The organism is Thermodesulfobacteriota bacterium, assembly GCA_034189135.1.
Lineage (GTDB): Bacteria > Desulfobacterota > Desulfobacteria > Desulfobacterales > JAUWMJ01 > JAUWMJ01.
In genome coordinates this window covers 1-57,671 of sequence record JAXHVO010000129.1, presented here as the reverse complement: position 1 = coordinate 57,671, position 57,671 = coordinate 1, and the positions used below count along the sequence as shown (strand labels likewise).

Annotated in this window: 59 protein-coding genes and 3 pseudogenes (1 of these 62 running past the window's edge); 1 reads left to right on the top strand and 61 read right to left on the bottom strand. The window is 40.1% G+C overall.

The window, feature by feature from the left end; all coding sequences use genetic code 11:
• From SWH54_18955 to SWH54_18880, 16 genes are all read right to left on the bottom strand, one after another.
• Positions 1–624 carry the 5' portion of a hypothetical protein gene (locus SWH54_18955; GenBank protein MDY6793351.1) on the bottom strand. 618 nt of this gene lie to the left of the window's left edge, so 624 of the gene's 1,242 nt are visible here — the first part of the coding sequence; it begins with the start codon at positions 622–624; its stop codon lies off the left edge, out of view.
• A gap of 13 nt (positions 625–637) precedes the next feature.
• Positions 638–2,530 (bottom strand): nucleoside-diphosphate sugar epimerase/dehydratase, encoded by a 1,893-nt coding sequence (locus SWH54_18950; protein MDY6793350.1) that lies wholly within the window; start codon positions 2,528–2,530, stop codon positions 638–640.
• Between the two features lie 204 nt (positions 2,531–2,734).
• Entirely contained in the window at positions 2,735–3,295 is a 561-nt protein-coding gene (locus tag SWH54_18945) for a sugar transferase (protein ID MDY6793349.1), read from the bottom strand.
• A gap of 45 nt (positions 3,296–3,340) precedes the next feature.
• Positions 3,341–4,123, bottom strand: a complete 783-nt coding sequence (locus SWH54_18940; GenBank protein ID MDY6793348.1) for a nucleotidyl transferase AbiEii/AbiGii toxin family protein — start codon at positions 4,121–4,123, stop codon at positions 3,341–3,343.
• On the bottom strand, positions 4,111–4,710 hold the full coding sequence (locus SWH54_18935) for a hypothetical protein (protein ID MDY6793347.1): 600 nt from the start codon (positions 4,708–4,710) through the stop codon (positions 4,111–4,113). The genes SWH54_18940 and SWH54_18935 overlap by 13 nt, the downstream gene beginning before the upstream one ends.
• A gap of 97 nt (positions 4,711–4,807) precedes the next feature.
• Positions 4,808–5,773: an SDR family oxidoreductase gene (locus tag SWH54_18930; GenBank protein ID MDY6793346.1), complete on the bottom strand. Its 966-nt coding sequence runs from the start codon at positions 5,771–5,773 to the stop codon at positions 4,808–4,810.
• A gap of 65 nt (positions 5,774–5,838) precedes the next feature.
• The gene (gene wecB, locus SWH54_18925) at positions 5,839–6,969 is read right to left on the bottom strand and encodes a UDP-N-acetylglucosamine 2-epimerase (non-hydrolyzing) (protein ID MDY6793345.1); all 1,131 of its coding nucleotides are present in this window, start codon (positions 6,967–6,969) and stop codon (positions 5,839–5,841) included.
• Positions 6,970–7,237: 268 nt separating this feature from the next.
• On the bottom strand, positions 7,238–8,302 hold the full coding sequence (locus SWH54_18920; GenBank protein ID MDY6793344.1) for a polysaccharide biosynthesis protein: 1,065 nt from the start codon (positions 8,300–8,302) through the stop codon (positions 7,238–7,240).
• A 68-nt stretch (positions 8,303–8,370) separates the two neighbouring features.
• On the bottom strand, positions 8,371–9,225 hold the full coding sequence (locus SWH54_18915; protein ID MDY6793343.1) for an SDR family oxidoreductase: 855 nt from the start codon (positions 9,223–9,225) through the stop codon (positions 8,371–8,373).
• Between the two features lie 48 nt (positions 9,226–9,273).
• Positions 9,274–9,660 carry a GxxExxY protein gene (locus SWH54_18910; protein MDY6793342.1) on the bottom strand — a complete coding sequence of 129 codons (387 nt, stop codon included), beginning with the start codon at positions 9,658–9,660 and terminating at the stop codon, positions 9,274–9,276.
• Between the two features lie 38 nt (positions 9,661–9,698).
• A complete protein-coding gene (locus tag SWH54_18905) occupies positions 9,699–10,928 on the bottom strand; it encodes a glycosyltransferase family 4 protein (GenBank protein ID MDY6793341.1) in 1,230 nt (409 codons plus the stop codon).
• Positions 10,929–11,066: 138 nt separating this feature from the next.
• Positions 11,067–11,855, bottom strand: a complete 789-nt coding sequence (locus SWH54_18900; protein MDY6793340.1) for a glycosyltransferase family 2 protein — start codon at positions 11,853–11,855, stop codon at positions 11,067–11,069.
• Positions 11,852–12,226, bottom strand: coding sequence for a hypothetical protein (locus tag SWH54_18895; GenBank protein MDY6793339.1), 375 nt, complete (start codon positions 12,224–12,226; stop codon positions 11,852–11,854). The genes SWH54_18900 and SWH54_18895 overlap by 4 nt, the downstream gene beginning before the upstream one ends.
• A gap of 365 nt (positions 12,227–12,591) precedes the next feature.
• The gene (locus SWH54_18890; protein ID MDY6793338.1) at positions 12,592–13,155 is read right to left on the bottom strand and encodes a hypothetical protein; all 564 of its coding nucleotides are present in this window, start codon (positions 13,153–13,155) and stop codon (positions 12,592–12,594) included.
• Positions 13,156–13,203: 48 nt separating this feature from the next.
• A complete protein-coding gene (locus tag SWH54_18885) occupies positions 13,204–15,636 on the bottom strand; it encodes a hypothetical protein (protein ID MDY6793337.1) in 2,433 nt (810 codons plus the stop codon).
• 158 nt (positions 15,637–15,794) lie between these two features.
• The gene (locus SWH54_18880) at positions 15,795–16,766 is read right to left on the bottom strand and encodes a hypothetical protein (protein MDY6793336.1); all 972 of its coding nucleotides are present in this window, start codon (positions 16,764–16,766) and stop codon (positions 15,795–15,797) included.
• Positions 16,767–16,941: 175 nt separating this feature from the next.
• Here SWH54_18880 and SWH54_18875 point away from each other — a divergent pair, with 175 nt between their 5' ends.
• Entirely contained in the window at positions 16,942–18,210 is a 1,269-nt protein-coding gene (locus SWH54_18875; protein ID MDY6793335.1) for an ATP-binding protein, read from the top strand.
• Between the two features lie 19 nt (positions 18,211–18,229).
• Here the strand turns inward: SWH54_18875 and SWH54_18870 are convergent, their stop codons facing one another.
• From SWH54_18870 to SWH54_18650, 45 genes and pseudogenes are all read right to left on the bottom strand, one after another.
• On the bottom strand, positions 18,230–19,384 hold the full coding sequence (locus SWH54_18870; protein MDY6793334.1) for a glycosyltransferase family 4 protein: 1,155 nt from the start codon (positions 19,382–19,384) through the stop codon (positions 18,230–18,232).
• 8 nt (positions 19,385–19,392) lie between these two features.
• The gene (locus tag SWH54_18865; protein ID MDY6793333.1) at positions 19,393–20,316 is read right to left on the bottom strand and encodes an NAD(P)-dependent oxidoreductase; all 924 of its coding nucleotides are present in this window, start codon (positions 20,314–20,316) and stop codon (positions 19,393–19,395) included.
• 10 nt (positions 20,317–20,326) lie between these two features.
• Positions 20,327–21,133 carry a glycosyltransferase family 2 protein gene (locus tag SWH54_18860; GenBank protein MDY6793332.1) on the bottom strand — a complete coding sequence of 269 codons (807 nt, stop codon included), beginning with the start codon at positions 21,131–21,133 and terminating at the stop codon, positions 20,327–20,329.
• A gap of 58 nt (positions 21,134–21,191) precedes the next feature.
• A complete protein-coding gene (locus SWH54_18855; GenBank protein MDY6793331.1) occupies positions 21,192–22,289 on the bottom strand; it encodes a glycosyltransferase family 1 protein in 1,098 nt (365 codons plus the stop codon).
• Complete coding sequence (locus tag SWH54_18850) at positions 22,282–23,256, bottom strand: GDP-mannose 4,6-dehydratase (GenBank protein MDY6793330.1); 975 nt, start codon at positions 23,254–23,256, stop codon at positions 22,282–22,284. The genes SWH54_18855 and SWH54_18850 overlap by 8 nt, the downstream gene beginning before the upstream one ends.
• Positions 23,256–25,115: an ABC transporter ATP-binding protein gene (locus tag SWH54_18845; GenBank protein ID MDY6793329.1), complete on the bottom strand. Its 1,860-nt coding sequence runs from the start codon at positions 25,113–25,115 to the stop codon at positions 23,256–23,258. Before SWH54_18845 ends, SWH54_18850 begins: the two co-directional genes overlap by 1 nt.
• Positions 25,116–25,143: 28 nt before the next feature.
• Positions 25,144–25,995 carry a methylase gene (locus tag SWH54_18840; protein ID MDY6793328.1) on the bottom strand — a complete coding sequence of 284 codons (852 nt, stop codon included), beginning with the start codon at positions 25,993–25,995 and terminating at the stop codon, positions 25,144–25,146.
• Positions 25,996–26,059: 64 nt separating this feature from the next.
• On the bottom strand, positions 26,060–27,004 hold the full coding sequence (locus SWH54_18835; GenBank protein MDY6793327.1) for a sulfotransferase: 945 nt from the start codon (positions 27,002–27,004) through the stop codon (positions 26,060–26,062).
• 140 nt (positions 27,005–27,144) lie between these two features.
• A complete protein-coding gene (locus tag SWH54_18830; protein MDY6793326.1) occupies positions 27,145–28,095 on the bottom strand; it encodes a glycosyltransferase family 2 protein in 951 nt (316 codons plus the stop codon).
• Positions 28,092–28,826 carry a cephalosporin hydroxylase family protein gene (locus SWH54_18825; protein ID MDY6793325.1) on the bottom strand — a complete coding sequence of 245 codons (735 nt, stop codon included), beginning with the start codon at positions 28,824–28,826 and terminating at the stop codon, positions 28,092–28,094. The genes SWH54_18830 and SWH54_18825 overlap by 4 nt, the downstream gene beginning before the upstream one ends.
• Positions 28,826–29,968, bottom strand: coding sequence for a class I SAM-dependent methyltransferase (locus SWH54_18820; GenBank protein ID MDY6793324.1), 1,143 nt, complete (start codon positions 29,966–29,968; stop codon positions 28,826–28,828). The genes SWH54_18825 and SWH54_18820 overlap by 1 nt, the downstream gene beginning before the upstream one ends.
• Complete coding sequence (locus SWH54_18815) at positions 29,923–30,771, bottom strand: NAD(P)-dependent oxidoreductase (protein ID MDY6793323.1); 849 nt, start codon at positions 30,769–30,771, stop codon at positions 29,923–29,925. Before SWH54_18815 ends, SWH54_18820 begins: the two co-directional genes overlap by 46 nt.
• 16 nt (positions 30,772–30,787) lie before the next feature.
• Positions 30,788–31,753, bottom strand: coding sequence for a class I SAM-dependent methyltransferase (locus tag SWH54_18810; protein MDY6793322.1), 966 nt, complete (start codon positions 31,751–31,753; stop codon positions 30,788–30,790).
• An 81-nt stretch (positions 31,754–31,834) separates the two neighbouring features.
• Positions 31,835–32,014 (bottom strand): annotated as a pseudogene (locus SWH54_18805) (SAM-dependent methyltransferase).
• A complete protein-coding gene (gene rfbC, locus SWH54_18800) occupies positions 32,014–32,565 on the bottom strand; it encodes a dTDP-4-dehydrorhamnose 3,5-epimerase (protein ID MDY6793321.1) in 552 nt (183 codons plus the stop codon). The pseudogene SWH54_18805 and the gene rfbC overlap by 1 nt, the downstream one beginning before the upstream one ends.
• On the bottom strand, positions 32,540–33,652 hold the full coding sequence (gene rfbG / locus SWH54_18795; GenBank protein MDY6793320.1) for a CDP-glucose 4,6-dehydratase: 1,113 nt from the start codon (positions 33,650–33,652) through the stop codon (positions 32,540–32,542). The genes rfbC and rfbG overlap by 26 nt, the downstream gene beginning before the upstream one ends.
• 21 nt (positions 33,653–33,673) lie before the next feature.
• Positions 33,674–34,453 carry a glucose-1-phosphate cytidylyltransferase gene (gene rfbF / locus SWH54_18790; protein MDY6793319.1) on the bottom strand — a complete coding sequence of 260 codons (780 nt, stop codon included), beginning with the start codon at positions 34,451–34,453 and terminating at the stop codon, positions 33,674–33,676.
• Between the two features lie 112 nt (positions 34,454–34,565).
• Positions 34,566–35,972 carry a hypothetical protein gene (locus SWH54_18785; GenBank protein MDY6793318.1) on the bottom strand — a complete coding sequence of 469 codons (1,407 nt, stop codon included), beginning with the start codon at positions 35,970–35,972 and terminating at the stop codon, positions 34,566–34,568.
• Positions 35,973–36,202: 230 nt separating this feature from the next.
• Positions 36,203–36,751: a GNAT family protein gene (locus SWH54_18780; protein ID MDY6793317.1), complete on the bottom strand. Its 549-nt coding sequence runs from the start codon at positions 36,749–36,751 to the stop codon at positions 36,203–36,205.
• 9 nt (positions 36,752–36,760) lie between these two features.
• A complete protein-coding gene (locus SWH54_18775) occupies positions 36,761–37,819 on the bottom strand; it encodes a hypothetical protein (protein MDY6793316.1) in 1,059 nt (352 codons plus the stop codon).
• On the bottom strand, positions 37,812–39,098 hold the full coding sequence (locus tag SWH54_18770) for a DegT/DnrJ/EryC1/StrS family aminotransferase (GenBank protein ID MDY6793315.1): 1,287 nt from the start codon (positions 39,096–39,098) through the stop codon (positions 37,812–37,814). Before SWH54_18770 ends, SWH54_18775 begins: the two co-directional genes overlap by 8 nt.
• A gap of 8 nt (positions 39,099–39,106) precedes the next feature.
• Complete coding sequence (locus SWH54_18765) at positions 39,107–40,087, bottom strand: Gfo/Idh/MocA family oxidoreductase (GenBank protein ID MDY6793314.1); 981 nt, start codon at positions 40,085–40,087, stop codon at positions 39,107–39,109.
• 24 nt (positions 40,088–40,111) lie between these two features.
• Complete coding sequence (locus tag SWH54_18760) at positions 40,112–40,864, bottom strand: spore coat biosynthesis protein F (GenBank protein ID MDY6793313.1); 753 nt, start codon at positions 40,862–40,864, stop codon at positions 40,112–40,114.
• A gap of 48 nt (positions 40,865–40,912) precedes the next feature.
• On the bottom strand, positions 40,913–41,452 hold the full coding sequence (locus SWH54_18755; GenBank protein MDY6793312.1) for a GNAT family protein: 540 nt from the start codon (positions 41,450–41,452) through the stop codon (positions 40,913–40,915).
• Positions 41,453–41,492: 40 nt separating this feature from the next.
• Positions 41,493–42,581 (bottom strand): hypothetical protein, encoded by a 1,089-nt coding sequence (locus SWH54_18750; GenBank protein MDY6793311.1) that lies wholly within the window; start codon positions 42,579–42,581, stop codon positions 41,493–41,495.
• Positions 42,582–42,593: 12 nt separating this feature from the next.
• Positions 42,594–43,283: an acylneuraminate cytidylyltransferase family protein gene (locus tag SWH54_18745; GenBank protein MDY6793310.1), complete on the bottom strand. Its 690-nt coding sequence runs from the start codon at positions 43,281–43,283 to the stop codon at positions 42,594–42,596.
• A 348-nt stretch (positions 43,284–43,631) separates the two neighbouring features.
• Positions 43,632–44,951, bottom strand: coding sequence for an aminotransferase class III-fold pyridoxal phosphate-dependent enzyme (locus tag SWH54_18740; protein ID MDY6793309.1), 1,320 nt, complete (start codon positions 44,949–44,951; stop codon positions 43,632–43,634).
• A gap of 70 nt (positions 44,952–45,021) precedes the next feature.
• Positions 45,022–45,723: a WbqC family protein gene (locus SWH54_18735; GenBank protein ID MDY6793308.1), complete on the bottom strand. Its 702-nt coding sequence runs from the start codon at positions 45,721–45,723 to the stop codon at positions 45,022–45,024.
• On the bottom strand, positions 45,724–46,647 hold the full coding sequence (locus tag SWH54_18730) for a hypothetical protein (protein ID MDY6793307.1): 924 nt from the start codon (positions 46,645–46,647) through the stop codon (positions 45,724–45,726). It abuts the gene before it with no gap.
• A gap of 2 nt (positions 46,648–46,649) precedes the next feature.
• The gene (locus SWH54_18725; GenBank protein MDY6793306.1) at positions 46,650–47,315 is read right to left on the bottom strand and encodes an acetyltransferase; all 666 of its coding nucleotides are present in this window, start codon (positions 47,313–47,315) and stop codon (positions 46,650–46,652) included.
• Positions 47,316–47,492: 177 nt separating this feature from the next.
• Complete coding sequence (locus tag SWH54_18720) at positions 47,493–48,506, bottom strand: N-acetylneuraminate synthase family protein (GenBank protein ID MDY6793305.1); 1,014 nt, start codon at positions 48,504–48,506, stop codon at positions 47,493–47,495.
• Positions 48,507–48,557: 51 nt separating this feature from the next.
• The gene (locus tag SWH54_18715; GenBank protein MDY6793304.1) at positions 48,558–49,460 is read right to left on the bottom strand and encodes an aldo/keto reductase; all 903 of its coding nucleotides are present in this window, start codon (positions 49,458–49,460) and stop codon (positions 48,558–48,560) included.
• A 35-nt stretch (positions 49,461–49,495) separates the two neighbouring features.
• Positions 49,496–50,710 (bottom strand): UDP-4-amino-4,6-dideoxy-N-acetyl-beta-L-altrosamine transaminase, encoded by a 1,215-nt coding sequence (gene pseC, locus SWH54_18710; protein ID MDY6793303.1) that lies wholly within the window; start codon positions 50,708–50,710, stop codon positions 49,496–49,498.
• Positions 50,711–50,784: 74 nt separating this feature from the next.
• Positions 50,785–51,408 carry a nucleotidyl transferase AbiEii/AbiGii toxin family protein gene (locus SWH54_18705; GenBank protein MDY6793302.1) on the bottom strand — a complete coding sequence of 208 codons (624 nt, stop codon included), beginning with the start codon at positions 51,406–51,408 and terminating at the stop codon, positions 50,785–50,787.
• 37 nt (positions 51,409–51,445) lie between these two features.
• Positions 51,446–51,730 (bottom strand): hypothetical protein, encoded by a 285-nt coding sequence (locus SWH54_18700; GenBank protein MDY6793301.1) that lies wholly within the window; start codon positions 51,728–51,730, stop codon positions 51,446–51,448.
• A 118-nt stretch (positions 51,731–51,848) separates the two neighbouring features.
• Positions 51,849–52,133: a nucleotidyltransferase domain-containing protein gene (locus tag SWH54_18695; protein MDY6793300.1), complete on the bottom strand. Its 285-nt coding sequence runs from the start codon at positions 52,131–52,133 to the stop codon at positions 51,849–51,851.
• A gap of 59 nt (positions 52,134–52,192) precedes the next feature.
• Positions 52,193–52,399, bottom strand: a pseudogene (locus tag SWH54_18690) (oxidoreductase).
• 514 nt (positions 52,400–52,913) lie between these two features.
• Positions 52,914–53,144 (bottom strand): hypothetical protein, encoded by a 231-nt coding sequence (locus SWH54_18685; GenBank protein MDY6793299.1) that lies wholly within the window; start codon positions 53,142–53,144, stop codon positions 52,914–52,916.
• A gap of 95 nt (positions 53,145–53,239) precedes the next feature.
• Complete coding sequence (locus tag SWH54_18680) at positions 53,240–54,388, bottom strand: putative DNA binding domain-containing protein (GenBank protein ID MDY6793298.1); 1,149 nt, start codon at positions 54,386–54,388, stop codon at positions 53,240–53,242.
• Between the two features lie 244 nt (positions 54,389–54,632).
• The gene (locus SWH54_18675; GenBank protein ID MDY6793297.1) at positions 54,633–55,169 is read right to left on the bottom strand and encodes a hypothetical protein; all 537 of its coding nucleotides are present in this window, start codon (positions 55,167–55,169) and stop codon (positions 54,633–54,635) included.
• A 215-nt stretch (positions 55,170–55,384) separates the two neighbouring features.
• Positions 55,385–55,993, bottom strand: coding sequence for a nucleotidyl transferase AbiEii/AbiGii toxin family protein (locus SWH54_18670; protein ID MDY6793296.1), 609 nt, complete (start codon positions 55,991–55,993; stop codon positions 55,385–55,387).
• A 37-nt stretch (positions 55,994–56,030) separates the two neighbouring features.
• Positions 56,031–56,315: a hypothetical protein gene (locus SWH54_18665; protein MDY6793295.1), complete on the bottom strand. Its 285-nt coding sequence runs from the start codon at positions 56,313–56,315 to the stop codon at positions 56,031–56,033.
• A 118-nt stretch (positions 56,316–56,433) separates the two neighbouring features.
• Positions 56,434–56,718 carry a nucleotidyltransferase domain-containing protein gene (locus SWH54_18660; GenBank protein MDY6793294.1) on the bottom strand — a complete coding sequence of 95 codons (285 nt, stop codon included), beginning with the start codon at positions 56,716–56,718 and terminating at the stop codon, positions 56,434–56,436.
• A 59-nt stretch (positions 56,719–56,777) separates the two neighbouring features.
• Positions 56,778–56,984: pseudogene (locus SWH54_18655) on the bottom strand (hypothetical protein).
• A 147-nt stretch (positions 56,985–57,131) separates the two neighbouring features.
• Complete coding sequence (locus SWH54_18650) at positions 57,132–57,551, bottom strand: hypothetical protein (protein ID MDY6793293.1); 420 nt, start codon at positions 57,549–57,551, stop codon at positions 57,132–57,134.
• Positions 57,552–57,671: the final 120 nt, after the last annotated feature.

Genomic DNA, 57,671 nt, shown 5'->3' with positions numbered 1-57,671 from the left:
AGCAATGGTTGTCCCATAGGCCAATCGGCAAGGTCCAACCAGACCGCCCTGCCCTCCCAGAAAAATGGGTTTCTGATTCAGCATAACGCCGTTGGGCACATCACCGATGAGTGAAGGGGTGGCCTTGTCCTGATTCGGTGTATAGTTAAAGTGGATATAGGCACTGCCCACTTCACTGTGGTTTTTACGGTCTGTTCCCCCGGCCATAAAACAGTCGCAGAAATTAATCAGGCTCCCCAGGGTGACGAAGGGAAAAAGGATGGTCTGTTTTAAACCCACTGTATGGGCCACGCTGGCCTCTTCTTCCAGTATGGTTCCTTCCCTGACATGTGAACCGGATCCCATACTCACTTTATGTAGAAAAACCGATTGCTTAAAGTATCCGCTTTTAAGCTTTACTTCAGGTCCAATCTGGCAATTATCAATGGTCACCGGCCCTTCGTAACCGATATCTGATCCTTGCAAAATGAGGGTGGTGCCGCCGAATATTTTACTTCCGGTATAAATGGTAACCCCATTGCCGGAAATCTTTTCCGTATCAACTTCATTACCAATTTCAACACTTTCAGGGTTGGGAATACGGACACCTTTTTCAACTAACAATCTGATTTTATTTCTATTCAAATTTTCCATATGTTCAATGCGCAGGAGAATATTCGGGTACGATTTCCTTGAGTTTGGTTTTAATTCTACCTTCATCCTGTTTTGGCGCCAAGGCGGTCAAATCTTCTATTTGGCCGTTTAATGTCTGAAGGTTACATTCCATCCCTTTTAACACCATTATTTTCTCATGACCGGTGGGAACCACATTCTCACCCTCGGTAATAAGCTCTTCATAAAGCTTTTCTCCGGGCCTTAAACCGATATATTCGATTTTGATATCGACATCCGGTTCAAATCCGGAAAGTCGAATAAGATCCCGCGCCATGTCGGAAATCTTGATGGTGGTCCCCATGTCCAAAAGATATATCTCTCCACCACTGCCCATGGCACCTGCCTGAAGAATAAGCTGGCACGCTTCCGGAATGGTCATGAAATACCGTGTCACCTCCGGATGGGTCACCGTGACCGGTCCTCCATTCTCGATCTGTTTTTTAAAAAGCGGGACCACACTTCCCACACTTCCCACCACATTACCGAAACGAACAATGATAAAGCGAGTTTTAGAATGCCCACAGCTGTTCTGAGCGGATACCAGCATCTCTGCCACTCGTTTTGAGGCACCCATCACATTGGTGGGACGCACCGCCTTATCGGTGGAAACGAAAACAAAACGCTCAATGTTAAATTTTGTTACAATTTCAAGCAGGTTTGCCGTTCCCTGGATATTATTCTCCAAAGCTTTCCAGGGCTGCAGCTCCAGCATGGGGACGTGTTTATATGCCGCCGCATGGAAAACAGTTTGAGGTTCGTATTGATGAAAAACCTTTTCGATTTGCAATTTATGTTGAATGTCTGCCAGAATAGGTACCACCTTGATGTCAGCAAAATTTTTTTTGAGTTCAAGCTCGATTTCGTATAAAGGGCTTTCCGCTCTTTCAAATAATAAAATAGAACCGGGCTTAAACCGGCAGATCTGCCTGCATAGTTCAGAACCGATAGACCCGCCCGCTCCGGTTACCAGCACATTTTGTCCCGCGAGATACGCACCGATTTGTTTTTCATCAAGTTTGACCATTTCGCGGCCCAAAAGATCCCGGTAAGCCACTTCTCGAATGGCATTAACCGTCACCCGACCATTAATCAGCTCCCCGTAACCGGGTACTGTTTTAAACGGGATGGCACTTGATTTACAGAGCTCAACGATCCTGCGCATTTGCCGTCCACGTGCTGAAGGAATAGCAATCAGAGCTTCGTTGGCCTTTACCTTTTTGGTTAAAACGATGATATCATCTATACGGCCGAGTACGGGTATGCCATGAATGGTTCTGCCGATTTTATTTTTACTGTCATCGAGAAAACCGACCACGTTGTATTGTAATTCTTTGTTGTTGTGTATCTCGCGAAAAATCTTTTCACCGCAATTCCCTGCCCCAATGATAATCAGATTTTTGCTGTCTTTTTTTCTGTGCGCGAAAACTCTGAATGCGGTGAGAAAATCAGAAGGTGACGGCTGATCTTTGCTGAATTGCTCATAAAACATCCTCACGCCCAGGCGAAACCCGGCAATAAAAAAAACAGTTAAACACCAGTCAATGAGAAATACCGAACGCGAGTATCCGATAAATCCGGATTTAAACAAAACAAAAAAAACAACAAGCAAGGTACTAACAGTGGATGCCTTGATGACATTGAATAGATCGGAAATGCTGGTGTAGCGCCACATCCCCCGATACAGATTAAACATGTAAAAACAGATTAATTTTACCAGCAAAGCCCAGGGCAGTATTCGTATCAGTGATTTCATGAAATTCACAGGAATACTGAATTCAAAACGGATCAGGTGAGCTCCGATCAATGATGCCGCCAGAAGCAGCATATCCACCAGTAATATGATCAAAAAATTTTTATAAAATTGCTTAAATTTCATTTCACCATCAAATAGATAATATGTATATAATTAATTGCGATTTAGACGGTTTTGTAAAAAAAAAGTTAATTAAGTGTCTGATGGCTAAGTAAAAAAGTTCATATGCAAGGCGTAGTGCTTTTTCAGGAACGAGACTATACAAATAGTATGTTGAGGTCCTGAAAAAACGCTACAACGCAGTAGATGAGATTTTTTACTTAGCCATCAATGTTGCACCCCCCTACTCCACAACACACTGAAAAAAGTCAGAAAAATTGTTTTCAAATCAAACATAAAAGAGTGATGTCTAAGATAAAACTCATCCAGGTCAACCTTTTGTGGAATAGGGAGGTCATCCCTGCCATTAATCTGTGCCCAACCGGTAATGCCGGGAATAAGGTGATGGATTCCTTTTTTGGTTCTCAGCTCAATCAGGTCATCCTGATTAAAAAGTGCCGGTCGTGGCCCCACAAAGCTCATATCTCCCTTGAGAACACTATAAAGTTGCGGCAGTTCATCCAGGCTTGTTTTACGCAGAAATGTTCCTACAGGCGTGCAGTACTGTTCCGGATTTTTCATAAGGTGTGTCGCCATGGCAGGCGTATCCGCCTTCATTGTCCTGAACTTTGGCATCCGGAAAATCTTATTGTTTTTTCCAACCCTGTTCGACCAGTAGAGTATAGAACCTTTGGAAGTAATCTTTATTAAGAAGGCTATTGCTAACATGGGTAGGGTTGAGATAATTATAACGACTATAGCTAGAAAAATATCAAATATTCGTTTCATTCTGCAGAACTATAAAACTAGTTAACTAATTGATATTAAATAATATTAGATAGATATACTCCGTTGTCGCCAATATTCCCTAAAGCTTAATATTCTTTCTTTTTGTTCATTGGAAAATAAAAATGGCTCAACATCCTTGGCTAAATATTTTAGATCCAGATTGTCTACTCTATCTTTAAATATCTTTAAGAAATTTGTTCTATCGGCAGCAAAATATTTATCAATATAAGAGAAATCAGGTCCAGTTATGCCCAATAAAAAGGACACGTCATATAAGTCACGACCTTTTTCACGTTTTCTTTGTAATACCGCGAACATTTTCTGGGATAAAAGTACTGAAACAGGCGCTGTCAGAATTTGTCTGTAAACTGCAAATTTATTTAGCAGAAATTTCTGAGGGTTATACAATTTTTCTTTAGCTTCCATATCTATCCTTATTAATATTTTTTTTCCCATATCGCTGGTTATTCCTGCTTTATGCAGGATTTCAGGAAATCGTATATAGCAATGATATGCACTTCGCTCGACTATTCTATGCTCAATAAGAAATCCTTTTATCTCCATATCCCGGCATGATTTTTTCATTAAAGAATCGAACTGTTCAAATGAAAGGCCAAAATTATCAAAATCAAGATCTTCAGAAAAACGGTGGCTCTGCTGCAAAATCCTGATGGCTGTGCCTCCGATAAAACTAAGGTAAATGGCTTCCTTATTTTTATACAAAGAATCTAATAGTTCATATTGCAGGTATTCAACCAGGGCTCCGTGCGGATTTCTTTTAAGTATTTCTTTCGGAAAATACTCTGATATTTGCTCTAATGTAAGCATTTAGCCGCCCACCTTTCCATTTTTTTTATTCCAAATGCCTGCAAATACCTTATAAATTTTTCTTTATCCAGAGTCTTTTCTAGCATATCATAATTAAATCTTACGTTTTCAAAATCAGTCAAGCTATTAATTTTTGCCAGGTTTAAATACAGATAATCGAGAACTGCTTTTTCCGGTTCTGCAATAAGATACCACCAGCTTTCTGTTTTAACTTCGCGGTATCCCCAAAAAAGCTCACTCTTTATATGCCGATAGATAAAGTTACCAAATTTATTAGTAAATTTCCTGTTAGTTTTGCCGGTTAAACTGACATAAGCATAAACTATTTCGGGAATAAAACCATAAAACGAAAGTGCGCTTTCCAGGCTTAAATAGCTGGGCTGGTAAATCAAGGAAGCAACTTCGTTACCATTGATTCTTTCATAATCTTTGCTGAAAGCATATATTCCATTTTTTAATTTTATTATATAACCCTTTTGTGACCAGCGGGTTAACTGATAATCGTATACCTTTGCTCCTGCAAGCAAGATATCATTTTTTGAAAAAAAGGGTGCGTTTATTGATGAAACAAGATCTTGATATATCATAATCTTATTAATAAAGATAATTTAATGAAATGTCAACCAAATATTTTTTGATTAGTTTTTCGCGCTGGATTAATTAAGAGAAGTTTAAGTCTAAAAGCTATCCTGCTTTTTGATACCATTTTAAAGTTTCTCTGAGTCCATGTTCCATTGAATAAGGAGGCTCCCACTCCAATTCCCTGTAAATTTTAGAGATATCAACCGTTAACGATCCAACAAGCCTTTCAACCTCATCATGCTTGCCAGAAATCCTTCCAGCCATTCTTATAATCCAGACCGGAACCGGCAGCAATAATGTTCGCCGTCCTGAAGCAGCTCCAATCCTACGGATCAGTTCAGGCGTGGATACATCTTCCCCATCGCTTACAAGATAGGTCTTGCCAGCCGCATCAGTATTAGTCATGCAAGTTATAATTGTATCAATAAGATTACCAATATATATCAGGCTCCGGCGATTTTTTATACATCCAAACGGAAGCGGAATTCCGAATTTTACCAGACTTACAAGTCGCAGAAAATTAGCTTTTACTCCTGGCCCATATACTAAAGGCGGCCTTAGTATGACCGTTTCCAGACCGGACATATCAGCTATCTTTCGTAATTGCTGCTCTGCCTCCCATTTGCTCACCCCATAGGGATCTTCAGGCGCTTCTTCATCATCTTCGGTGTATGCAGTTTCCCTCCCCTCACCATTTACTTTGATTGAACTCATAAATATAAACCGTCTCACACCGGCAGATGATGCTGATTGAGCAAAATGTTTGGTCGCTACCACGTTCATTTTTCTGAACGCCTCAAGGCGGTTTACGGCAGTGTCATCCATCACGTGCACCCGTGCGGCCAGATGAACAACCGTATCAATGTCTCTTAGGGCATCATCCCACCTGGTATCCGCATCGATTGATCCGATTGAAACAGCCTCGATACCTTCCGGCAACCGGTTGATATCTTTTTCAGACCTGACCGTTCCACGGACATGCCAACCCTCAGCTGACATTCTGGTGCACAGTGCACGTCCGATAAAACCGCCGGCGCCTGTAACCAGTATTTTTTTTATTCCTGACATATTGTTAAGCTATAAGCGGAAGCTTATATTTTTTATCCTGTAAATCTGTGTTTATCTGTGTCCTATTATACCAGGTGCCAGACTGTTCGATTCACATAATCGGTGTAACTCATGATGATGCGCAACACCTTCTTGGAAACATTGTCCGAGTCATAGTCGTTAACCAGCCTAAATTGCCGCTGGTTTTTCAGATAATGCGACCTCACGATGTCAATGGACTCGATAATCCTGTCGGATTTTAGGCCGCACATAATCAAAGTCCCCTCATCCATTCCTTCCGGGCGTTCATGGGCCTGTCTAATGGTGACCGCCGGGAAATCTAAAATGGAAGACTCTTCGGTAATTGTACCGCTGTCTGAAACCACACAAAAAGCGTTCATCTGTAGCTTGACGTAGTCAAAAAATCCCAGTGGTTTTAGAAATTGAATACGCCCGTCCGCTTTAAAACCCACATGTTCCTCAAGTTTTTTTCGGGTTCGGGGATGGGTGGAAACAATGACAGGCCTGTCATATTTCCCGGCAATTGAATTTAACGATTCCAGCAGATCTCCAAAGTTATTTTCCAGATCAACATTTTCCTCCCTGTGGGCACTCACCACGATGTACTGGCCGGATTCCACTTTAAGTCGCTTAAGAGCCTCTGACTTTTCAATTTGGGGTGTGTAATGGTTCAGCACCTCTTTCATGGGCGAGCCGGTTTTTATGATGGTTTCAGGTTTCAAGCCTTCCATCATAAGATATCGGCGGGCATGTTCAGTGTAGGTCAGGTTAATGTCACTGGTGTGGTCCACAATTTTACGGTTGATTTCCTCCGGTACCCTTTGATCGAAACAGCGGTTTCCGGCTTCCATGTGAAATATCGGTATCTTTCGACGTTTGGCTGAAATAACGGCCAGGCAGCTGTTGGTATCACCCAGCAGCAGCATGGCATCCGGTTTTTCCAACGCCATCACCTTATCTGAATTTGCAATCACATTTCCGATGGTTTCCGCGGCTGTTTTTCCTGCCGCATCAAGGAAATGATCCGGTTTGCGTATTTTAAGATCCTTGAAGAATATTTCGTTGAGCTCAAAATCAAAATTCTGCCCGGTGTGAGCCAGAACATGATCCGTGTGCAGGTCCAGCTCGTTGATCACCCGGCAAAGCTTGATTAATTCAGGCCTTGTCCCCACAATGGTCATAACCTTTATTGTCATTATTTATTACCTTTTTTGGATGAGAGTGTCCTCTACTTTATTACCAACAACACACTGTATTTATAGAAAGATCCGTGGTTAAAAATTGTCGGTCTCTTAAAGAGTATCACCGATGGTGCCCGCAGGAAATGCCCTTGTGGTGCTAAGTAGAAAGTTCCATATACAAGGCGCAGTTGTTTTTCAGGGACGATGCAATACCTGTAGTATGCTGAGTGTCTGAAAAACCGCTGCAACGCAGTAGATGCGACTTTTTACGACGCCATCAAAATTAGCGGAGCAGTTCCCCATTATTTGATTCAACATCCTCAACCATCAACTTATTTTTTTTCAGCAAATCAATGGTGTCTTCAAAGCCAAGAAGCGTATCCGCTGAACTGAATTCTGAGTCAAGTGCATTGGGTTCTTTTGCACTGTCATCCAGCAGTTCCGGCAGCATAGGTAAAATAGAAAAATAATCCCCGCGTTTCACACAATGATTGGCCTCTTCTTCTGAAACCATTATTTCATGCATTTTTTCTCCGGGGCGGATGCCGGTCACTTTTATCTCTATGTTTCTATCGCCGATCAACGCTTTTGCCATGTTTATCACCGTGGCCGAGGGGGCCCTGGGAACATAGGTTTCACCCCGTTTTGCCTCACGCAACGCAGTGAAGACTGTATCAACCGCCTGGTCCAGGCTTAAAAGAAAGCGTGTCATATCCGGAACAGTCAGCGTCACCGGGCCGCCATTTCTGATCTGATCATGAAACAGCGGGATAACCGAACCCCGTGAAGCGAGAACATTGCCGTAACGCACACAAATAAAACGGGTTTTTGGGTTGATGATATTTGCCGAGGTAACGATTCGTTCCTGGATCGATTTGGTCATCCCCATGACGTTTATCGGCTTGCACGCTTTGTCAGTGCTGATTGCCATAACCGTATCAACCGGATAGCTGTTTTCTCTAATTGCGCGTACAATATTCGCCGCACCCATGCAGTTGGTTAAAACTGCCTGGGTGGGAAAATACTCACAGGCAGGAACCTGTTTCAGCGCAGCGGCATTGACTACAATATCGGCAGGTTTTACGGCTGAGCAGACATCAGCATAACTGCGCACATCACCGATTCTAAACTCAAGCGTGCTCATGAAATTTCGGTAAATCACTTCATCGGTGGCTACAATTTTATTCAGGTAAGACATGCGCATGTCATGCTGCTTGGCTTCATCCCTGGAAAATACAATGACCTTTTTGGGCGTTCCCAGTTCACCGGTTAATACCCGGCGAACAAACGTCTTTCCCATGGAACCCGTGCCGCCGGTGACTAAAATTATTTTTCCTTCAAAAATCATGAATGATCTCCTCTAACTCGTATTCGTCTCTGTTGAATTTCAGATTTCAAGTTTCATGCCATAAACGGCTATGCTAAATCCTCACACAGTTCACTTACCATTTCTTCCCAGCTTGGAGGATGATAATCAAATTCCCGGCGAAATTTGGTGGAATCAAGACTTCGATCACAAATAAAAGATTCATCCGGAATGATTTCAACGGGCAGCTTTAACCCTTTTTTAATCAGGCATAACAGATCAAACTTGCTGATCGGTTCGCTGGAAACATGGTACACACCGTTTGCTTCGGGGTAATTTAAAATCATATTTTCTATCACCCGGCTTAATTCCAATGTGGTAAAGCCTGAAAAAATAACCTTTTTATAACCCTGTACGGTGTTTCTTTGAGCCAGGAACCATTCCAGCAGGTTTTTCTTGCGAGAAAGCTCTGATCCGATCATTGATGTTCGCAACGTCAGGCAATGTTTTTCGGTTACTTCACCCAGAAACTTGGTTCGGCCGTACAAATCATCCGGATCGTATGTATCTGATTCGTTATAGTTTCCTTTATTTCCGGAAAAAACACAATCGGTACTCAAATGAATCATCCTAGCGCTGATATCTTTACACAAGAGTGCCAGTCGATGGGGAAACAGGGCATTTATTTCAATGCTGGGGATGCTCTGACTGGCTTCCGGTAATTGTTTAACGATACCGATGGCATTGACCACCACCTCAGGATGAAAATCGGTGATTACCCCTGCAAGCTTGATGGGAGACCGAACATCGATGCCGGTATAGGTATCTTCAGTATTAAACAGTTTGAACTTTTGATATGCAGCCAGATCCTGACGTAGCGTCACCCGAACATCATGATTCGTCTTTAAGTGTTTGAAAAGCTGGTGACCCAGCATGCCGTCACCGCCGAGAATTAAAATACGCATACAGTCCTCTTATTTTTTCACACAAAGTCACAAAGACACAAAGGTTTTTTAATTATTTAGATCACCGTTAATAATCCTTGTAATGCCATCTTTGATCAGGTGAGACCCAAAATTGATTAAAAGTCCTAACTTTAAGCCGGAAAGTCTTAAATATGTTAGTAATTGTTTCTTGTGTACCGGGGCTGTTGTTTCAACCGATTTTAGTTCAATGATGACTTTATTTTCAACAATTATATCTGTTCTAAATCCTTCTTCAAATTTTATTGACTCATAAATGACTGGCAATGATTGTTGACGAACCACTTTTAGATCTCTCTTTTCCAATTCATACGCCAAAACAGTCTCATAAACCGATTCCAGCAATCCGGGTCCAAGAGTTGTGTGTACCTTATAGGCAGCATCAACAATCTCCTTAGCTATTTCGTTTTCAGTCATTATTCCATCTTTATCCATTAACTTCTTTTCTTTGTGCCTTAGTGGCTTGGTGTGACCAGTTCTTTCATCCACCCATCCAGCCGATCAATCAGCATCTCCCGTTCAAAATGCTCTTTAAAGTAACTTCTTCCCTTCTTCCCCATTTCCTCCCGCTGTCTTTCGGACAGATTATACAACTTCAAAATCGTTTCCGCCAATGCTTTCGGGTTTTCGGCCGAACAGGACATCCCTGCACCGGCCTCATCAACCACCCTTGCCCCTTCCCCATCCAGAGCCGCTATTATGGGTTTACCGCAGGCAAGATAGGATTGTACTTTAGAAGGTATGGTGAGTGAAAATATCGGTTTCTTTTTAAGGGTAACCAACAAAGCATCTGACAGGGCAAAAAACCGGGGCATTGTTTCTGCCGGATATCGGCCTAATAAATGTACAGTTTTGCTTAAACCTCGTTCAATGACCTGTCTTTGGACCCAGGCAAACATTCGGCCGTCACCGATAATGACCCAGTTAATTTCAGTCCGATCTTTAAGCAGTTCTGCTGCGTTTAAAATAGTAGCAAAATCCTGTGCAGCACCGATATTTCCCGCAAAAGTGACACAGAACCCTTCAGGCATCAAGCCACGTTCAGGGGCATTTGATTCCGGTTTTAACGGTTTATAAAGTGCCTCTGCGCTGTTGGGGAAATATAAAATACGTTTTGGATTCCCGCCCTGGTGTGTTACCGGTTCGCTAAATGTACGTGATTGTATAAGAATCCGATCACATCCCCGATAAATAAATCTGACCAGGATGTCCACCATTTTCAGAATTTTTTTTGAACGGATGGCACCGGTGGCCGAAAGGCTTTGCGGCCAAAGATCCTGCATCCAGAACATGACCGGGGCAGATTTTAGCTTTTTCAATAAAAGCGCGGGCAGGCATACGGTAATTGGAGAGGGTTCATAAATAAAAATCAGGTCAATGGCACCCAGTCTGCGAAGAGGACCTAAGAGGCAGGCAAAAAAAACAAACGAAAAATAATTCATCACCAGTCGGATTCGGCTTCCATTTCCCCGGGGAATAATAGGGATTCTAAAGAGCGGAATATCTTTATACGTTTCAAATAATGGCCCAAAGAACTGATAACCGGTAAAAAACCGACCGCCCGGATAATTGGGTATGCCTGTCAAAACCTTAACGTCATGGCCCCTATCCTTCAAACCCAACACCAGATCATTAATGCGAAAATTTTCCGGCCAGAAATATTGGGTCACAATCAACACTTTCACTTCATACCGACCTTTCGAGCTGAAACTTTTAAGAATGGCAATTTTTTTCTACCCTGTTAAATTTTTTTCATGTTTAAACAGGATACAAAGTAAAAAGTGAAGATTTCAAGCAAAATTTCTGTTTCGCAAAGTTCTTGTCTATCCAACTGATTTATTTCTCCATATGCAGAATTTATTTAAAACAGTTTTTAAATATGCGTTGGATGTAAAAAATCGTATAATGCTAAAAATATGCCATATTAGATATCGAATATTGTGATGACTGTCGTAACGCGCTTTATGAATCGCTGAGACAAATGGGTAATGGATTATTTTATAACCATAAAACGTAAGGCGGGCACACAAATCAACATCTTCATAATAAAGAAAATACTTTTCATCAAACCCGCCGATTTGCTGGAAAGCTTTGCAGGGAAACAGCATGAACATTCCTCCAACCCAATCCGGTGAAAAAATTTCTGATCCGATGGAATAGTCATACTTTTTCTTTAGATGTAACAGCTTCTTAAAAAGGATAAAAAGGGTGGGAAATTTGCGCGCGTTTTCGGCAATTTTTCCATTTTCGTCCTTAATCAGAGGGGCAGTCAATCCAACCGTCTTATCTTCAAAACAACCGATAAGCGCAGGAAACGGATTGGTATTTAAACGAATATCCGGATTCAGCACACAAAAAAAATTCCCTTTTGCATGTTCAAACGCCTGGTTATGATTTGTGCCAAATCCCTTTTTTTCTTTGTTTTGAATAAAACACACTGGAAAGCTGAAATCACTTTCGGTAAATGGTAAGTTTTCCTTGGTGTTTATGGTTAAAATAACTTCGATTTGTTTTGCGCAGTGTTTTTCCAGGTCAGACAGCAATTCTGCTATGAGCAATCCCTGGTTGTGGCTCACAATCGATATTGAAATGATCGGTACTGTATTTTTCAATTCTGATAACCCTTATCTTTTTCCAGGCTGAGCAGCCGGCTTAGCAACACCCCCCACAGAAAAAAAGTCAAAATTCCAGGGTAAGGCTGGCGCAACGTCACTTTAAAATTATTATCCACCAGTACCAGGAAAAAAACAATCATGCATAATCCCAAAAGTCGCTCTGAGTGAATGATATGATCTCTGAATTTGAATGCCAGGTACAACGAATAACCAATGAGAAACAATAAAGGTAACAGAGCCAAAAAACCGAAGTTATATACAAAGTCAAGATAATAATTATGCGCACTGGTGGTGACAGACCTCTCGGGCGGTCTTTCGTGACCGAATAGAAGCGTATGCGAATTTTCGATAATCTTACTGCTATACAATTTCCAATCACCGTATCGATCGATGAAATTTTTAGGTACACTCGCATGGACGCCCCTTGCAAGGGACAATTTTTTATTCAAATTGAATTTTGTACGGTACGCCCATGTCTCCGTACAATAGGAAACATAAAAAATAGAGACAAAACCCACAACCAAGTACAACAGCCATAATGACTTTTCGCCTGTTTTTAAAAACTTCCGAATTGTAATGATGAAAAGCCCTGCAAATAATAAAAAAATAGATAGTAATGAAAAAGAAGCAACGGTATAAATACCGATAAGCGGAGATAAGAAATAAAATAAACGTCGATAATGTCTATTCTCCCACAAGCATACAAATGTTAACAAATATCCATTTACCATCATCAAAACAACGTACTGATGACTCTGGTAAATACTAAAGAATGGAACTGAGTGGTGTAGTATTTTCCACCAATGTACCACGTGTACAGTAACTGGATCGGAACAATCAAAATTAAAACTAAAAATATGGCCTTGATATATGTATCCTTTCCGCTACCACTAGCCTCAAAGGTCTGTCCTAAAACAATGGCAAAAAGAGGCAGCATATACTGAACCATTAGAAGTAATTTTTGTCGCTCATGAAATATATGGCCCTGGCTGTTTATTAAGGCCGAAAACACTATCAAAACAAAAGTTAAGGCTATTAGATAAAGCGACTGTTTGGCTGATTTAAAATGGCCTAAAAGCAGAATCCCAAGATAGCAGCCGATGATAGATATCGGCAGAGGCAAAATCATTAAATCACCGCCGGAATCCAAAAGCGCCTTTCGGGTGCGATAAATATGCCCTGAGAGATTAAAGAATATCGGGAAAAAAAGCAAAAATGCTATGCCAAACTTTAAAAATCCGGAAGATGTAACGGCAATATATTTTTTTGCCAGGTTGTGGCAGAAAGAGGTACTCATTTATAATTCCTGGAGTTTAAGCGTTCAATTTTTGAATCGCTGATCAATTTATCTGCTTGGCGTCGCTTTTTTCAAGCACTGCAATCTGGTAAGCAACACGCCCCACAGAAAAAATACCATAATCCCGGAATAAGGCTGCCTCAACGTAACTTTAAAATTGTTATCGACCAGTAGCATAAAAAAAACAACCACACATAAGCCTAAAAGCCTTTCTGACCGTATAATCGTCTGGCGGTGTTTCCAAGCAAGCTGAACTGAATATCCAATCAGAAACAATATCGGCAGTAAAGCAACGGCTCCGAAATTATACAAAAAGTCAAGGTAATAATTATGCGCACTCGTCGTGACAGCTCGATCAAAAGGTTTTGCATGACCCCATAAAAATTTGCTACCGTTAGCTATGATAGCTTTTCCGTATAAATTCCAATCCTCGAAACGCCTTTGCAGACCGCTCGGCATGATTTTATTCGAATGGATCGGTTTGCTTTTAGATAATATCCTGCTTCTGGTTTCCTTTAGAAAGTTGTATTTTTTAAACCCGTGTGGTCCCCAACTGCTTGAAAAATATGTTACTGCGATAATTAAAGAACATGCCCAGACCACTACGATTGTCTTATTGCGATAATTTAAAAACATGTAGGCCGCAAAAAGCGAAAGCCCGGCAATAGCCAGAAACAGTGCCAGCATTGAAAAGCCGGCAACCGAATATACGCATATCAGAGGTGCCATAAAGATTAAGATCTTTCGGTAATGATGAATTTCCCACAGGGCCCATAAGGATATAAGAAAGCCACAAATCATTGCGAGTGTAACATATTGATGATGCTGGTAAATACTAAAAACAAGCATATTGTGAGTCAACAGTTTCATTCCGCCCAGCCTGGTTAGAAGCAGTTGTAGAGGGACAATACAGATCACTGTTACTAAAAATGCTTTTTCTATCGTTTTTCTTTCCTGCATTCCATTTTCAAACAACTGCCCCAAAACCAACCCAAAAACAGGCAGCATATACTGAAAAAGCAAAAGCAGTTTGTAGCGTTCATCAACAATTTGGCGATCGGCGGTAATAATCGACGTCAAAACCATAAGAATAAATAGTAAAAAAATAACAGTCAGGGACAGATACGCCTTTTTATAACGCCCGATGAACAGCAATCCGAAATAGCAGCCAATAATTGAAATGGGTAATGGTAGTTGAAAAATTATGCCGCCGGAATCCAGCACCAGTTGATGGCTGTGAAAAATCCGTCCGGATAACTGAAAAAATAACGGGAAAAACAAGAAAAAAGCGATGCAAAATCGAATGACTGTATCTGACACACCAAACAGTTTGGTTTGATCCTTTTTTTTCAAATAACGTTTCGCACTGAAATAGAACATATAAGATAAAACGGCATTCAACAGGTACAGGACGGATAATGCCTCAACTCCACGGACAAAGTACAAACATGGAACAGATGCAATAAGCAAAATGTGGATGAGCATATCGGGTCCGAATATATCCATCTCTTCATAATACTTAAGCAACACAAGCTTTATGGTCTGGGCTTTTACCATAATCACCCCGCCAACAAGAGAAAATCCGGCCGTCATCCAAAAAAAATAATTTTTCCCGGTTGCTTCAAGTAAAGAAAGGCGGGTAAAGCCGGCGATCACCAAGGCAAATCCCAAAAACAGCAACATGTAAAGTACGGCTTTGACATATAACGGTGAATATTTATCATTGGTTCGAACTTCATGCAGTGCAATACTCGGTCCAACCACATTGGCAAAAATGGAACCCATAAAGCTCCCCACCGCAATGGCAGCAAACAGATCCCCGGCAACTGTTTTGCCGGCAATCAAAAAAATGATGAGGCGAAACACATAGAACGAAAACCCGATAATTGCCGTAGAACCAAAATGCGGCAACAAAATGGGTAATAATTTCTTGAACTCTGTAATCGGCGGAATTTTCTTTGATATGACAAAGCGCAGGCTGGGTAAAATAGGCAGAACTGCCCATAGAGCCAGCCCTGCTAACGTGTAGGTTTCATTTTTTAAGCTCAGCCCCAATGCGGCTATGAGCAATACGCTTTGTAAAATTAAAAACATCAATGCAAAGCGATCATCTTTTTTTACTTCGGTTTCACATAGATGTACTTCGTTTATCCATTCAACACAGCGCCTGATGATAAGAACAGATGCAATAGCGCTATTAATTCCGGCCAGATAAACACACAAAATAAATGCGATGATTGCCAAGGGAATTAAAATGACGATTCTGGAAAACAAAATAATCGGCACTGAAATTTGACCTTCACCGTAAAGGATCATATTACGAAAATTGGCTGAAAATGCATAAAAAGTGGCCAGGGTGGCGCCATGAACCACCGAAATTTCTGCTGCCATTTCCGGTTTTCCCAATACAGCCAGCCCGATTACCATGGCAGTCATTGCCTGTGTGATTGACATGTATGAAATCGGAAATAAATAATTCATCGATTTATTGCTGTTTTTCATTATCCTTATTTCTACCCATATACTTACAGCAGGTAATTTTTATTTGGTCCATTAAAGCTTTTCACAGGAAAACAAAACCAAGAATAAACTCTGTGATCTCAGTGGCTCTGTGGTGAAAATTGTTTTGTCAAATTCTTTTAGGAGTGGTTTGTTCCTGATTTTACAAGGATAGAAGATGGTTCACGATTAGGCAAACGATTTAAAACAGTATTTTCCATCTTTCTCAGCCACCATTCAATACTGAAGAATTTATAGTGGTCGAGAATATATGTGATAAAAAGCATTACTATTAATAATAACGACGCCTGGCAAATCCAGTTGATCGTTTTTAAAGGGAATAAATTTAAATGTATTTGATATTTGATGCAAAAAAGGGCAATTGTTTGCTGGCAATAGTAAAGTGTTAACGGATACGTCCCGTATCTTAATAATAACGAGAAAAACGAACGATTGAGCGCTTTTTTATATTCCAGCACAAAACCCAAAGACCATAAAAGCAGACAGAGACATATGGCAAAAAATATTCCTTCTAACGCGATAATATGGGGCAGCAATCCCACATATATCCAGTATGAAACATATAAAATCATGCAAAAAACGAGCAAAGTTGTTAAATATGCCGAATTCAATCGACTTTTCGCATATATCGTAAAAAAATATCCTGCCAGAAAAAACATACCGTAGGGCCAAATCGCAAAAACTCCCTTATCCGGACGTAAATTGGGAAATACTGCCCACAAACCGATTAAAATAGCTAAAGCAAAATATTTTCGAGTGTTATTTCCCAAAATATTGAATGCACCAATGATCGCATATCCGATTCCGATCAGTTGAAAAATATCCCAATCGATGTTAAAACGCTGATGTGCGATAACATCAACCATCCAGGCAAACAGGAATAATGTGATTCCGTGAACAATCATTTTTATCGGCCATCGATAATGGCGCTCATGATACCACAACGCACCTCCGGATACTGCCAGAAAAAAGGGGGCTGCCAGATAACCCAAAAAATAGGACACATGATTGGCCCTACCATCCAAGGAATATACAAGCCCTTGATGATAAACAGTCATGAAAATGATTGCAATTCCTCGAATAATATCCATTGTCAATACACGCCCGGTAGGAATATATGTCGACAATCGGATATTTTGATAGCTTTTTACAAAGTTCAAAATTAAGGAGTATCTCCCGATTGGCTGTAGTTAAAATTAAGGACAAAGAAAGATCAATTCGATTTTATGATTTGACACACTCATTTTATCGCGATAATATGACGACATGGAATCAAATATTTATATACCAAGAATGGTTGAAGGCTATGCGTTTGATGAAAATTTAACCTCAAGACATATGGTTTTTCTTGCCGGGCCAAGACAGGTGGGTAAAACCATGCTTGCAAAGCACTGGTTGAAAAATAATCGTTGTAATTCACTCTATTACAATTGGGATGACATTGCTACCAGACAGGCATATCTGTCAGATAGCCGATTTTTTGAATCACCTGCCAGATCTCTGGGAATAAATGACCCATGGATCGTTTTTGATGAAATACATAAGCGAAATCGCTGGCGTGATATTCTTAAGGGAGTCTATGACATTTTTGGAGAAGAGTTCAGATTCTTAATCACAGGTAGCGCTCGCCTTGACCTTTTCCGACAATCCGGAGACTCGCTTGTCGGAAGGTACAACCTTTTCCACATGATGCCTTTAAGCATAGGTGAAGTGACTCAGGATATTTGTGAAACCTGCTTCTTAAAAGAAGAAAATATTGATAAAGTATTAATGCTCTTTAAAAGTCATGTTTCCGCCCCACTTTCCCGCGAAACCGAAAAAGCCTTCGAATCTCTTTTAAAATATGGTCCTTTCCCTGAACCTTTTCTTAAACAAAACGATCGATTTTGTCGAAAATGGCACCAGGATTATATCAGTTTAATCGTAAGGGAAGACCTCAAAGACACCAGCCGAGTTGTTGAACTTGACAAGGTGGAAAATCTCATTTTTTTGATGCCATCAAGGGTTGCATCACCGCTTTCCATGGCCAATCTTGCCAGAGAGCTCGAAGTTGCACACACAACAGTAAAAAGCTGGCTTGAACAGTTGAACAGGTTGTACATTCTGTTTCCGGTTCCACCGTGGACGAAAAAGGTTGCAAGGGCTTTAAGAAAAGAAAAAAAATGGTATTTTCAAAACTGGTACTATGTCTTGCCGGATGCAGCGAAATTGGAAAATCTGGTTGCCTCTTATCTCCATCGAACCTGTTTCGCTCTGACAGACATGGGTTACGGCAACTACCGGCTTCATTATATTCGAACAATCGATAAAAAGGAGATAGATTTCCTGGTAACCCGCGACAACATACCGGTTCTTGCTGTTGAGGTAAAATCAAAAGAAACTTCACTTTCCAGCACCCTTAAAAATCGCATGAAGTGGCTGCGCCCTTATACCACACTTGGGATTCAGCTGGTTGATAAAAGAGGGGTATTAAAAAAGTATGATCATAATACCTGGGTGATCAGTGTGGAAAAATTATTACATCTTTTGGTTTAGCTTTCTCCACAATGTTTGTCTATTTCCCATTGGACAGGACCTTTTTACTAAGTATTTGATTATACAGGTCTATATATTTGTTGATAATTTTTTCCCAGGTATAATGATCCATTACATGTTTTTTAAGATTTGAGCCCATGGTTTTTAATTTGTCAGGATTTTTTAATATTTTGACAAGGCCATGTTGTAGTCCTTCAACAGTGGCAGTTACAACCTTCCCTCCTCCTATTTGTTCCACCTCATCAAAGCCGCATTGATCCGTCAGCAATACGGGCGCGCCCATAATACCGGCTTCCAGCACCACAATGGACATGGCCTCCTGTCTGGAAGGAATAGCAAGTAAACTCGCCGCACCATATGCACTTGATTTCTCCTCTCCTCCCAAGTATCCCGTAAAATGAACCCGATTTTTAATTTTCGTTTTTTTAGATTTTTCTTTGAGTTCACTGAGCATTCCACCGTCAGGCCCGGCAAAAACCAGGTGACAATCGTTAAATACTTTGCTTGTTTTTTCGAATGCATGTAAAAGCAGGTCCGGGCCCTTTATAGGATTTAACCGTCCGATAAATAAAATAAACGGACTGTCATTTAGTCCAAATTTTCGACGGAAATGATCGACATCACTCGTTTTGAAATCTTCGGGGTCAATACCATTTGGAATGAGTGACACTTTTTCCGGTTCAACGCCGTATTTCTCAAAATGACTGATTTCATTGACGCCTATGGCAATATGACCATTGGCATCGGATATAATATGATTGCCGATAAACCTGTTATACAGGTATTTAAATTTTTGTGATCTACCGAACAACGGTAACGCACCGGCTGGGCAAACGACATATGGTTTGTTTTGTTTTCTGACTGAACGATATACCAGTGCGTTGAGTATGGTCCAATGGTTCATTAAATGGATAATATCTGCATTGGCCACCGCATCTTTAATGGTTTGCTGTGATAATTTAGGAATGTAGTATCGCTCTACCAGGCATTCCAAAGCTATCAATTTTATACTCTTTAACTGTTCGATACGCTCATCAGATAAATTTAAGCTCATTGTTAACACGTCACATTGAAGCCCGGCTTTTGCTAAGAAACGACTGATCTGAAAAGTTCTTTCAGCAGTTCCGCCTCCGCTTACCGGATCAAGTGACATATTTACATTTAGTACTCGCATCGCATGGTTTAAGATTCGGCGTTGATTACCCTCTTAACTGCTCCCTCGAGACCGAGCTTAAATTTAAATCCTTCAGCAAGTAATTTTTTTGAGGAATATCGAACATCTCCTTTATTACTGTGTCCCCGAGACAGTCGTCGCAGGGTAAAAGGGATGAATATCGGCAGGTGTTTTACCGGCTGAACAGATTGGACAGGTTTTTTCTTTTTAATTGCATCGTAAAGAGACCAGAGACCAGCAAAGGTATTCAATGGTTCATGATCACAGGAAACAAAAAAACAACGAGGGGTTTTGAATGGATGCGAAATAAAGAATGTAGCAGCTTCAGCAACATCTTCTGCATGTATGATATGGGCACATTCTCCCCCTTTAATAAAAACCTTGAGCCAGTTTCCTAATGATCGTTTCATCGGAAGGCTAAGGGCTCCCGGTCGGGTTTCATCTATTACATTGGTGGGTCGAAGGATTACAGTTTTACATCCATCAATGCCTTTAGCAACGATTTTTTCGGCTTCCAACTTGGTTTTTTCGTAAGTTGTTAATGGGTTGCATGGTGTATCTTCATCTACTGATTTAACATTAGTCAGGCCGACAACGCCTGCGCTGCTTAAATAAGAGAAAAATTTTATCCTAGAGTTTTTTACCGCATTTATTAATTTTTCTGTTCCAGAGACATTCACTTCCCACATTTTTTTCTCATCTGCTAATTCGGCAGCACAGTGAAACAACAAATCAGCATCAATAACGAATGCCCTCAGTATGCTTTCATTTTCAAGCCCACCCCTGAAATGTTTCACACGGTTGTCCTGGCATTTTTTATTTCGGCTTAAAACCCTAACGATGTATCCTTTATCCAGTAAGCATTGAACTATTTTGCCGCCAATCATTCCAGCTGCACCAGTTACACAGGCGATCTTTTTTCTTTTTCCCAATTTTATCGTCTCAGTTAATTACACGGTCAACAAACCGTTTTAACCTAAATTTCAGGAGGCTATAGCAGAATTCCAGGAAACTTAGCATCTTATCACGACCACCGGTGTGGATCTTAACCTGCATGGTTTCATATAGGGCATTTTTATTTTGACTGATACCGGAAGACCTCATTTTAACGGTTACCATGTCCATAAAGGCCGCGTTCAGATGCTGTCCGGGCCTCATTAAGAACTCATAGTCCCCCGCAATATGATAGCCACAATCATAGCGGCCATATTTTTGAAACAAACGCTGATGGTGAAATGAACCAACATGCACGAGATTATTAAATTTAAGGAAGTTTTTCCATTTCCACGGCTTTCCGATGATTCGTTGGAAATTCAGCTGATCGTCGACCAATTCCGCTTTGGAAGAAACATATTCCAGGTCAGGTGCTCCGGACTTCAGGATAAAGTTGATATAGCTTTCAACCGCATCAGGATTCAGGATGTCATCACCACCGACAAACGCAAGCCACTGGCCTTTCGCAAGGTTGACGCCCTTGTTCCAGGCATCGTAAACTCCTTCATCAGGTTCACTTATCCAGCAGGTTATATGATCTTGATAGTTACGTATAATATCAGTTGTGCCATCCGTTGACTCGCCATCGATAATAATAAATTCAATATGCTTATAAGTCTGGTTGAGAATCGATTCGATGGTTTGCGACAGGAACTTCTCACCGTTAAACACCGCTGTGATAATGCTTACCAGGGGTTTTCCTTCAAATTCTAAAGCGTTTTCCCTGGTGTATTGGATGATTTGATTAGATTGCACTCGCTTCCACATCAACGAATTATTTTGGTCAGATACCTGCAGGAAGAATGACTTTTCGTTATATCGATGAATAGACTCTACTGGTTTCCCTCGCACAGCGCTCCCATGTGAACTGCTTATACCGCCTGGTTCCCTTTTTTATCAATTCAGAAGACCTGTCTGGAGAATACAGAACATTTTCAAGGGCGCATCGGATGCTGTCAACATCATTAGGATCAAATAATTCAGCCGATTCTCCTACCACTTCCGGTAACGAGCCCGCATGACTGCATATTACTGGGCAATCACAAGACATCGCTTCAAGGGGAGGAATCCCGAATCCTTCATAAATAGAAGGATAAACGAACGCTGCAGCCCCACGATAAGCAAGCGATAGCAGTTTGTCATCGCCGGAAATATGATGTATTTTATTTGGTTTTATGCCACAGGAGTGGAGCAATGCTTTTTCTTCTGCCGAGAAAACGACATCACCAAAACATACAATTTGGAAGTCCTTGCATAGTCTCTCTGAGCTGGAAAATCCCTTGATCATCTGGCTAAAATTTTTATGCCCGCTGCGTTTTCCTACAAAAAGCAAGTATGAATTTGAAAATAACGATTTATTTTGCCGACTATCAGGTTCCGGCAGTGTCGAGAAGCCCAGCTGGGTTACATAGACTTTTTCCGGATCAATATCTACAATGTTCAGCAGGTCCCGTTTGGTGTTATGCGAAATACATATGATTGCGTCCGCATTTCGAACAGATCCGGCTTTAAGTGCTGGCAATGGATCATTTTCAGGGAAAAATTCCGGATACAATTCATTGATCATGTCATAGACCGTAACAATGGTTCCCCTGCCCTTTGGATTCTTGTCCCAGAAGAAGGTTTTATGAATTATATCGAATTTTTTTACAGCTCCATAGAAATGGTTAATCACTTTATTGAGCATACGTATTATGCTGCCGGTCCTCGGCAGGTCTTTTATATAAAAGCCTCGGGCATTATAGCGTGAAAAGTTATTTTTTAAATAGTTGTTGCGATATAACGGGCAAAATAAGGTCACCCGGCAAGACTCCAGTTGATCGATCCTCCAAGCGATTTCACTGAAATATCGTGAAATACCGCCAAACTCTTGAAGAGAAAATATTTGGTAATCAATTAAGATATCAAGCATCAGAATTTTTAAAGTCTGTTTTCAAGTTCTGCTCAATCATCATAGCGACTACGGTGTGCATGTCGGATTTAGCCTGCCATTTAAGTATTTCTCTGGCCTTTTTGGGGTTGGACCTGCTGTTTAAAATTTCAGAAGGCCTTAACAATGTGTCCTTCCGTTTCACATAATCGCGCCAATCCAAATTAAAGTATTTAAAAGCAGAGTCAACGAATTCAGTTAGCGAATAACTCTTGCCCGTTGCAATTATGTAGTCATCCGGCGATTTGTGCTGAAGCATTAAATACATCGCTTCAACGTACTCGGGCGCCCATCCCCAGTCTCTGACAATATCAATATTGCCTAAATATAAACGTTCGTCGGAACCATGTGCAATGCGACATGCAGCTCTAACAATTTTCTGAGTAACAAATCTTGACTTACGTAGAGGAGATTCGTGGTTGAATAGTATTCCGGAACATGTAAAAATAGAATAGGCTTCACGATAGTTTGCAGTTGCCCAATAAGCAGCAGCTTTAGCTAACGCATATGGGCTTTTAGGGCGAAAAGATGTTTGCTCGTCGGCAACACTATCCCCAACATCACCAAAGCATTCACTGGAGCATGCATTGTAAATTTTTACAGGCCTTTTAAGGAATCTAATTGCTTCCAGAATATTTATAGTACCCAGGGTAATGCTTTCAATAGTTTCAATAGGCAATTCAAAAGAGAGTCCCACTGAACTCTGCCCGGACAAATTGTAAATTTCATCAGGTCGAATATCGTCTATGACCTGTAATACACTGCGAAAATCGTTTAATGCAGCAGATCTGATCAAGATATCCTGGCGTATTCCTAAATAGTTAAGACCTTCAAACAATTTGCTCTGGGCATCTCTTGAAACGCCGATAACTTCATATCTGTTTTTTAATAGAAGTTGGGCCAGATATGAGCCATCCTGACCGGAAATACCAAATATGAGTGCTTTCATTAGTTTTTTTTTGCTTTTGGATTGTTAGAATTTTCTTTATGATCGCCGTATCTTTCATACCAGGGCAATATTATATGTGGCGGACCGGTCTTTACCATTTCCCCTTTATCAATACAGAATATCAGATCACAGTCTTTCACTGTAGTTAAACGATGGGCGATAATTATAAGAGTCAAACTGCCCTTCAAAGAATATATCGTTTTTTGTATATCCATTTCATTTTTTGCATCCAGCGCGCTGGTCGCTTCATCGAAAACCATAACTTGGGGTTGATGATAAAGGGCTCTTGCAATAGCCACTCTCTGACGCTGTCCACCTGACAACCTTAGACCGCGCTCTCCGATTTGAGTATCAAGCCCATGAGGCAGGTCACTAAGAAAATCCATTGCAGCCATGTTGCAGCATTCTGATACGCGGCTTGAGTCTATCCTACTGTCGCCTACACCAAAAGCCACATTTTCAGCCAATGAGCCATCATAAATATAGGGGGTTTGGGAAACATAACCGAGCAAATCCATCCATCCGGAACTGTTTTTCGTGTCAAGGCTTTCGTTATCAATGACAACTTTTCCGCTCGTTGGAGGTAAAAGCCCGATAAGTATATCGACCAGGGTACTTTTACCAGCTCCGGAAGGCCCTATAATCCCAACAGTTTGCCCCTTTTTGATCGTAAAATTGATATTTTGGAGAGCAAAAGAATTCGCTTCCGTATATGAAAAAGAGATATTTTCGAATTTCAGTTCCTGTTCAAATGATACTCGCTGGTGATTCATACGGGATTTATTTAAGCGTCTATCTTCAGCCCTCTTTGCTTCTTTGAGATAGGTGAAAGCATTATGCACATATGGTAATGCAGTTCGCAAAGATGTTATCCCACTAACGATTCGACTCATAGCAGGTAGAACCCGCCAGGCTGTAACGGCTATCAATGCAATCGTGCCTGTAATTTGGACCGTCGATGACTTCATTAAAAACATCATTGCACATATGGAACCGGTTATCATTATAAATCCTAAAGTTTCCAAAGCCCAAGACGGAGTACGGGTGAAAAACTGCTTGAATGCTTCCCGTCGAGCAAGATAATAAACCTTTTTGCTGTAATTTGAGATGAAAAAATCCTGTTTTCCAAAAACTTTTACGTCTTTGACCCCATGAATGGATTTTGTTACTTGGCGGTTGACAGATTGCTGATACTGACTGCATATTTTAGTATTTTCATCTAATGTTTTTCGAACCGTCACTAGAATAAGAAAGGCTGTTCCTCCTAATACGCTTATGGTGACCAAAGAAATAAAAGGCTCTACCCAGAACAGGACCATAAGCATCAATAATGCGACAAATCCGTCTGCAAACATCTGTAACACAGGATAAATGAAGTGAACACCAAAATACCTGCGCCAATCCACGGCCATGATTAAATCTGCTGAATTTTGATACAAGTGCCATTCATAATGCCTCAAAATAAAATTTTGCAATAACAATTCACCATAAAAACCATCTACAAAAGCAGAAAACCGGCTGCTCCAAAATAAAACAAAGGATAAGATCATATTTTTAACTATCACTAAACTTACAACAAGAATACTCAAAGATACGATTAGTCCCTGCGTGTTTGTTAAAAAATCAGCATGCAGAAATTTTTGAGCCGTTATAATGTATCTGGATTGCATTACTGCTTCAGGATCCGTGACCACAGAAGCAAAAAAAGCCACACATCCCAGAGCCATTGTTTCGAAACATGCCGAAAAGAGCATTGCAGCAGAAAGTATCCAGAATTGCATCCGTCGACGTGTTGGCAAATACCCTAGTATCTTTCGGAAGGTGTTTAGAAGCGTTGAATTTGTAATATCGTGTGGCATACTATTATATTCAAAATGGCGGCCATTCTTACTTAATTATCTCGATACAGGCAACAGCCCTTGCAGCCGCAAGATAATCTTTTTCAAAGGTGGGCTGATTGTGAACATCAAAATAACGACAATCAGAACAGGCTTCTGCATTGGTTAGCTGCCATTGATCATTTTGATATTTAAAATAGGTTTCGGTTGTTTTTGACCCGTTAAAGGCATCAATCAGTTTGGAAACCATTTCATGGTCAAACTGCTGCAGCCAGCCCAGGTTTTGATAACTTCCATATGGAACAGTGATAAAAAACTTTCCACTCGACTTCAGAAGTCTTTTTAGTTCCAAGATTGCATCTATATAACTATCGGTCTCGAATTCATTAAAGATGCTGTTATCTGAATAAAGGAACTGATTATTCATACCGATATGCTCAATGGTCGATATGCATACAATTTCATCAAAGCACTCACTCTTTAAAATAGTATTTCGCAAATCTCCATATATATATGAGATATTATTATCCCTCACGACGCGTTCCGGCGAAAGAGTATAAATGACCAAACTTCTATGATTTAGCCATTTATTTTTAAGCAGATATTCGAAATTCAATGCCGAACCCGCGTCAAGCAGATGATTTTTTTCAACCTGAAGCCTGCTGAACAGCCATGGATATTCAACCACCCGTTCATCCAAACGGTACCCATAATTAGCAGGCAGCAACCTTTCAGTTTTAAAAATCTCCAGCAGTCCGTTCTCAGTAAGAGCACTATTAATATATGATTCCTTAAATTCGCTATATCCAGGGGTCCAAGGCCGGTGCCCATTCCGGATGTATTTTCGAATTCTCCAGGCTCCCAGCATGTTCAATAGCGCTTTTTTTATTTTATTTATCATTCTCATTACTTAAAAACAAATTCGTCAACCTTTTAAGCATAAAAAAATATTCGGGTTCGTAAAATTACCAATCATCATCTTTATAGAAATTGCCGGAAATTGACTCCACCCTCTTTCGAATATAAAGGATCTCTTTGGTCGTTAATCGATTTTTAAAATTCCAAATATTCGATTGACTATTTCTTTTTATCGATTGTTTACTACTAACCGGGATCTGGGTACTGGTTGTATCGGACGGATTATCTGTTCCCGAATATTTTTTCACACAAGAGGCGACTCTTTTATCATACTCAATTCCAACTTTCTGAAATATTTGCCGGAACTCTTTCTCGGGATTTCTGGATAAATCTTCGTGCCTTACGAAGATCCAATCCAGATGTTTTTTTTGATAATGTAGAATGGTCTGGTGAAGAAGGCACCAAGCCAAAATAGCTTGATCGATCAGCTTTTGTTCATATTTGGCATAGTATTTAATCTTATCCCGAAAATTAAACAAATAGGTCTGGATCAATTCTTCTTGCTTTAACAAGTCCTTAAACGGGAAATACCATTTCAACACTATCAGACTGCTAACAAATGCGGCTGGATGTCTAATGAGGACAACGATGTCTGCGTTAAAATGGTGATACATCCATTCCACCATGAACAGTGCGTTTGGATCTTTGACGAATGCTCGCTTTTTAGTAATGCGATAATAAAAGGACTTTACAAAATCGCGTGTCAATCTGGCAAACTCATATTTGTTGCATATCCCTTTTAAGCCCTCCGCCAGATTATATTTAAAATTCAAAGCATGCAGCACCGGACCGAAATATTGTCGTTCTCCAGGTGCTATATATGGAAAATAATGGCCAAATTTGCAGTTGAAAATACCAGGCCGGTTATTGGCATCATTAAAGGGCTCCATAATATACCCAAGCGACCGTGATGATGCAATGATTCTGCCTGCCCACGTCGTTCCGGAACGATGTGAGCCTGTCAGCAGAAGTGGGTTTGCAGTGTGCTTCATGTTCAAATCCAATTCCTTAATGACCCTGCCAATAGTAAGTCTGCTGATTCGTTATGTGATTCTCTAAGAAAAAAGAGTCATCCCTGCTGATACTATGAAATTCATTAAAACGTCAGGCATAAAACAGGCGTCTTAAATCTCTAGCCGCAGTATGTGCCAATAAATCGTTTTACGAAAATTTTAATTTCGATGTAGGTCATTTTTAAAAGGTTCACCCGGAAATAATTCCCAAGTGACCACACAGCCAGTCTCACTTTATTTTTCCATGACAAATTGGCAGACCGGTAAATGATCATCTGCATGAAAAATTCCCGGATTAAATATGGTACTGCAATCAGAAACCTATTTTTGATCCCAATGGCTGCGGCGGATTTTTTAAAATTCCGGGATGCGCCTCCCCATCGTTTGAAAAACAGCGCTTTGGGAACCGTGACGAACTCTCCCCTAAGAGCAAGATCGGCAATTATAAAGTGATCCGCTGCAATCAATTTTTTTATTGGCATAACTTTTTTAAGTTCACTGCTTCGATATAACCCGTAGAATATACCCCCAATATGTTTGCCCCTATGAATAATTGACTTATAGTGCTTGAATCGGTTGAACGGCCGCATTCCAACCGTCGTTATGCCTGCATCGATAAGCCTTATCCGGTTTGTATCAGGATGAACGCCCTGACATATCGTTCCCGCGAGAATCATTTTGGAGGAAGCTGTTATAGACTGAAGACAAGTTTCTATATAGATTGGATCCCAGTAGTCATCACAGGATGCCCACATAAAGAATTTTGCCGATGATAGCTCAAACACATGGTTGTAGTTCCATACGGCTCCCATATTTTCTTCATTTCTAAAATAGCGGATCCGTGAGTCTTTTTTGGCATACGCTGTACAAATTTCCTGGGTCTCGTCAATAGACGCGTTATCCGCGATGACGATCTCTATATCTTCATATGTCTGCGTCAACAAAGAGTCTAACGCATGCCTCATAAATCGGGAACCGTTGTAGACCGGGAATCCAATACTGACCAATGGATTCCCTCTCCCTGGCTTAATGTTTAATTCCGCATTCAAAGAAGGCAAATGGGCATTCACTTGAGGCACTTTAAATACCCGTCCGGTGCAACGGTAACCAGCAATTTATTTTCGATTTCTTTATCAATGGCAAAGCGATCATTGGTTTGTAAAAACTCCCAAACCGCGGTCTTGGGGTTGTTTCCAACACCCCATGGCCGGTCTTGAAAGAATTCGTCTCCCAGGTCTTCTATGATTGTGTCGAATACAACCAGGTAACTGTCTTTCGAAACCAAAGGCGAATAAAGGTTAAGTTCCTCCAGAACATGATCATGCGTATGCATTGCATCCAAAACTACCAATATGGTTTCCTTATTCTTGGCCAAATCGTGGGTCCTGGCGACGATTTCCTGGCTGATAGACGATCCCTCAAACATCGTAATATGCATAGACATAGGATGTTTATCGATCAATTTGCGATTGTGTTCTCTAATATCGATATCAATTCCCAGGACATGACCGCCATTGTTTAATAGGGATAGCATCGATGCATAGAAGATTAATGACCCGCCATGCGCTATCCCTGTTTCGATTATTAGATCTGGCTGTACCTTCCATATAATCTCTTGCATCATAACCATATCTTGAGGGTATTGAATAATAGGTTGCCCCATCCAAGTGAAATTATAGGAATATTTTGTGCGAATGGTGTCAGTTTGAAAACGTTTTGAAGATTTCAAAAGGACTTCATCTGTGCCCTGGTTTTTAATGCGTTGTTTTCTTTCAATTGCGAACTGCTGGACTTTATTCATCAAAGATCTCCAAGAGTATAGAGCGTGTCGCCGGTATCAGAAACTATATTAGAAATTTCTTCTATATAGTTTTCATTCATTACGAGTATTTCGCGTTTGGGAAGATCATTTTTCAGGACTTCAGGCGAAAACACCTGATGACCGGTTCTCGCAATATATTTGAGTTGTTTGCGCGGATTAATATCTAAAACACCAGAAATGAATTTTCTGCCTGGATCCAAAAGATTTACAAATGTCGCCCCCTTAGCACCGGCACCCCACACCAGAATACCTTGATGGCTTATAATGAAATCCTTGTAACAATCAATTTTTTTTTGAAATTGATCTGTCAATTGCCGGTGAGAGAATTTTGATAGGCTAGGTTTTATGCTTTTTTTTAATTGGCTTAAATCGGCCAAAAGATACATGTATTGTCCATTAAATAAAGGCCCCTTGGCTGCATCTTGAAATAAAAAACTCAGATTATCAATGCTGAAATAATTGCAATGCTCATAAAAAAAATCCCAAAAGGCTGATTTTTCAATTATCCACTCCACCCTTGGGACTTCAATAAAAATTTTGCCCTTATACTCCAATGCTGCGGCAATATTGTGCAGAAAATGCAACGGGTCTTGAACATGTTCGAGCGTATGCCGTAAAATCACCAAATCGCCGGAAAGGGATGCGTATTTTTCAGAAAAATAGTCTTTGATGATAGCAGGATTATCGCCTTCGTAGGCTGGGTCGAACCCGGCAACTTGGAAACCTTTATGCTGGAGTCTCTCAAAAAAATAGCCTTTGCCGCAACCTATCTCAATAATTTTACTATTACGGAAGCCAGCGTGTATCAACAAGTCGATGACTTCATCAAGGTATGTCTGGAAATAAGGTGAATGGGCTTGCTCGTTTTGATAGCCGGAATCATAGGCCATATAACGGCTGTCAAACTCAATGTTAAAAATGAAATCACACCTCGTGCACATCATTAGGAACACATTTGCGGTCTTTGCCTTTAGGGCCGCACGCCTGCTCGGATATACTTTATTTTGGAAAACTGGGAAATCTCTAGCCGTGTAAATACGCTCAAGATTTTCACATTGGCATAAGGGACAGTTCATCACCTGATTTCCAAAGCCATCTTCATTTTTTGATTGATTCCCCAAAATGCCATTGGTTCATAATCCGGATAAGGATAGTATCCTAAATTCAGGCTAATATTTCTTTCAGTCTTCTCCAGATAATCTTCCACGAGTTTCCGGATGGAAATGGGAATGCCACTGCAGCAATTAATAATTCCATTCACCTTCGTCTGCATGGCTATTTTGATTAAATACTCGGCTACCTTTTCAATCGGCAAATAGTCCCTTAACTGCTCGCCTCCGGACATTTTGAACTCAACGTACTCATTCTCTACAGCCTTATCCAATTGAGCCAGAATTGAGTGCCGGCTTTGACCTTTTCCAAACATATAAAAGAGGCGTACCCATTTCATCTGAAAATCAATCTTTTCTTGCAGTTGTTCCAAGCACTTTCTCAATGTGTCTTTAGCAAGGCCATAGGGGGTAACGGGGGCGGTCACCATTTCCTCATCCAAGGCACCGCTCAACAGGCCATATTCCAAGCATGTCCCGGATACGAGCAATTTATTTAAGCCGTGTTTGATTATGTTCTTCAGAAACCGGTAATTGGCCGGCAAATTTTCTTCAATGTGAAATAACCCATCATAGTTTGGCAAGCCATTCCAAGCCAGGTGAATAAGCAATTCAGGTTTTCCGAAGAAGGCAAAAAAGTTGTCCTGAGTCTTATCCAAATCACACGGGATGTAGTGCACTTTAGAGAACCAGGTACATTCTTTGGCCCGATCGGGATTTCGGGAGGTTGCAATTACACGATGCCCTTCCTTCAGCAACTCATTCACCGCATAATTACCCACAAATCCGGATGCACCGGTAACTAATACGTTCATGGCATTTCTTTTTACTTTAGATCACTTTGATTTCTGGAATGGGTATAATAAACTTGCCGCCCCATTCCTGAATATATCGCAGCTGTTCGGTAATTTCATCCTTAATGTTCCAAGGTAAGACTATCATATAATCAGGTTTTACACTTTTTATTTTATTCTCATCTACTATTGGTATATGACTCCCAGGGAGGAACTTCCCCTGCTTATACGGTGATGCATCTACAACAAACTCTATTAGATCCTTTTTAACACCACAATAATTCAAAAGGGTATTACCCTTTGCCGCAGCCCCATAGGCAGCTACTTTCTTTCCGGCTTTTTTTTGTTCCATAAGGAATGAAAGAAGTGCATATTTAACCTTGTCTGCTTTTTGCTGAAAATCAAGATAGTAGTCTAATTTTAGCATCCCTCTTGCCTTCTCTTTTTCCAACAACCCATCAACTTTTGGTGTTACAGGTTTTGAGTCGTCATCATCATGTCTAGTGTAGATCCTTAACGAACCCCCATGAGTGGTAAGTTCCTCTACATCAAAAAGAACTAGGCCATGTTTCAAAAAAATCTGGCGAACCGTATGAAATGAAAAGTATGAGAAATGCTCGTGATAAATCGTATCAAACTGATTTTTTTCAACAAGGCGCATCAAATGCGGGAATTCCATCGTTATCACACCATCCGACTTCAGGGCAGTTTTAAGCCCTTTGACAAAATCGTTGATATCCGGCACATGCGCAAGGACATTGTTGCCGATAATTAAATCAGCTTTTTTACCTTTTTGTGAGAGTTTTTGCGCAAGTTCAGCACTGAAAAACGCTTCTAAAGTATCAACTCCCTTCTCCCTGGCCTCTTGAGCAGTATTTGCGCTCGGTTCTATCCCAAGACAGGGTATCCGCTTTTCCTTAAAATATTGCAGGAGATACCCGTCATTGGAAGCGATTTCGATTACATTAGACGTAGTGGTTAATCCCAACCGATCTGTAATCATATCAACATATTTTTTTGCATGATCCAGCCAGGATACAGAAAAAGATGAAAAATAAGCATAATCTTTGTTGAAAATATCATTTGATTTCTTATACTCGTCAATCTGGACAAGGAAACACTTTTCGCAAACAAACAGCTTAAGAGGATAAAAAATTTCAGGTTCGTTCAATTGCTCTTTGGTTAAAAAAGAATTTGATGGCGGGGAATTGACCAGGTCGATGAATTGATGTTTAAGTGGATTATCACAAGATCTGCATTTCATTATAATAAGATTCCTTCAAAATCTTGAGATAATAAAGGGTAGTTTCGATCTTTTTTAGATAAATCCGTCACATCCAAAGGCCATAAAATATTTACCGATAAATCGTTATAACGCACACCGCCTTCATGTTCAGGGCTGTAGAACTCCGTATGAAGATAAAGAAGCTCTGAGTTTTCTTCCAGTGTCTGAAAACCATGCGCAAAACCTTCAGGAATATATAACATTCTCATGTTTTCAGAAGACAAGGTTTCTCCATGCCATTTCATAAAAGTAGGCGAGTCTTTTCTTAAATCAATAATCACATCAAAAACAGACCCACGCAAACATTTGACCATCTTGATTTCAGCTTTTGGAAGATATTGAAAATGCATCCCACGGATAGCACCTTTTTGTTTGGTAATTGAGTGGTTAATCTGAACTATATTTTTTTTATGCAAAATATGTTTTAGCTCTTGCTGACAAAATACACGGGAGAATGATCCGCGGTTATCTTCAAAAGGCTCCGGGTCAATACTAAAAGCATCCTTAAGTGTAGTTTGTTTGATTTTCATTGAACGGCCCATTAATCTTTTTATGTTGTGTATCAGTTATATATTCTTTCAAGTGCTTCTCGCTAAGAACATGCTTTGATTCATAATACGTTTTATACCATTGCGCGGTTTTAGCGATTGTAGTAGGATTATCCCACACCGGTTTCCACTTCAGTTTTGTATAAGCTTTTGAACAATCCAGTTTCAACAAATTGGCTTCGTGTGGGCTTTTTTCATCGGCCTTAATCATATAATTAATTTTTGACCAATGTTTTTGCAATTCTCTTATAACAGAAAGCACGTTTATGTGCCCTTCATCGCTCGGACCAAAATTCCATGCCCCGGAAAACTCCTTTTCTCCTTCAAGAAGCTTTTGTCCCAAAAGCAAATATCCTGACAGTGGTTCTAAGACATGTTGCCATGGCCTTGTTGAATGAGGGTTGCGAATATGAACTTTTTTATTCTGGCTGGCAGCGCGAATAATATCGGGAACAAGCCGATTATCTCCCCAATCCCCACCACCAATGACATTTCCTGCCCTGGTGCTTGCCACAAGTATCTGATGGCTTTTTTGATACTCTTCAAGAGGAAAATATGATTTCCGATAACTGGCGGTGACCAATTCCGCACATCCTTTTGATGCGCTGTAAGGATCATAACCTCCCATGGGGTCGTTTTCACGATAGCCCCAAATCCATTCCTGATTTTCGTAGCATTTGTCACTGGTAATATTTATAACGGCCCTTACGTGATCTGATTTACGGCAAGCCTCAAAAACTTTAACTGTTCCAATGACATTGGTTTCAAACGTTTCCACTGGATTCTGATAGGATTTCCGGACAAGGGATTGAGCCGCCATATGAAAGACAATATCCGGTTGAAAAGATTCGATGGCCTTTCGAAGTTTTTTTAAATCACGGACATCTTCAGAGATTGTTTCAAAATCCAGATTTAATATTTCGTGATGATTAGGATCTGTCGGAAGATACAGGGAATAGCCTACAACTCTGGCCCCCAGGTTTAAGAGCCATAAAGCAAGCCAGGAACCCTTAAAACCGGTATTGCCTGTGATGAGGACTTTTTTGTCTTTATACACGTTGCCAAACATAATTTATTAGCTCTTAGCTATCTATTCCCACACCTTCCATTCAGCTTTGCCTTCAACCCACAATTTATTCAAATACTCCATATCCCGAATTGTGTCCATACAGGCCCAGAAACCTCTGTGTTTATAAACCATTAGCTGTCCTTCGCCTGCAATCTTTTCAAGGGGGCCTATTTCCAAATCACAATTCTCATCTGCTGAAAGATAATCAAAAATACCCTTGTTGAAGACGAAAAATCCGCCATTAATAAGGCCTTCACCATCTCTCGGCTTCTCACTGAAAGATTCAACCTGATTGCCTTTAATCTTCAGCTCACCAAACCGGGATGCAGGGTTGATACCGGTTACCGTTGCCAACTTTCCATGTTTATTATGAAAGGTTAAAAGGGCATTAATATCCACTTCAGCAACCCCATCACCGTAAGTCAACATAAAAGTGTCATCGTTAACATGCTGCTGTACACGCTTCAGCCTGGCGCCTTTCAGCGCTTTATCTCCGGTGTCAGCCAAAGTAATACGCCAGTCTTTTTCTTCATTATTACTATGTATTTCAATATTAATTTTCTTTCCAAGCTCTATTGTAAAATCATTAGTTAGGATTTCATAATTATAAAAATATTCCTTTATCATTTCACCTTTATAGCCTATGGAAAGAACAAAGTCTTTAATTCCGTAATGGGAATATATTTTCATTATATGCCATAGAATAGGCTTACTGCCTATTTCCACCATTGGTTTAGGACGAAATTCGGTTTCTTCCCGAAGACGAGTGCCCAATCCACCACATAAAATGACCACTTTCATTGATATCAACCTTTATTAGAGTACATTAATAAGTACTTATATTGCTTTTTGCAACATAAAGTAATGTCCCTTGCTATAGAGTCCAAAGCACATACTCGTATTCTGGTAAATTTTAATTTTTCTGCAAGGCTTTGTCATAATGCTTTTTTTGCATACAATAATTTTTAGACTCAATAAAATTATTTAATGAATGTATTATCTTTTCATGCTTTTCGACAGAAAACTCTTCTAAAAACTTCTTATAACTTACCGGGCCAAACTGTCTGTCATATCCACCGATTTCATTAATGAAATCTTCATAATCGTCAAATATCCAATTTTCAACATTATTGTTTATAAATTTCATATAATAGTATTCATATACCTCATTAACATTTATATTCAGTTTCTGATTAGGCAAATCCAATAAGATTTTTTCATATTCCTCAACACTTTTAGGATGAATATTAAAATTGTAGGCAATATGGGGATTACACCTTGAGGCATTGATAACCGTTACCCCCAAAGCGGCATATTCGAAGCCAATGGTTCCATGCACCGTAAGCGCAAAATCAATGCCCTCTTTTATTATCTGGTGGTGTGATGTTTCTGCAGGTATTAAATTGAGTTTGGGAAATTTCTTTATAAATTCTTTGATGATGGGAATATTCCCTGGTAAAAAGTCTGGGTGCGTTTTGATATACCAATCATAATCAGTCTTTTCTGATATATTCCCAATAAAGGTCAGCCATTCGTAAAAATCGGGGAAAAGCGATATCCCATATGGATGTGGGCTATCGAAAAAGCAATGGGTAGAGATAATTATCTTAGTCCGTGAACTTTCTCTTAATACTTTTTTACCAACAGTTTTCGTATAAGCGGATTTCCTAGAGTAGGTCATATCAACACCGACCTCCCCAGAAAACCTTTTTTGCAGCCTTTTCTGTGCTTCTACTAAACCTGCTTGTTGTTTCTTAGGGGGGAGTTTTCTGAATTCTTCTGGATAATAGTAAAAGTCATCATAGGCCCACAGATTTTCTTCGGTAAGATAATATGCATGGGTTGCGCTGATTTGATATACAGGAATTTTTTTCTGAATGGCCAGACGTAGGATAATAGCTGAGTTGTAAACACAATGGCTTACATTCACTGCCTTAACTTCATGGGTCGCAAAATAGTCGCTCCAGAAAACATAAATCCCCAGAGATTGTTTCAGCGATTCTTTAAATTTATGGTCGGCAATATCTATGGTCGGAACGTTGTTTTTTCTAAGATGTGAATCATAGACCAGATCTCCTATCAGTGTGCCGACAATGCGCAGGCCTTCGACATCTCTTTTGGTTTCCAGGCCAGTATAAACGTCATTAAATAGTCTATGCCGGACTTTTTTCTGTTCCTCGCTGAGTTTCAGGCAAATGATTTCCCTGGTATTAAATGACTTAAAAACTTTTTCGTTGACAATGTTTAGAATGGATTTCCACCATTTAGGTCTACGCAATGAATATGCCTTGATGGTTGCGTTATATTTATTGCTTAACACATTGGATAGGTAACTGTAGGAAATGATTGCGCTGCACATTGAATTAAGTTCGAATAAAACTTCACCATTTTTCCTATCACCGAAGTCTTTCCATAAATTTCGATTGTGTTTTATAAATTCATTGCTGGTTCTATTTAAGTATGATGAATTGATAAGCGGCCCGGTGCGCTTGCCTAAGCTTTTAATCTGTCCGTTGCTCAATTTTTTAATTTTGCCACTAATCATCCTGTCTATTGGCCCATTTTATCATCTTTAAAAAGCGCCATATAAATCACATCAACCTCATTTCCATCAATAAGGTAATGTCTTCGCCTTACACCATCGTCTTTCATTTTCATTTTATGCATGATTTCTATCATAGCAATATTGGCAGATACCGTCCCGGCAGTAATTTTTCTGGTCGGAGTATATTTAAATAGATATTCAACAACGCCTTTAAAGGCTTCATAGCCATAGCCCTGACCTTGAGCATAACTTTCACCAATTAAAATTCCTATGTCGGCAATCTTATTATTAAGATCAATATAAGCGCTTATATTTCCAATATGACCGTGTCCGTGCAACTTTTCCTCAATTGCCCACAGGGTGTTAGTCGATTCTTGGAATGTCTGTAAATAGGCCCGACATGATTCATAGGTATGTACTTTGTGGCGCTGCTCGCTGAAGCGCATTATTTTTGGGTCATTCAACCAGTTTAGATACCGCGCTGTAATAAATTTTTCCGAGTACGGCCTCAGCGTTAATCGATTCGTTTTTATATTCTCGGGCAGTTCACGCATTCTGATTTCTCAAACCATCTTTAGTTGATTTCTGATCGACTTCCAAGTCTTATTAACACTGTCCGTTGGAAATGGTATTCCGCTACCGGAATCGCGCGTGACACATTCAGAAATTGCGTTCAGCATTTCACTTTTTGTTTTAACGGTTATTCTCCTTAGATACGGGATGGTAATTTGCCGCGGTTCGTTTTCCGGTCTAAAACCTATGCAAATTGTCGATATGCCGAGGATCAAAGGTATCACTAAAAAAGTTGAATTGGTTCCGATTATTATATCTGCGATTGCAATTGCCTCAAAATCCCTTAATTTTTCAGGGCAAATAATCAACTCGTTCTCAATTTTATAATGTCGAATATATTCCAAAAATCTTTTTCTGGATTGGTGCGGATGCATTTTGATCACCAGATGCAGATTGTTATCATCAATTTCCTTAAAAGCCTGGAGTGTATTCAATACAGGACCGTATTCCGCATCTGCGTTGAATTTCAAGTCCATAAGTTCCAACGCGAGGAGCACCACCTTAGCATCGGGGTTTACACCCAGTACGTTTTTAAGCGCCTTTTTTTTCTTCCCGCTCATGAACTTTATTGTTTCAGTTTTATTTTCGATGCCGGGATGTCCAACAATCGATATTGAATCTTTTGGGACGCCTATCGATAAGAGGCTGGTCTCAAGATATTCGTCTATCGCAAAGATGTGTTTTGGTAGTACCAGGCAGCCATCCGACGACATAAAATGATCCAGATAAGGGCTCCAGTGATCAAATATAAATACCGTCTTTACTCCCGCCCTCTCACATGCTTTTAAAATGCTTACAGTTTTGCTAAATTGGTGTTGAGATCCGAGCACCAGCAGCGCCGGATCCCCGGGAGCATTGCTGTTTCTTTTGAGTACTTCCTCCATAGCAACTGGTACGGTACCCGATTTTCTAAGTTCAGACTCAGCAAATCCATCCGCTGCCCAAAAGCAGTTGATATCATCCGGGCATCCGGCAACCAGGGGAGACATGACCGCCAAGGCACCGGCATTAACAGCATAAAAGCAGACCGTGTTACATTCTCTATTCATTACCCGTACTTTGCAACATATCCAGATGTGCCCACACCTTCTGAAAGGCTTTTATGATCATATCGATATCTTCTTTTTCCCAAGTGTGCATGCAAAATGGTATTGTTATAATCTCTTTGTCATGCAATCTTTCAGCAACAGGACAGATACCTTTTCTATAATCAACACTACCTTTATAAATTTCTGAATTCCAGGGGAAGCCTTTTTTACCATACGCTATTTTCTGTTGATACATTGGCAGCAAATGTATGTTGGTGTACCCCTGTCCTAAGGGCACGCCTTCTGCGACCAAAGCATTATAAATCAACTGTCTTTGTATATTTAGTCGACCGGCATTAAATACCAATGGGTAGGCATAGTATACATGTGTGCAATTCTTATTTACTTTTGGTGGTTGAAGGCCATCTAATCCTTGCAAGCCTTCAGAAAGCCTGCTGCCCAGTGCAGTTGTACGATCAGCAATTTTATTCAGTTTTTTAAGTTGTTCAACACCTATGGCAGCCTCGATTTCACCCAATCGAAAATTGTATCCCAGCATATTGGATAAATCCGACACGCCTTTATTCTCGACTACAACCTCCGCATGGTTACGAATCAATTGCAGTTTCTCAGCGTATATATCATTATTGGTAACTATTATCCCACCTTCACCGGTGTGTATATGCTTATGGTAATTTAAGCTATATACCCCTATGTCTGCCAGAGTACCGGCTAGTTTTCCTTTGTATTTTGCTGCCGGTGCCTGGGCGCAATCGGAAATTACTTTCAGATCATGCTTTTTTGCTATTCGCAAAATACTATCCATATCTGCTGAATGACCGTAAATATCGACGGCAATGATTGCTTTTGTATGGGGTGTAATGTTTTTTTCAACAGATGCCGAGTCAATGCAAAAAAATTCACTTTCGATATCCGCGAAAACTGGGATGGCGTTCCACATAAGAATTGAAGTGGCTGTAGCAGACATGGTCCAAGGGCTCACAATGACTTCATTTCCCGGTTGAATGCCGATAGCTCCAACCGCGGCAATCAATCCTGATGTGCAGGAATTGACCACAATGGCATGCTTTGTCCCAAAATATCCTTGGGCCGCCTGCTCAAACTCTTGGATTTTTGGCCCGCCGTAAAAGTCTGGGCTCCATACTCCAAGATAGCGCGAAAGTATCCCTGTTTGCATTACCTCGTTTACAGCTATACGTTCTTCTTCACCAATGGAATTATAGGGTTTAAAAGTATAATCAATTGTTTTGGGTCCGCCGTGGATAGCTAGTTTTTTCATAGATTAAATCACCTCAACTCCATAATATTCTGTACGATTTTTAAAGTTCCAACAGCCGATTCCCCATCTGATTTTATCTTTTCATCTTTTTCCAGATACTGGTAAAGGGCTTCCATGACATAATACTGGTAGCTTTCAAAGTAAGTCTTAATCGAGGTGAGTTTATTCTGTAATAAGGTATAGTGGTTATCTGCCGGGTCTGGTATAGTTTGTTTGTATCTGATTTGGCCGTTTCCATAATAAATCGTTCCCTTTGTACCTATCAGATTCACCTCTCCCATGGAAAAATATTCCGAACGTGTTGCCTGAAAGATAATGTCGGTATCGTTAAACCTTATTAAAAAATCAGGTTCACCATCATTGTATCCCAGGGCATCAAAGTCCCTGCCAGGTTGTATCATTTGGATATGCCGAACACTACCGAGCAAATAAATAAGCAGATCGATGAAATGTGAGCCGTTATTTATTAGTCCCTTGCAATACAGGACGCTACCTTTGTAAATGTCACCGACAGTTCCGTCTGCTATCATTTTTCTCAAGGCGTTTGTACCTGGTTCAAATCGCCTGACATAATTAACCACTAAGCCCATATCTTTCTTTTGAGCGTCCAACAGCATTGTCTCGGCCTCTCGGACACGCAATGCAATGGGCTTTTCTATCAAAACTGCCAGAGGATCATATGAAGCTATTTGGTTGAAAAGATTAAAATGAGTCGGTGTCGGTGATGCGATTGAAACGACATCCGGTTTCACCTTTTCCATCATATTTTGGACACTACTGAAAGTCTCCACATTGTATTTTTTTTCAAACTTGGCGCAGCCTTTCGGACTGACATCCACACCGGCAACCAGATTGAAGGAAGGATGATATTGATATGCTGAAGCGTGCGTTGTTATAAGGCTTCCATCCTTGCAGCAATAATCATACCCCTGTCCAATTTGCCCAAGTCCAACAATTGCGGCGTTATAAGTCATTTTTTTTCTATCCATGAACTTAGCTAATTCCCGGTAAGGCTAGATTTTCCGATCACAATGGCTGTTTATATCAAGCAGGGCTGGTTCTTGCCGCATCAGTGACATAATTTCTTCAATACCGAATCCATCTCCGTAGTCTGGCTCCAATCGGCGATAAACTTGGCGAATAAACTCCAAATCTTCGGGATAATCCAACATAAATCGAAAGTGGGGAGCTTGCCAGCGAGCAGGTGGATAAAGCTTGATCGTTCTATATATCTCTGGATGACGGACAATATAATAAGCCACATGTTCACGAACTAAAGGATCAAACTGGGTTCTCGCGTTGTCCTCCAGTATTGAATAGCGATATACCAGAACATCCATTCCCCCTGGGTACATTTCAGGAGCTGAGAGAACTACATCACAATCATTCATTAAGAAGGTAGTGACTCCCATATCGATAATTTCAGGATCTAAAATGGTGCAATCGCCCGTAATTTCAACAACCACGTCGGACTGCATGCTTTGTTGGGCATCGACAACACGTTGAAGAACATCTTCTTCACTGCCCCGGTATATATCCAGGTTCTCAGAGCGGGCCCATCTCTCTAATGGATCATCCTGAGGCAATGAAGAGGTTGCCAATATTATCCCGTCCAATGTCTGACAGCGCCTGAGTCGACGCAGCAGCCTCGTTAAAGACGGTTGACCACAAACATCAGCCAGAACCTTTCTCGGCAGGCGAGTCGAGCCCATGCGCGCTTCGATGCTGGCGATAACACGCACATTTTCTTTTGTATCTGTTTTCAAAATGTACCTCTGCAGTTTTAAATTTGCTTATTAATATTGTAATAGAATTTATTCATTGATCAAACCAAGCAGGATCGTATCAATAAAACTCCCTTTAAAAAAAACATGTTCTTTTCGAATACCCTCTATTTTAAACCCATTGTTTTGAAATGCTTTGATCGATCCGGTATTCATTCCGAGACTGCCGGCCGTCAATTTATGCAAACCAATCACAAAAAATGCATGGTTTTTAAGTAACCCTATCGCTTCGGTTGCATAACCCTTTGCCCAGAATTGCTTCTCGCCAATGATAATTCCAATGTCAGCATTTTGATCCTGCAGATTAATAGGCCCGAGTTTTATATTGCCAATATGGCAATTGTCTTCCCTCTCTATAATTGCCAGAAATAATTCAGTCTTGCTTTCATATTTTTCTTTTACATATTCTCTAAGTGAATCGATGGAAAAATTCATATTGCGGCTGTCCGTATATTGTGTGATGTGCGGATCATTCATCCAGCGACAGTATGCTTCGGTCACATCGTCCGGTCTTAATTCTCGCAAGTAAATACGTTCACCATCGATCACCGAGCTTCTGGGTTTTTGCATACTCATAGTGGTATTTAGAATTACTGTCAGTTACTGTGATTCAGTTGCAATTTATTGAATCTACAATATTCCCCCGAACTTCTCGGATCAAGCTGTCTAAACCTGTCTTGCTAAATAAGGCCTGCCCTAACCTGACCATTTCTCTACGTCTTTCAAAAGATCTTACCAGGGCATCAATTTCATTTGCGATATCAAGAGAGGTTGTTTCCGTATACAGGCCCAGATCGAGGTAAAAACCTTTCGTTTCGTCTTGAGCGTTTGCTGCAGCTATCTTTGCGTTAAACGATAGCTGCAATGAGGGCACGCCGGCATAAGCCATTTCATACTTCGTTAATCCGGAAGCACTTATAGCAATATCGGCCCATTGTAGGTGGCGGATAAGTGTGGGCAGGCCGAATACAATTTTACAACAGGGAATTACAGCGCACGCTTTTTCTATCTTTAACTTAAGGCTTTCCGTAAATCCTGGTCCTACAACGACTCTGCAAATAATTTCTGATTCCAGTAGTTGCAAGGCGTCTATAATCATCAGGGTGAGCTCATATGGATCAGACCCGCCCATGCTTACCAATAAATTCTTTGCTTTGCCACGAACCTGTCTATCCCAGTTTATTGATGTAAATTCAGGAGGGAAAATAAAGTAAGCCGGCCCCGCCCAGTGCCTAAATCCCGGGTTTTCATCAGCAGAGCGACATTTGGCACCAATGTAAGGTGTAACGACGACATCAATTGACGGTTCGATATGGTCAATAATGGCGGTGTCATCTAATCCGTCGATTAATAACGTCGCAGAAAATGAGTTGTGCAATATTTTAAAATACGGTATCAATTCTTCAACTCTGGACATAATCTGGTAATGGGAGAAATCAAACACAATTGCTGAATACTGTGAGGCAAAACGATTCGATATCAAAAGTGCTTCGTCATACAGACTGCCGCATTTTTCCAGAACGGATATATTTAGCCCTTGATTTTTAAAGCCGGTCACTATGTTGTCGGAAGCATGACGTAGTATTAGAAGCGACTCGATTCCCTCGATTTCAAAATGTCGGGCCAAAGAAACACAGCGGTTTAGGTGCCCCATTCCGGTACTATTTGATGCGTCGGTTCGGATGAGTACTTTTGACATAGTCAACAGCCTTTAACTATTAAGAGCCCTAAACATGCTTTCAGCCAGGATGAGATCCTCTGGCTCATCAATATCAACTGCCTGGCTTCGGGGTATGGTTATCGAACAGAACCCCTCGTCTGTAGCCGGAGTCTCGGATAGAATATGATTTCGGTGAAAAATCGAAAATGGGCCGCATTCGTAATAGGCCGGTTTAAGATCTTGTGAACGAACGGCATATGCACCAGGGTTTCTAGGAATCAATACCCCAGCATTGTTACGATCATAAGCCCACTCAATGGGAACCGGATAAGGTGTTACTACGTGCAGGGGACGTTTACCACCGAACGATCGAAATTTAGAATAGCCTCGCAGGATGTCATCTGTCAATAGAAGCGGACAACACGGCATTAATGCCAAGACATGCTTATAGGTTTGCTTGCGGTTATCAAATTCCTTGAGTACATTCTTCAGAACCGGAATAATTCCAGTATGGTCATCGGCTAATCCTGCCGGTCGCATAAAATCAATTGTATATCCTAAGGAATCTACAATTTGAGCAATCTTTTCGGAGTCAGTTGATACGTGAATTTTATCAAATAGACGTGAATTCAGGGCAGCTTCCAACGCATAGGCTATCATCGGTTTTCCACAAAAATCTATAATGTTTTTATACGGTATACGTTTGCTACCCCCACGGGCCGGTATTATGGCTATCTTCAATGTTGCCTCACCATTAAATATTGAAATGTTGGTGGGTGATATTCATACTTGGAAATATTTATTGACAATCAGGATTCAAAAAAGATGCTTCAGGTTAGTATGAGTTCTGTTTCCGGCTGGCGTTTGTATTGTATATTACCAGGACCAAACTTAAAACCACCATCCAGATCCAGCCTGAAAAATGAGACCTTTGCAAAACGGTACTTTTTGTCCGGTTTCTACGTCAGGCTCAAATTTTTGTCCTCTAAATATTCAAGATATTCATTTTGTTAAAATTTTCTCCTTCCTTAAACTAGAACAAAAATTATCATTTTCCAAAGGTCTCACATGGCTCTTATATATACAACTCTAATTGATGCGCTTAAATCCGCTTTGGGCGGGTTTGCCGCGCAGCCTTGATTCAATATCGTCACATTGGATACTTTCGGCAATAACCTTAAATGCTTTATCGGTTGCTCTAAGATACCGATAAACGTGTTCTTCAGTGTGAGCGTGGGTCACATAAAAAAGATTAGATGCCAGAATCCCCTGATCCAGCATCTTCTGAACATACAACGCTTTTAAAGCAAAAAATTTTTCATGATCAATAGAAAAATGCCCCATGGGCTGTAGCCCACCGACATGTACCGGTAGTTCATATTTGGCTCCCAGTTCATTCCAGCCTCGCAATACCATAGAACCAATATGGATAAGATGCGCCGAAACATTTTCGCGCCGGTGTTTATTTATAGTCGCCAGTGCCGCAACAAAGCCAGCGCGTTCTGTCCAATGGGTTGAACTGATAAAGCTTTCCTGGGCAGACTGCATAATTCTTTCTCGGCCAATTATTGCTGATATAGCATATCCATTGCCCATTGCTTTAGCAAATACAGCGACATCCGGGGCCACATGATGCTTCACCAAGTGTGCGCCCCCCGGGTTTATTCTAAATCCTGCGGAGATCTCATCCATTACGAATACCGCACCCGTTTCATCGGCTATGTCCCGAACCCTTTCAATAAAGCCAGGAGCTGGCTCCATATTTCGAATAGGCTCCATAACAATTGCGGCGAGATCGCTAGCATGTTTGGCCGCAATTGTCTCTAGATCTTCAATACGGTTATATCGAAACGGCAAACTGCTACCGGACAATGATTCAGGAACACCTGTGGGACTCAATCCTTCAATAAGGTGCTCATTCAACTCATTTCCAGTACCTAAATTGGCAGCAAGATACCAATCTTGCCAACCATGATAGCCGCAAAAGGCAATGATGTTTCGTTTTGTATGCGCTCGTGCGATTCTGATCGCAATACCCATGGCTTCTCCACCCGATCTTGCAAAACGCACCATATCTGCCCAGGGATGCAGTTCACAGAGCAGGTCCGCGAGCTCAATTTCTTCAGGACAATTTAAAGATGAAACGACACCATTGTAAATAGCTTTCTGAACTGCCGCATCAACCTCATCATCAGCATACCCTAAAACAGCCGCTCCAATTCCCGATATACTCATGTCCAAATATTCATTGCCGTCGAGATCCCACACAGTGACCCCTTTCGCCTTGGTGTAGTACCCAGGCCAGACGCCAAGACTGAACATATCGGGGCGTTTCGACAATAACTGACACATGCCGGGAATACGCTTTGCTGCACGTGCCTGCATCTTGAGAGACTTCTCAATAGTCATTTTCATCTCCGCTTAAATCATTCCGATAAATAATGATGATTGCAAATTCAAATAAAAACCGATTTGAAAACTATTGTTTATCTACTCCCGAACGGATAATCTCGAGAGAATCAGGACCCGCATTAAATAATAAATCGATAATTGCAAGATATAGAACGCAATCACCGTTTAACTGGTCATAAGGCTGCGGGATATATTTGTGGTACTGGAGTGGAAAGACATCCTTGTTAAAAAATCGGGATGTGTTTAGATACTTTACTGAGCCGGGAGGGGAAATATAAATCTGAGCGTCTCTTTCACGGCAAATATTGAATAGTAATTCGTCCTTCTTTCCTCGGGCAGCCAATTCAGATGAACGCAGCATGATCGTCTGAATCCCAAGTATCTTAGCCACCTTCAGGATGATTTCAATATTTAAATCTGCCAACAGCGGAGGTTTTTTATTGAGAGCATCAAAAATAATTGTTTTATACTTATTAAAAAATGGCGTTTTACCGTAGGCGTGCTGTAAAGCGTTTATATGTTTTCGAACAAACTTAGAAGTATAGTCAATTTTCGCATTACATATAAGCAATTTATCCCGAGGAGCTTTATGTACAGGGACTGTTAGCATCATTTCCCCAGAAGGCCCTTTGATACGATTTCGCTGCTGCCAGCTGCGACGTTCAAATTGAACAGAGTCCAAGAAGATGAATTCATCAACTCTGTCTATGAGCGCAAAATACCCTACCCAGGGCAGATAGGTGGGCTGCATTATGGCAATTTTTTTCATCTATCCGCAACCGGCTTCCAGCACAGCTAAACCGACTCCATTACTACCATAGTTGTTTCCATTATAGAACATAAACAGATTTTCTGCGTGCTTGATCACACAGGGGTATTCAACCATTTCAGAATCCCATCCGGAGGGCGATGGTTCCAAGCCTTTTATCTGGTTTGTTTTTCTAATGAAGTCAAATCCAGACAGGCTTTCTGCATACCCAATTCTATAAGTATTTGTTTTTGTTTTAAATGAAAACCACATTTTATAAGTACCGTCTTCATAAAGCACACAAGGGCGTGCTAAAGCGACTTCATCCTCGGAAGCGAAATCCAACGCAACCCGACCTTCACGCTGCCATACGATGCCGTCTCGCGATGATGCAAATTTTATATTATAAACAGGCAAATCTTCGTGTATCCAGCCTTCGCCGGAAACATACCACATTTTCCAGTCACTCTTAGTATGGATTACCCACGGTGCGGTAAGAATTGAATATGGCTCCCGATCAGTTAAGGACAGCAACGGCGCTTTAGATTGACGTTTAAAAGTATGCCCATTATCATCGCTGACAGCTAGGCCAGCTATTAGACTCATTCTGGTAGTTGAACGAGGGCGCCACCCAATGTAATAGAGGTATAACCTGTCTCCATTCCTAATAATACTTGCTGGGGTTACGCCATTATCATCAAAACATCCAAGCTTGCCAAGCTCGAGTACAGGTTTTTTGGAAACATGAAGAATTTTTTTCGGATTTTTCAAATCGATATCGAAATACCCGATCAAGGAACGATTAACCCCGTCTCTACCGGAAATAAAGATTCTATATCGAGTCTTTTCCAGTTGCAACGCAGTGGGAAGCATTGCATGCGACTTGTTCCATGATAAATCAGTATGCGGGACAAATATCCGCCCCATTTTATGCCACAATTGCACGCCTACTCCAAATTGATTTCGTCGCTCGATTTTGGAAAGACCGGTGTCTGTCTTTCCGCAAAAACTTGTCCCGGTCCGGTGTCTTTCATAATCAAAGCACCCGCACCAACAATATTTGCTTTTGCAATAGTGACGTCATCCCTTACACTTGAATTGACGCCGAAAAAACAGCGTTCACCAATTATTACCCGCCCGGAAATAACAACGTGAGAAGTTAGAAAGCAATGTGACCCGATAGTTGAATGATGCCCGATATGATTCCCGCTCCACAAAACAACATCGTCGCGAATCTTTGCAAAACTCTGAATCACATTATTTTCAAGAATGAAGCAATTTTTACCAATAGATGCTTCTGGCAGAACTGTTGCTCTTGAACTGATATAAGAAGCAAAGGAAAAACCTTTGGCCAGACCCTCTTCAAACTTAGTCTTCCTGATTTGATTACATTTTTTTGCACTCATGGGAATAAACAGATGGTACTTTGAGGGCTGATAAGTCTTCTCAAGATCAAAGAAATCGACTACCGGCAGATCACAAAATCGTTTTTCCTCAGGGGCATCCTTAGTAAACGCAGCCACCTCGTAATCGCTGTCTGTGGTAAAATAGATATATGCGAGTTCTGCCAGCATGGCGGTTCCGAATATTACTAATTTTTTAGTTTCTCCCATTATTTAACCCCCTAATCGTGATGCCTTTATCTCCAAATTAGACCATGACATAGTTTTATACTTGCACACAACAGCCTGCTTTGACTCTCACATAAGGCAGAAGACGCATCCAGACCGGCATTTCTTGGGCACTTTGGCAGCATCCACATTGAATGAACTTACATGCACCTACCGCCTTCACTTTAAGATCAATTCACCCCATTCAAGAGCATCACCCTTCTGAAGCATTTTCTTTAATGTCGCCCCCACAACTGACTGTAAATGACGTCGCCTTATTCCAGCCGCAGGTCTTTTTATAATCAAGTCACTTTCCCTTAAAACTTCACCCTCATTAATATCACGGGCTGTAAAAAGTCCTTCCCGACGTCCCTGGATACGTTCCTCCGGCAACATCTTTTTTTGGCGACTGCCAAGGCATTCATACGCCTCGTTAATCATTTTAATAAAGACCTTGAATTCATCCGGTTCCATGGCAAAAAAATGATCTGGTCCATTCGATTTTTTATCCATGGTTACATGTTTTTCAATTACGCAAGCGCCGCGTCCCACTGCCGCAATCGCTGCCGTCAAACCACTTGTGTGATCTGATAATCCTACCGGGCAACCAAACAGTGAAAAGAATGTGTCCATCACCTTCAAATTCACATGTGCTGCCGGGATTGGATACATTGCACCGCATTGGAGTAGAACCACCTTTTTGTTACCGGCCCGTAGGCAACACTCAACTGCATCATGCACATCAACCAAATCGCACATACCGGTTGAAATTATCAAAGGCTTTTTAAAAGAGGCAATCAATGTCAATAGTCCCAGGTTTACAATTTCGGAAGATGCAATCTTAAAAGCACTAACGTGAATATCATTCAAAAGAGAAGCTGATTCCTTGTCAAAGGGGGACGCCATAAACTCCACACCAATATTTCGACAGCGCTCAACCAGAATTGGTAACCAGTCTGCATTCAGTTCAATAGACTTAAAGATATCATACATTTTTGTGGTGGCTGGGTACATTTTTTCGGCCTTGAAAAGCTGAAATTTTACTGCCTGAGCACCTGCCTTTCCCGCCATTTCTATCAGTTTAAAAGCCTTATCAAGCGATTGGTCATGATTTGAACCGATTTCTGCGATTATGTATGGTTCTCCGCCCGGACTAACCGTAAAATTGCCGATAGAAAATTTTTTTTGCAGCATTGGTTTTTCCTATAGTATTTTTGTAAGGACAGCTTAGAGCGTTATTCCCCGCTACCACAACGAGGGATTCACAAGTTTTTCATCTACATTGGAAAAAGTATCCCGGATAACTGAAACCATTGAATTTGGAAAATCCGTACCCCATATTTTTGTATTCTCTTCCACCTGCAGAGCAGTTTCAGATCCAAATAATATCTTGGCATTCGGGTATGCCAGCTTCACATACCCTATGGCTATTGAATGCCGTGTCATTCGCAATTCCCGAGATAACTGTTTAAACCGTTGTAAAACTGGGGTTGCAAACTTCAGGACTGCCGGAAGTTTATCAATATCCATTAATAGCAAGCCCTGTAAAAAAATGCTGCGCACATACACTGTTTTGTTTAAGCGGTCTGCAAGTTCAAAAATCCCGGCATTTTCGAAACGCCGGTCCAGTACATTTGCGGGGATCTGTATGATGGTAACACCTTCGGTTGTGAGAGCCTGGACTGCCTTTTCAGTTGAGTAGACAGATACGCCTACGTGCTGGACAATTCCTTTTTCAATTAATTGATCGAGAAACGCTCCGAGCCCTCTATCCCAGTCCTCCAGCAAAGATTCCTTGTGCAGCATTAAACCATATAATGACGTACACTTTAAATATTCTAAGGAGCGCGTTATAGAATGTCTCAATACGGCCCTATCAGAATGATCCAGCGCCGTATCGATCTTAGAAATTACTTTAACATCTGATTGTATATCAAGGTTTTCAAAAATGTCGCCGAGCGTTTTCTCACTGTGTCCATACCCCTGGGCGGTATCAAATTCGACAATATTGTTTCTCCAGGCATTGCGGACAATATTTTCCGCTTCGGAAAATCCTGGTTTTCCCGTTTTGTTTGCAGCACCATAACTCATACCGAGCTGGGCCGTCCCCAGTACTAGCCGAGAATAACTTTTACTTGAAATAACCATTTAAACCAGTCACTTTAAACTAACATGCCTGCAAATCAATCCTTTCGCATAGCCTTTATCGTACTAATCACTTTATGAACGTCTTTAGCTGTCATAGCAGGAAAAAGAGGAATGGAAAGACACTTTTGGTAATAATTTTCTGCGTTGGGACAATCGCCCCAGCCTGTTCCATAATTGCTGCGATAGAAGTGCTGCAGGTGGACCGGGATGTAGTGAACCTGCGTATTGAGCCCTTTATTTCTTAAGGAAAGAATCGTCTGGCCCCTGTCGATGTTCATGTTTTTAAAATCAAATAAAAGAACATACAAATGAAAATTGCTGTTGCAGTCGGGAGCCTCAAAAGGTGTTTTCAGGTTTTTCTGGTCGGCAAAAGCGTTATTGTAAATATCTACAATTTCACGTCGACGTTTGCAAAACACATCGAGTTTTTTGAGCTGAGACAACCCCAGGGCGCATTGAATATTTGTAATCCGGTAGTTATAGCCGATCTCCTGTTGCTCGTAATACCAAGGGTTTACTGAAGGCTGAAGGCTGAAGCCTGAAGGCTGAAAGGCAAGGTCTTTGGAAAAAAACTCTTCCGGTTCACTGGTAATACCGTGAGAACGCAAACGTTTTAATTTCATGTCTAGTTTTTCATCATTAGTAAATACAACGCCTCCCTCACCGGTTGTTATGTGTTTGACGGGGTGAAAACTCATGACCGCCATATCTGAAAAGACACATGATCCTACCTCGTTTCCCTTATATTTTGATCCTAACGCATGACAGGCATCTTCAATAATATATATTTTATGTCGATATTTTTTTTCAGCATTGTTTACAATCTGCTGAATTACCTCCATATCACAGCTTTGACCGGCAAAATGGACCGGAATAATAGCTTTTGTATTAGCGGTAATACGCCTTTCAATTTCTTCTGGTGAAATATTGTATGTCTTAGGATTTATATCAGCGAAAACCGGCTTTCCTCCACAATACACCGCACAATTGGCAGATGCCACAAATGTGATAGGTGATGTAATTACTTCGTCACCCCTTTGAACACCAGCAGCCAGGCAGGCAATATGAAGTGCTGAAGTACCTGAGTTAACTGCCACGGAAAATCTGGCTCCAACGATATTGCACAGTGCCGATTCAAATTCTACTGTATTCGGGCCCTGGGTCAAGATGTCTGACTGAAGCACTTTTACAACAGCTTTAATGTCATCCTCATCAACAAATTGTCTTCCATAGGGAATAGTTTTTTTCATAACTTTGTACAAATCAGTAATTAGAGTCTTTTTTTATATCATTTATTTTGCCACCCCAGTACCATCTGCCGGAGCTACAAGACAGGGGGTTGGGTTAGGGAATTTTTTCCACCGTCAATTATATCCTTTGCAATTATTTTACAAACATCTTGTATGGTTTTATAGTCTGGCTCTTTTATCCAGTTGATTTTAATCAATCTTTTCGTATCAAAATTATAAACCGATTGTGAAACTTCAATTTCATTCACCCATGTATCTTTCTGCCTGGCATAGTTTATCATCGTTTCCCATGTAAAATTATATTTCATCGAAAGAAAAATCAAATCAGAGAAATCTTTTGCCTCGTCACGGGACAGAGCACATATTTTATTGCTCAATAAATTTTCCCACGAATCAATTCTGTGAAATAAATTGGCAGATTGTATTTCCCCTGTATGAAATAATACATCATTCACAAACTCAATTTTCAAAGGATATTCTTCATTATGGATAAAAATCCGTGCAAAATCTTCACTTAACAAAGCTATTTCAATCTTAGAGAAATGATTCTGTAATTGTGAAATGATTTTATTTGATAATTGTTTAAAATTGTTTTTCCTGTTTACAAAAAAGTCCAAATCGTCGGAATGCCTGTGTTTAAGATAATGCCTTCCAAGCGCGGTACCTCCTGTCAGATAAAATGCATCATCAACCTTCATAATAAGTTTGAGAACCAAATCCTGAAAAGGATATAGTTTATTGATATAATAATTTTCTGACATAATTATATTTAAGAGATAAGGATTTGGGAAAGAGGGTTTTAAGAACATCCTCAGATAAAGCCTCTTTCAGCAATTCTGGTGACAGGATTTTTTTAATTTCATACCATCTGCGCGATTTTAAAGCCCTGCTTAGCAGGTTTTTCCGCGTTAAACCGTTGCATTCCCCCAATTCAATAATTGTAACAATATTCTCTTCCGAAACTTGATAATCCCAGTATAAACTTTTAAAGAAATTTATTGTATCTTTATTCATTTCCATTTGTACTTGAAATTCCTGCAGGACATCCATAATTAAATAAGTAACTCATTTTTTTATCTATTGGACAGAATTTACCGAATTTTACAGGATATTCTGTTTTTTTATCAAAAATTGTTTCTCACACCTTTTTCACATTCTCACAGTTTCTCACATGGTTGTGTTTAAGTATGAGTGGTCGTTCGCCACATTCACACGCCCAGCCAATTTTCCTGGCAGGATTCCCCACTATCAATGCATAATCGAGCACACCGGTTGGTTCTTTCTCTCCAATGACAAGAATATCAATATCCCCGCCTTTTTGATCATCATGAACCCTTGAACCAAATAGATAAACTTTTGCATTCGGCAGGTATTGATTAATTGATTGTTTAATAAAATCAGTTTGTTGTTTATTAGCTCTCATCGCAACCCAGGTAGATAGGCTGAAGACTGAAGGGTGCCAAAAAAAGCGCATTTTGAAGCCAAATGACGATCAAAGCGCTCAAATTCAGTAAAAAAATCAACATCAAAGGAAAAACTGTCGAGAATCCCCACAGAATCGGAACTGTCCAATGCCGCCACCAGATTGTTTCCCGTATCTTTAATCGCTTTCATATGCTTGGGGGCAACGTAACCGCCAGCACCGATAAGCGCAAAATTCTTATCTGTCACTGGACCTCTATTGCTCATATTTAATGCCTTTAATTTTAATAACTTATCTCAAATCTTCATCATTTTCATCAAGCCGCTCATGCCGGTAATTAACATTTTACTGTTTATCATTTAACCTCAGATAATATTAAAACCACGGATTAACACTGATATTCACGAACGAAATCTTAAATAAACCGAATTTTCACCATTGAAGTCAGCAGAACGCAAAGGAGAAACTTTTTTGAATTTGGAAAGGATTAACTGGATTTTTTGAATTTTTTTTGTATTTGAAATTTACGGGAGAAATTAAAAATAAACAATCAGCTACGGCGGTGAAAAGAAAACCTTTTGTCTATAGACCAGCGGGGCACTGATGCTTAGCTACACTATAAAGCTTTTAATAACTGCTCATATCTATTATGGTCACCAATCCAGTACCAAATAACTGAATTCTCATTTCTTACAGCAAGCGCTCGATAATCCATTGTTACTCTTACTGATCAGATATTGTATTTTGTATTCACCCATTTGAAATTCAGAGAAGGATTCATTACATCTCTTGACTTTTTCCATTAATATGTTCTTGAAGAGCTTGCTTTGCCATATTAATCATTGGTTCTGGAGACTTTGATAATAATTCCTGCCATTTCTGTTCACTATAAAGTTCATTTACAAAATTTCTCAACAGTTCTAAAGCCTGATCCCTATGAACTTTATCAATACCTTCCAAAATCTCAACAGCAGTCAAAGATTCCGGAGTCAAAGATTTTACAGTTTGCATTACACCACCTCTCTATTTGATATTTTTATAATAACCTTTAAGTTAATACCCATCATTTTTTGTCTGCGTCCATCTGCGTCTTTCTGCGGCTGATTTTAATGAAATAAAAAAGTAACTCGAAACAGTTCTCCTATTTCTTCAAATATAGCTTTTTCTTTCATTTCTTTTATAATCATTGGTATACCTCTGCCAAGACCATCTATGTATCTCATGTTATCAAGATATTTTACCAGGAAATGATTCCGTATAGCAGAGTTACCCACTTTTATTTTTTCCAGTGTAAGGGTATTTGCAATTTTTCCAGGAGATGTAATTTCAATCCTGTTGCTGAATATATATACTGTTGTCTGTCTGTTTATAATTGAATAGTCCCTATGACTGACGGCGTTTACAAGTGCTTCCCTGATTACTTTGCGAGGTATAAGAATTTGTTCTTCTCTTTTCAGCTCTTTTATAGTTGAAGCCCTTGGCAGGAAAATATTTATAAGCGATGCCGTATTATCAATTACTTCAGGCAGAGCCCCGATAATCTCTTTTTTATCAATTATATCATCAGTAATCTCTTCTCCTTTAAAAACAGCAGCTTTAATAGTGCTTTGAGGTAGTCGCCTTTGAGGCTGTTTTCCAAAAAGCAGCAATCCACCGACACTTGCGACGTTGTCCCCTTCAAAAGGAACAATAATGTCTGAGTTTTTTAATATTTTCTGTTGTTCATGTTCTTCCAGTGAAATAAAATCGATATCGTAGCAAGTCGACCAGTAATCGTTTACTTTAAGCAAATCAAGATCCTTTTCTTCCGTTCCTTCCACAGGCGATAAATCAAAATGGATTATTCCTGCCTGCTGAAAAAGTCTGCTTAATTCTTCCTTTGTTGCTGTTCTGTTTGTAGAACCAATCCTTATATAGTATTTTCCGTCAATCGTCTGATAGGGTTTATTAAGTCCCTTGGGTATTTCTATAACAGCAACTTTTTTATTTTCGATATCTTCAATGCTGATGTCCGGTGTAATTGCAGGTATTACGTTGTTTCGTGAAATGTTCGAAAGCCATTGGTCAATCTTTTCCATATTGATTCCGCTTATAACGCCATCATCTTCAACTCCGATCAAAATGGTCCCACCAAAACTGTTTGAAAAAGCAGCCATCTCTTTAGCAACACTTTCCGTTCTTACTTTGCCTGATTTAAATTCGATTGATGCATTCTCACCTTGGCTGATTATTTCCAATATTTTTTGTATTTTCATTGTCATTTAATCCGAATGCCTTTGTAGCTGATCAACCTCTGCAAACAAATTTGGAGACGCGGGGCCATATTGCTAATTTGTAATTGACTCAGTTTGCTCTGTTGTGTGTTGATTTATGGTTTAATGCTTTACCGGACGTTATGAGTCGCCAACTCTCCAGTTAAGGGCTATCACAGAAGCCGTGGTCTGGGCTATGCTCTGTCACCAGAGCATTCGCGCTTACCCCCCTGTCTCCAAAGTTATGCTATTCATCTTGGAAGTCTACCATTTTCTGAAAAGATGATAGTCTGAGTTTTCTATTCAAATCCCGGAAATCTGATCTTGCTTCATTGAGTTTTTTCACACTCTCAGTGTGCGATATTTCATTTTCTTCAATAATATCTCGACCTTCCTTATAGATTACTCGTTGATAGGCTGAATTTACAACCTGTTCGTGCAATTCGCCGATCTGCAAATTTAATGCTTTGCGCATTTCCAAAGACTCGCTGAGGTTCAACGTTTCTCCTTTGAAATCGATCTGGTGTTCAAAATTTGCCTTTTGAATAGCGTTATTTAATTTGCGACGTTTATATTCGAGTTTTTTCAATTCATCTCTGGCAGAAACGATATCAAAATCCGGAGAATTGCGACAGACACTGTCATCGCTTCGACTGAATGAAAATCTATCCCTATTCTTTCTTGTTTCGGGCAGACAGTCTTTGAAGGTTTTTATTATACCATCATATTCTGCCCTGAGTTCCAAAGCTTCATAAAGATATAATCTTTTCTTACTGTTTTCCATAATATCAAGCCTTTTTTGTAGTGTGTGAACTATTAAATACCATCAAGCAGAACAGGATGTGATTATACAACCCTAATATTTTGTATTTATCCTTAAATAGTCGGCAAGATTTCTGCCCAGCAGGCCGCTCACACCGGTAATTAGCATTTTATTTTTATTTCTTATCATTTATTTAGCCACCCCAGTACCATCTGCCGGAGCTACAAGACAGGGGGTTAGGTTAGGGAATTTTTTCCACCGTCAATTATATCCTTTGCAATTATTTTACAAACATCTTGTATGGTTTTATAGTCTGGCTCTTTTATCCAGTTGATTTTAATCAATCTTTTCGTATCAAAATTATAAACCGATTGTGAAACTTCAATTTCATTCACCCATGTATCTTTCTGCCTGGCATAGTTTATCATCGTTTCCCATGTAAAATTATATTTCATCGAAAGAAAAATCAAATCAGAGAAATCTTTTGCCTCGTCACGGGACAGAGCACATATTTTATTGCTCAATAAATTTTCCCACGAATCAATTCTGTGAAATAAATTGGCAGATTGTATTTCCCCTGTATGAAATAATACATCATTCACAAACTCAATTTTCAAAGGATATTCTTCATTATGGATAAAAATCCGTGCAAAATCTTCACTTAACAAAGCTATTTCAATCTTAGAGAAATGATTCTGTAATTGTGAAATGATTTTATTTGATAATTGTTTAAAATTGTTTTTCCTGTTTACAAAAAAGTCCAAATCGTCGGAATGCCTGTGTTTAAGATAATGCCTTCCAAGCGCGGTACCTCCTGTCAGATAAAATGCATCATCAACCTTCATAATAAGTTTGAGAACCAAATCCTGAAAAGGATATAGTTTATTGATATAATAATTTTCTGACATAATTATATTTAAGAGATAAGGATTTGGGAAAGAGGGTTTTAAGAACATCCTCAGATAAAGCCTCTTTCAGCAATTCTGGTGACAGGATTTTTTTAATTTCATACCATCTGCGCGATTTTAAAGCCCTGCTTAGCAGGTTTTTCCGCGTTAAACCGTTGCATTCCCCCAATTCAATAATTGTAACAATATTCTCTTCCGAAACTTGATAATCCCAGTATAAACTTTTAAAGAAATTTATTGTATCTTTATTCATTTCCATTTGTACTTGAAATTCCTGCAGGACATCCATAATTAAATAAGTAACTCATTTTTTTATCTATTGGACAGAATTTACCGAATTTTACAGGATATTCTGTTTTTTTATCAAAAATTGTTTCTCACACCTTTTTCACATTCTCACAGTTTCTCACATGGTTGTGTTTAAGTATGAGTGGTCGTTCGCCACATTCACACGCCCAGCCAATTTTCCTGGCAGGATTCCCCACTATCAATGCATAATCGAGCACACCGGTTGGTTCTTTCTCTCCAATGACAAGAATATCAATATCCCCGCCTTTTTGATCATCATGAACCCTTGAACCAAATAGATAAACTTTTGCATTCGGCAGGTATTGATTAATTGATTGTTTAATAAAATCAGTTTGTTGTTTATTAGCTCTCATCGCAACCCAGGTAGATAGGCTGAAGACTGAAGGGTGCCAAAAAAAGCGCATTTTGAAGCCAAATGACGATCAAAGCGCTCAAATTCAGTAAAAAAATCAACATCAAAGGAAAAACTGTCGAGAATCCCCACAGAATCGGAACTGTCCAATGCTGCCACCAGATTATTTCCTGTATCTTTAATAGCTTTCATGTGCTTGGGGGCAACGTAGCCACCTGCACCGATTAGCGCAAAATTTTTGTCTACTACTACGCCTCTATTACTCATATTTAATGCCTTTACTTTTCATAACTTATTTAAATTCTTCATTATTTTAAGCAAACCGTTTACACCTCAAATTAATATTTTACTTTTTATCATTTCACCCCAAACGGTAGTTCAAACCACGTATTAACACGGATATTCAAGCCAGTTTTATTCTGTTTTTTTAGTATATAGTAAATTCTCATTTCCGTAAAATATATCATGATGCAAGTTGTCTATATCTTTGAACAGTCTTTCCTCGTTAATTTCGGTAATCCATTTTATTTTCTCAAATGATCCATGAGGCATCTCTTTTAGTGTTTTACAAATCTTCAGCGGCTCTGCCCACAAATCCTTTTCCCTTGCTTCTTCAAAAATGTTCTCCCAGTTAAAAGAATATCTTTTCGCAATAAAAATAATATCAATCACATCTTTAGGCTCATATCTACTCAACGCACAAATTTTATTTGAAAGGATATTCCTCCAGTTGTCTACTCGGTTATAAATTTTCGATTCCTCAAAACCTCCATAATGGAATGGGACATCGTTCACGAAGTCTGTTTTCAGCAAAATCTGCCCGCTTTCTATCATATAGTGTTTCTCAGAATAATTTTCCGATTGCCGCTGTTCTTTGTGTTTGCTCAGGGTTGTCGATGACATCAAGAATCGCTTTATCCAGTCGGTCTATGAGTTGGTTAACATTCCGACAAA

Coding starts and splice junctions, on each gene's coding strand:
- SWH54_18950 (MDY6793350.1), bottom strand. CDS start 2,530: ATGAAATTTAAGCAATTTTATAAAAATTTTTTGATCATATTACTGGTG.
- SWH54_18945 (MDY6793349.1), bottom strand. CDS start 3,295: ATGAAACGAATATTTGATATTTTTCTAGCTATAGTCGTTATAATTATC.
- SWH54_18940 (MDY6793348.1), bottom strand. CDS start 4,123: ATGCTTACATTAGAGCAAATATCAGAGTATTTTCCGAAAGAAATACTT.
- SWH54_18935 (MDY6793347.1), bottom strand. CDS start 4,710: ATGATATATCAAGATCTTGTTTCATCAATAAACGCACCCTTTTTTTCA.
- SWH54_18930 (MDY6793346.1), bottom strand. CDS start 5,773: ATGTCAGGAATAAAAAAAATACTGGTTACAGGCGCCGGCGGTTTTATC.
- wecB (MDY6793345.1), bottom strand. CDS start 6,969: ATGACAATAAAGGTTATGACCATTGTGGGGACAAGGCCTGAATTAATC.
- SWH54_18920 (MDY6793344.1), bottom strand. CDS start 8,302: ATGATTTTTGAAGGAAAAATAATTTTAGTCACCGGCGGCACGGGTTCC.
- SWH54_18915 (MDY6793343.1), bottom strand. CDS start 9,225: ATGCGTATTTTAATTCTCGGCGGTGACGGCATGCTGGGTCACCAGCTT.
- SWH54_18910 (MDY6793342.1), bottom strand. CDS start 9,660: ATGACTGAAAACGAAATAGCTAAGGAGATTGTTGATGCTGCCTATAAG.
- SWH54_18890 (MDY6793338.1), bottom strand. CDS start 13,155: ATGAGTACCTCTTTCTGCCACAACCTGGCAAAAAAATATATTGCCGTT.
- SWH54_18885 (MDY6793337.1), bottom strand. CDS start 15,636: ATGAATTATTTATTTCCGATTTCATACATGTCAATCACACAGGCAATG.
- SWH54_18880 (MDY6793336.1), bottom strand. CDS start 16,766: ATGGATATTATTCGAGGAATTGCAATCATTTTCATGACTGTTTATCAT.
- SWH54_18875 (MDY6793335.1), top strand. CDS start 16,942: ATGGAATCAAATATTTATATACCAAGAATGGTTGAAGGCTATGCGTTT.
- SWH54_18870 (MDY6793334.1), bottom strand. CDS start 19,384: ATGCGAGTACTAAATGTAAATATGTCACTTGATCCGGTAAGCGGAGGC.
- SWH54_18855 (MDY6793331.1), bottom strand. CDS start 22,289: ATGCTTGATATCTTAATTGATTACCAAATATTTTCTCTTCAAGAGTTT.
- SWH54_18850 (MDY6793330.1), bottom strand. CDS start 23,256: ATGAAAGCACTCATATTTGGTATTTCCGGTCAGGATGGCTCATATCTG.
- SWH54_18845 (MDY6793329.1), bottom strand. CDS start 25,115: ATGCCACACGATATTACAAATTCAACGCTTCTAAACACCTTCCGAAAG.
- SWH54_18840 (MDY6793328.1), bottom strand. CDS start 25,995: ATGATAAATAAAATAAAAAAAGCGCTATTGAACATGCTGGGAGCCTGG.
- SWH54_18835 (MDY6793327.1), bottom strand. CDS start 27,004: ATGAAGCACACTGCAAACCCACTTCTGCTGACAGGCTCACATCGTTCC.
- SWH54_18825 (MDY6793325.1), bottom strand. CDS start 28,826: ATGAATAAAGTCCAGCAGTTCGCAATTGAAAGAAAACAACGCATTAAA.
- SWH54_18815 (MDY6793323.1), bottom strand. CDS start 30,771: ATGAACGTATTAGTTACCGGTGCATCCGGATTTGTGGGTAATTATGCG.
- SWH54_18810 (MDY6793322.1), bottom strand. CDS start 31,753: ATGATTACAGATCGGTTGGGATTAACCACTACGTCTAATGTAATCGAA.
- rfbC (MDY6793321.1), bottom strand. CDS start 32,565: ATGAAAATCAAACAAACTACACTTAAGGATGCTTTTAGTATTGACCCG.
- rfbG (MDY6793320.1), bottom strand. CDS start 33,652: ATGTTTGGCAACGTGTATAAAGACAAAAAAGTCCTCATCACAGGCAAT.
- rfbF (MDY6793319.1), bottom strand. CDS start 34,453: ATGAAAGTGGTCATTTTATGTGGTGGATTGGGCACTCGTCTTCGGGAA.
- SWH54_18780 (MDY6793317.1), bottom strand. CDS start 36,751: ATGCGTGAACTGCCCGAGAATATAAAAACGAATCGATTAACGCTGAGG.
- SWH54_18775 (MDY6793316.1), bottom strand. CDS start 37,819: ATGAATAGAGAATGTAACACGGTCTGCTTTTATGCTGTTAATGCCGGT.
- SWH54_18770 (MDY6793315.1), bottom strand. CDS start 39,098: ATGAAAAAACTAGCTATCCACGGCGGACCCAAAACAATTGATTATACT.
- SWH54_18765 (MDY6793314.1), bottom strand. CDS start 40,087: ATGGATAGAAAAAAAATGACTTATAACGCCGCAATTGTTGGACTTGGG.
- SWH54_18755 (MDY6793312.1), bottom strand. CDS start 41,452: ATGCAAAAACCCAGAAGCTCGGTGATCGATGGTGAACGTATTTACTTG.
- SWH54_18750 (MDY6793311.1), bottom strand. CDS start 42,581: ATGTCAAAAGTACTCATCCGAACCGACGCATCAAATAGTACCGGAATG.
- SWH54_18740 (MDY6793309.1), bottom strand. CDS start 44,951: ATGACTATTGAGAAGTCTCTCAAGATGCAGGCACGTGCAGCAAAGCGT.
- SWH54_18735 (MDY6793308.1), bottom strand. CDS start 45,723: ATGAAAAAAATTGCCATAATGCAGCCCACCTATCTGCCCTGGGTAGGG.
- SWH54_18725 (MDY6793306.1), bottom strand. CDS start 47,315: ATGGGAGAAACTAAAAAATTAGTAATATTCGGAACCGCCATGCTGGCA.
- SWH54_18720 (MDY6793305.1), bottom strand. CDS start 48,506: ATGCTGCAAAAAAAATTTTCTATCGGCAATTTTACGGTTAGTCCGGGC.
- SWH54_18715 (MDY6793304.1), bottom strand. CDS start 49,460: ATGGTTATTTCAAGTAAAAGTTATTCTCGGCTAGTACTGGGGACGGCC.
- pseC (MDY6793303.1), bottom strand. CDS start 50,710: ATGAAAAAAACTATTCCCTATGGAAGACAATTTGTTGATGAGGATGAC.
- SWH54_18705 (MDY6793302.1), bottom strand. CDS start 51,408: ATGAAGGTTGATGATGCATTTTATCTGACAGGAGGTACCGCGCTTGGA.
- SWH54_18700 (MDY6793301.1), bottom strand. CDS start 51,730: ATGGAAATGAATAAAGATACAATAAATTTCTTTAAAAGTTTATACTGG.
- SWH54_18695 (MDY6793300.1), bottom strand. CDS start 52,133: ATGAGAGCTAATAAACAACAAACTGATTTTATTAAACAATCAATTAAT.
- SWH54_18685 (MDY6793299.1), bottom strand. CDS start 53,144: ATGCAAACTGTAAAATCTTTGACTCCGGAATCTTTGACTGCTGTTGAG.
- SWH54_18680 (MDY6793298.1), bottom strand. CDS start 54,388: ATGAAAATACAAAAAATATTGGAAATAATCAGCCAAGGTGAGAATGCA.
- SWH54_18675 (MDY6793297.1), bottom strand. CDS start 55,169: ATGGAAAACAGTAAGAAAAGATTATATCTTTATGAAGCTTTGGAACTC.
- SWH54_18670 (MDY6793296.1), bottom strand. CDS start 55,993: ATGAAGGTTGATGATGCATTTTATCTGACAGGAGGTACCGCGCTTGGA.
- SWH54_18665 (MDY6793295.1), bottom strand. CDS start 56,315: ATGGAAATGAATAAAGATACAATAAATTTCTTTAAAAGTTTATACTGG.
- SWH54_18660 (MDY6793294.1), bottom strand. CDS start 56,718: ATGAGAGCTAATAAACAACAAACTGATTTTATTAAACAATCAATTAAT.
- SWH54_18650 (MDY6793293.1), bottom strand. CDS start 57,551: ATGATAGAAAGCGGGCAGATTTTGCTGAAAACAGACTTCGTGAACGAT.